The following is a 57,671-nucleotide window of genomic DNA, read 5'->3' on the forward strand; positions in this document are numbered from 1 at the left end:
AAGAAACAGGTCGAATACTTGGTGAAGAAGGGCTGGAATCCGGCAATTGAGCATATCGAGCCCGAGCACATGATGGATTCGTACTGGTATATGTGGAAGCTGCCGATGTTCGGTGAGACGGACGTGGACAAGGTCCTGGCGGAGGCCGAGGCCTGTCACAAGGCCAATCCCAACAACCACGTGCGCCTCATCGGCTACAACAACTTCAACCAATCGCAAGGTGCCTCGATGGTGATCTTCCGCGGCAAGACCGTGTAAGAACCGCGACGGGTGACCAGTCGAGCCCCCGTCGCCTGCGCAGGGCGCGGGGGCCTTTGTTTGTCGGCGAATGGCGCGCAGTCCATGGCCCGAGGCCAGACGGTTTCGATGATGCGCGCCATTCGCGGATGAATCACGTTTTGTATCGAGGAGCCAATATGAGTGACGTCATCGACCAATATCGCATCAGCAAGGAACCCTATTACCGCACGGTTTCCGATGAGGTGGAGCTATTCGAAGCTGCATATTCCGTGCGCATGCCCATGATGCTTAAGGGGCCTACCGGATGCGGGAAAACCCGTTTCGTTGAGCACATGGCCTACAAGTTGGGGAAACCGCTCATCACCGTGGCTTGCAACGAAGACATGACGGCGTCGGACCTGGTTGGGCGCTTCCTGCTTGATGCGCAGGGCACGCGCTGGCAGGACGGCCCGTTGGCCATTGCTGCGCGGCATGGCGCGATCTGCTATCTCGATGAGGTGGTCGAGGCGCGCCAGGACACAACCGTGGTCATCCACCCCCTGACCGACAATCGCCGCGTGCTTCCGCTGGAGAAGAAGGGAGAGCTGGTGCACGCGCATCCGGATTTCCAGATCGTCATCTCCTACAACCCTGGCTACCAGAGTCTGATGAAAGACCTGAAACAGTCCACGAAACAGCGGTTCGGCGGGCTGGACTTCACCTACCCGGAGCACGCCATCGAGACCGAGATCGTGGCGCATGAGACCGGTGTTGCTGCCGACGTGGCCGGCAAGCTCGTGTCCATCGCCGAACGCTCGCGCAACCTCAAAGGTCACGGATTGGACGAAGGCCTGTCCACCCGCATGCTGATCTATGCCGGCAGCCTGATCGCCAAGGGTGTCGACGCCAGGTCGGCCTGCCGTGTCGCACTTGTGCGGCCTATCACCGACGACCCCGACATGCGCGACGCCCTGGACGCCGCGGTGAGCACGTTCTTCTGATGACGGTTTGCCCAAGCGCGGAGGCATGAGCCATGGCGATCAATCTTGACGATTACGCTGAATACATCGAGGACCTCTCGGAGCATAGCCGTGGCGCGCTCAAGTCGGCTTGGCAAGATGCTGTGAAGGTCCTAAGCCCGCGGGGGCTGGACAACTACATCAAAGGCGCTGGTGCGCTAAGGCGCCTGGGCAAGGGTGACTCCTTGGTGGAGACTTGGATCGAACACGCGCCGCTCGTGGCCAAGGAGGTGAGCGAAGATGTCGTGGGCGAACTCGCAACGGCTGCGCTCACGCTGGCATCGAAGACTTCTGGCGTGGTGATTGAACTGCTGCTGGCCACGGCTCCCACCGCCGCCAAGCGCTTGGGCGATGCGCAACTGTTCGTGAACTACCTCCACTTCATCAACAGCCTCATCGCTCAAGCACCGCGCGGTGTGCGTCCGATGCTGGAAAAGCTTGATGTGCTGTTGCAGCAACTCACTCTTGGCGGCCTGCGTCGTTGGGCGCTGTGGGGCGCGCACGCTCACCGAACCGACTACGAAGCGCAAATTCTGTATTTCGCGCTGGAGTCCAAGGAATCGCTGGCCATGCTGCAGAAGGAGCGCAAGGGGACGCTCCTCGTGGACGTGCAGCGACGCATCAACATGTATCTTCGTGCACTATGGGGGCGTGACTTCTTCATGCGCCCAACCTCGGGGGACTTCGAGACGCGGGAGGGCTACAAGCCCTTCATCGAGGACTATCTGCTTCACCTGCCCGACGCCTTTGACGATCTAGACGGCGTGCCGGGCCTGGAACTCTATCGTGCCGCTGCAGCGCACTGCGCCGCGCATGTGGTGGAGACACGCACACCCATCTCTGCCGAGGCGCTGAATCCGCTTCAGATGGCGGTCATTTCCGTCATCGAGGACGCCCGGGTCGAAACGCTGTCCATACGCCGCTTTCCCGGGTTGAAAATGCTTTGGTCCAAGCTCCACACGGCAACCCCCGCGATGAACGCCAGCGTGGGCGATTATCTCAACCGGCTCGCGCGCGCTTTGCTCGATGATGCCTATGCGGACACCGATCCATGGATCGCAGAGGGACGGGCACTGTTTGCCCGGTCGCTGGATGCGCTATGCGACAACCAGATCTCCTGGGATATTGGTGTGACGCTCGCGCATAAGCTGCTGGACAAACGGCTTCCGTTCAATGCGCGCAGCGACGTGCTCACGGCGCCTTATCGCGATGACAATCGGTATTTTTGGGAATTCGAGGAGTTCGACTTCGACAAGGCGGCCAACGCTGGTTATGAGACCATCAAGCAGGTGCGCAAGCACGTAAGCGTGATGGAAATGGCCAACGAGATCGACGTCGAGAACGCTGGTGATGATGCGGAGGAGATCTGGGTCCTCGATACGGAGATGTTTCCGTACGAGGACATGGGCCGAAGCTTCAACGACATGTGGGGCAAGGAGCCCCAATCCGAGCCCTTCCATTATGCTGAATGGGACTATCAGATCCAGCTTGAGCGCCCGGCTTGGGCGACGGTGCTCGAGCGCCGCGGCAGGACAGGTGAGTTGGCAATCATCGACGCGATCGCCGCGCAGTACAAGCGCGAGATCCATCGCATGAAGTTTCTGCTCGACGCCATGCAGCCGCAAGGCGTGCAGCGCATCCGCAAGCTGGAGGATGGCGACGAGATCGATATCAACGCGGCGGTCACCGGCTTCATCGACATGCGCATGGGCCATCAGCCCGATCCCCGCATCATGATGCGCAGCGTGCGTAAGACCCGGGACTTCTCCATTCTGGTTCTGCTCGACCTGTCAGAATCCACCAACGAAAAGGTGGCGGGGCAGGACTATACAGTGCTCGATCTCACGCGCCAGGCCTGCGTGCTTCTGGCGGATGCAATCAGCAAGGTTGGCGATCCCTTCGCGATTCACGGATTCTGCTCGGACGGACGGCACGAGGTGCAGTACCTGCGCTTCAAGGACTTCGACCAGGAGTGGAGTGGGGAACCCAAGGCTCGTCTGGCCGGTATGACCGGCCAACTTTCCACACGCATGGGCGCCGCCATACGGCATGCCGGACACCACCTCAAGCTGCAGCGATCAGCGAAGAAGCTGTTGATCGTCATCACCGATGGAGAACCTGCAGACATCGACGTGCGCGATCCGCAATACCTGCGATTTGACACGAAGAAGGCGGTGGAGGACGTGGCCAAACATGGCGTTGTCACCTACTGCATGAGTCTGGACCCGCGGGCGGACCAATATGTATCGCGCATCTTTGGCCAGAAAAACTTTATGGTTGTCGACCATGTGCAGCGTCTTCCGGAAAAGCTGCCGCTCCTGTATGCGGGGCTGACGCGCTGATCCCTCAAAGGGCGGGTCACCTGTGGGACACTTGGATTGGCAGATCACCGTAGGCGCGGCGGATCCAGTGCGAAGCAGGCCTGTGCGGTGATGCTCGTCGAGCACCGAGCGCCGAGCAAGAGACCGTAGCATTGACGGTGGTTCACGCCAGGCACGCTCAGGCGTATCCTTCGCGGGGGGGAGGCATGTCCCCCTAGCACATCGCTTCCGCAGCCCATCACTTCGTGAAGAAACAAGCCGCATCCATGGATAAATACGTTGGCCTCGACAAGGATAAGCACGGTATCACGCAACTGGGCCGCGTCGTGCTCGACGCCCGGCTCTTCGGCTTCATCCCTGATACCGAAGATTGTGGCGGCTGGGACATCGGCCGCATGCAGACACTCATGGATCGGGTCGACAAGCAATGGGATCAGTACGGGAATCTCCCCAGCCGACTGCCTCCGGAGCTGGCAGAGCGCCATACGCGCATCTATGCCAAGGCCATTGCCGGCGCAAAGGAGCGTGGATGGAATGCCGAGCTTGGAGATGACGAGTGAGCGCTGCGCCGCCCAACCATTGCAGCAGCACCAAAGTTGGTGCCGGGTGGTCCACCACTAGGCTGTTGGCATCGACCCTTCAACTCTCTTGATTCGGGCCCGGCTGGGCATGCTCGCGGCGCTTGGCGTTGAGGTGCAATACCTTGGCTGGGCCGTCGATGCGATGCTTGGCGGACAGCGCCTGGAGGGCTAGCTGAAATTCGCGAGGAAGGCGGCGCATGGCCTGCGCCGCGGTGTCCTCGTAGCTCACGGATTCAAAGGCGACAGGCTGGTCCAGCGCTGTTCTCGCTTGGGTCTGGAATGAGGTCCAGGCGAGCATCACCCAGCATTTGTGCGCACTGTCGAGGAACACAAACTCCTCGGCGTCGAGGATGGCCAGCACTTGCATCGATCGAATCGGGACGAAGGCTACGCCGTTGGGGCTTCGCGCCTGAAGCGCGCGGCCAAGGTTATAGGTCGCGGCCGGCATGGTGCGGTATTCGCGGGCGATGGGCGGGGCGCGGTAGACGGTGATGTCCATGGATGCTCCAGATCGGGTTCTAAAGCTTGCACTAGTTTTTTGAGCTGGGAAACGGCGTCGTGGAGACACGGTCGGTCGCGCTGTGGATCCGCTCAGGCCTCCATTTTGAGCAATCCGTCCAGGGAAAGTGCGCGCTCTTCGTCGCTGATGATGTGCCCCAGAAGTGGTGATACGGCGGCGGCGGCTTCATGGTCCAGCAGTAGCACGTCCACCAGTGCGGCAATAGGCGTCTGTGCCGGATCCACCAGAAGCGCCCAGCGCATCGCCTTGTGTCGCTCAGTGGGTGCCACACGGCCGATCCAGCCCATCGCCTCCAGCGCATTAAGTTTCGTCTGCAGATGCAGGGGGTCGCAGCGCAAGGCACGCGCAAGTTGCAGCGTTTCTTGTCCGCTATCGGGAGCCTTACGTGCCAGCGCGAGAAGGCGCAGCAGCTTGAGTGCAAGCAAGAAATCGCCTCCGGCGGCATTCTGGACAGGTAGGGCGCGCACCCTTAGCAAAGGCAGCAATGCAGCCAGCATGGCACCCAGCAGCACCACAATCCAGCTCCAATAGATCCAAAGGAGAAAAATCGGTAAGGTGGCGAACGTCCCATAGACAGCCGTGAAGGTGGGGACGCTGGCCACGTACCAGGCGAACGCGCGTCCGGCAAGGTCGAAGCCCACCGCAGCAAAAAGACCACCGGTCAAGGCATCACGCCATTTCACGTCCGTATTCGGTACATAGCGGTACAAAGCCCCGAGCGCCGAGCCCATGAAAAGCCACGACAGCACGGTGAGCAGGACGCCCGTGCCGCCCGGAATTTGGTGCAGCCAGCCACGGTGCGCAGCCATCAGGGCGGCGGACCCTGCCAGCCCTGCACCGAGCACCAGCGGGCCCAGCGTGATGCCCGCCCAGTACAACAGCACGCGTTGCGCGAGCGGGCGCGGGCGTGCCGTGCGCCAAATGGCGTTGAGTGCCTTATCGACCGTGAGCATCATCGAGGTTGCGAGAAAGACGAGACCAGCGACACCAACCGCACCCAGGCTTTTGGCCTTGGCAGCGAACTGATTGAGGTAGCCAAACACCGTCTCGGCGATGTCTTCCGGGAGCAGGGCATGGGCAAATTGCGTCTGTAGATGATCCTGCATGGTGTGGAAAGCCGGAAACGCCGTGAAAAGCGACAGACCGACGGCCAGTAGAGGCACCATGGAGATCAGCGTGGTAAACGTGAGGCTGCCTGCAGTTTGCGCCAGCCGTTCCTGCCCAAAGCGACGGATCAGGAGGCCAAGGGTTTGCGGGATATCAGGTGGACGGTAGCGCGGGCGCATAGGATTGCAACATGGATGAAATACTGGTTCTCTATTACAGCGTACATGGAGGCACCCGCGCTCTGGCGGAAGCCATTGCCCAGGGTGTGGCTGAAGTTCCCGGCATGCTGCCACGTGTGCGCACCGTGCCACGTGTGGCGGCAGTTGTGCAGCGGATTGAGCCGCCTGTTCCGGCCAATGGCCCGCCCTATGTGGAGCAGGCGGATCTGGAGGAGTGCGTTGGACTGGCGCTCGGGTCGCCCACGCGCTTCGGCAACATGGCCGCACCCATGAAATATTTCTGGGACCAGACGTCTGGACTATGGCTCTCCGGTGCGCTGGCAGGCAAGCCAGCGGCGGTGTTTACATCCACCGGAAGCCTGCACGGCGGGCAGGAAAGCACATTGTTGTCCATGATGCTGCCATTGCTTCACCACGGCATGTTTATCGTGGGGGTGCCTTATGTTGAGGCGGAGTTGATGACGACCGCAAGTGGCGGGACGCCTTACGGCGCCAGCCACCACGCGGGCCATGACTCCAGCCGAGCGGCTACAGGTGAAGAACTCAGGCTTGCACTTGCGCTGGGTCGGCGCCTGGCGGCAGCGGCGCAAAAGCTTGTCGCGTAAAGGCATCGAGATGCGCCCACAAACACTCCAGAGCGACAGGCCAACGCAAAGCCCGGGAGCAGTTACCCCCGCGTGGCGGCTTGCCAACCTTCTCATTTGGGCGGCTCTCGTCGCGCTGTGTCTTGGCTGGGAGCTTGTGTGGGCACCCCTGCGCCCCGGGGGTTCGTGGTTGGCGCTGAAGGTTTTGCCCCTGCTGGCTGCTGCGCCTGGCATGTGGCGCGGCAGGCTGTACACCTACCAGTGGATGAGCATGCTGGTTTGGTTTTACCTGGCAGAGGGCGTCGTTCGCGGGCTTACGGACCCGCTGGCGGCATCTCGCGCCCTCGCCTGGGGAGAATGCGCACTTGCGTTGATGGCATTTGGGCTGATGGCAGTCACCTTGCGAGCCCATGCTCGCGCGCCGACGCCGCGCCGGGATGAAACATCATGAACCTTGCTGATCGCCGCCTCTTTCTTGATGCGCTGCGGGCCTTGCTCGGCACGAGCCATGTGCTGGATGCCGCACAGGAGATCGCCCCATACGCTCGCGACTGGCGAGGGCGCTACCACGGTCAACCGCTGGCAGTCGCCTTGCCAGGAGACACGGCTGAAGTGGCGGAGATTGTGCAGCTCTGTGCCACGCACGGCGTACCCATCGTGCCACAGGGGGGCAATACAGGTCTCGTCGGCGGCGCGACGCCTGACGCCACCGGCACCCAGCTTCTGCTTGGGCTCAAGCGCTTGCGTCGCATCCGTGCGCTCTCCGTGGCTGATGGCGTGCTGGTGGCCGAAGCTGGCTGCGTTCTGCAATCCGTGCAAGAGGCAGCAGAGCAAGCCGACATGCTGTTTCCGTTGAGCCTGGCGGCCGAGGGCAGTGCCACAATTGGTGGCGTGCTGTCCACGAACGCGGGCGGCACTGCCGTTCTGCGTTACGGCACAGCGCGCGCGCTGTGCCTGGGCTTGGAAGTGGTGACAGCGCAGGGCCAGGTGTGGGACGGGCTCTCCAGCTTGCGTAAAGACAACACAGGCTACGATTTGCGCGATCTGCTCATCGGTGCCGAAGGCACGCTTGGCATCATCACGGCGGCCAGCCTGCAACTGTTCGCGCAGCCGGCGGCACAGCTCACCGCGCTGAGCCTTGTGGCAAGCGTACGCGATGCAGTCGACCTCCTTCAGCAGGCACGCGCAAGCCTCGGTGCGGGTCTCACTGGATTTGAGCTGATGAGTGCGCACAGTCTGCAACTTGTTCAGCGCCATTTCCCGCAGCTGCGCCTTCCAGTCGAACTTGCGGCACCATGGTGTGTATTGCTCGAAATCTCTGACAGCGAAGGCGGGGTGCACGCCCAGGCACGACTCGAATCTCTGCTCGGTGAGGCAATCGCGCGCGGTCAGGTGGTGGACGCCGCCGTGGCTCAGACGCTGGCGCAGGCGCAGGCGATGTGGGCGCTGCGTGAGCATATTCCGCTGGCACAGGCAGCTGAAGGGCTGAACATCAAGCATGACATCGCAGTGCCAATTTCGCGGATGGCCGCCTTCGTCGAAAGCACGGCTGAACTTGTGACCCAGGCCTTGCCGGGGCGCGGCTGATCATCTTCGGTCATCTGGGTGATGGCAATTTGCACTACAACGTGCAGGCGCCGCTCGATGTCGACGCCGCGAAATTCCTCGACCGGCACCAAGAAGCCTGCAACACGATCGTGCATGACGCCGCCATCGCCTGCGGCGGCAGCTTTTCAGCCGAGCATGGGGTGGGACAACTCAAGACGCCTGAACTCGCGCGCTACAAGAGCCCGGTGGCTCTTGGCATGATGCGTGCCATCAAAGTTGCGTTGGACCCCCAGGGGATCATGAACCCCGGCAAAGTGATCGCATCATGAGCCCTGCATGCCGAGATCAATAATGGTCCCGCCGGAGCACGCGCCCGAACCCACTCGGCCAGAACCCCAGGTGGGCTCGGCCACGCGTCAGAACGTACCTTCGCCACCGACCTCGGCGAGCGCTCCGACGCGTCGCAAGGCCCCCTGGCTGCTGATCGTGCGAGCGCGCTTGGCCGCGGCCTGGCGCTTGGGTGTCAAGTTATGGGGCGAACACGGTCCCCAGGCCTTGGCTGCGCTCCTGGCAACTGCCTGTGGTGTCTTGCAGGTGAGTCCGCAGTTCGCGCCGCTGTTGACCGCGCTGCAGCACTTGCTGCAGCGCGGTCCAGGCTCCGTCACGCATCTGGCGGATCTGGCTGCCTTGCCGCGCGTTCTCGTCGGAATCGGGCTGGTTCTGATGGCTGTCGGCTTGCTGCTTCGTGCACGCGTGGCCTGGGTCATTGGGCTCCTGCTGGGATTGTTATCCGCGGGGCTGGCATTGTGGATCGCGCGCCAGCCCAATGCAATTTTTGCCAGCGCTGCGCTTCTCATCGCAGTATTGCTGGTCTACAGCCGGCACTTCAACCGCAGCAGCTTGGCAGCCAGTTCCCTCTTTGCCTTGCTGGGTATCGGAAGCTTGTTGATCTATGGCGTGCTTGGAAGCCTGTGGTTTGGCGCAGGCTATGCGCCGCCCATTCAGGATCTGCCCACGGCCTTCTATTACACGATCGAGACCATGTCGACGCTCGGCTATGGGGATATCGTGCCACGCACGGTTGAGGCGCGGATGTTTACCGTGTCCATGGTCGTGCTGGGGATCACCGTCTTTGCGACGACGTTGTCAGTCGTCATTGGGCCGCTAGTTGGCGGGAGCATCAAGCGAGCATTGGAGGGGCGCATGCAAAAGCAGCAACGGCGAAACCACTACGTCATTCTGGGCGTTTCCAGCTTGGCGTACACCATGTGGAAGGAACTCCATGCGCGCAACGTGCCCGTGACGGTGATCATCGGATTGGGTCAACATTCACCGTACCCGGAAGATGCCGATGTGATCACGGGCGATGCGACGCGCAACGAAGTTCTGCAGGAGGCCGGTGTCCCACAGGCCAAAGCTGTTCTGACCCTGCGCGACGATGATGCCGAGAACGCCTTCGCCGTACTGGCCGTAAAAGAACTGGCGCCTGGCGTGAAGACCATTGCGGGGGTGAATGATGCGCGCCATTTGGCCAAGATCCGCCGGGTCCAGCCCGATCTGCTCTTTGCTCCCCAGGTGCTGGGAAGCGATCTTCTGGTGCGTACCCTGTTCGGTGAGCCCATTGATAACGATACGGTAAGCAAGCTTTTGTTCGCACAGAATTGACGAAAGCCCGTTGCGGCGTTCGATTCGCGAACCCGCGAAAGGGCCGCACGCAGCGCGTAAGGGGCGGCCATAAGCCTTGGATTGACGCGCTCACGGCGGGGCGGACGGGCGGCTCCTCCACGTCATTGTTCGACTGCAGCAAAGTAGCGCCGTGCGCAGAATTGGCGCTTCCCCCTGCGCCGCCTTCGGCGGTGCGTGGCTGTTGTCAGCGGTTTTTGCGCAAGACGGTTTTTGAATGCCGAATTGCGGATGCGTATCCTGACATCGGCTTCAGTCAATCTGAGCGGCGCCGTCCACCTGGCCGTGCCGCGTGTCATGATTTTCGGTCATGGTGCCGTGCTGGTTTGATCTGCGTCAGATGATCGCAATGCGATGCTTGGACAATGGACAGCGGGAAGCCGACGATGCCCAACATGGAGACGGCGCATGGCAAGCAGCACCAATGGCAGGCTGGAGCAGGCGCAAGCCGATTGGCTCGACCGCTGGTGGCGTGCCACTAACTATATTGCCTGCGCGCAGATCTTTTTGCAAGACAACGTGTTCTTGCAAATCCCCCTGTCTGCAGCGCACATCAAGCCGCGGCTTCTGGGGCACTGGGGCACAAGCCCGGGTTTGAATCTTCTCTATGCCCATCTGCTGCGTGTGGTGAGGCTGCATGGCGTGCAAGCGCTTTTCGTCGCGGGCCCCGGGCATGGGGCGCCGGCCGTTTTGGCCAACGTATGGCTCGAAGGCAGCTACGCTGGGGTGCGGCCAGAGCTGAGCCGCAACGCTGTGGGCATGCGTCGACTGTGCCGTGAATTTTCGACGCCAGGTGGCGTGGCAAGCCATGTTGGACCGCACATTCCAGGATCGCTGCATGAGGGTGGCGAGTTGGGCTATGGGCTGCTGCATGCTTTTGGCGCGGCGTTCGACAACCCGCACCTGCTCGCCCTGGCGGTAGTGGGTGACGGCGAGGCAGAAACCGGCCCGGCGGCGGCAGCGTGGAAGTCGATTCACTTCTTGAATCCAAAGCGCGATGGCGCCGTGCTCCCGGTCCTGCATCTGAATGGCTACCGTATCGCGGCCCCCACTGTGTTCGGACGCATGGCGGACGAGCAAATTACCCGCCATTTCGAGGGTCTTGGCTACCGCGTGCTTCTGGTGGAGGGACGGGAGCCGGCGGCCGTGCACCGCGATTTGGCTGGTGCAATGGACGCTGCAATTGCGCATATTTGCGCGATCCAGCGCGATTGGCGCGCGCCCTCCGCACGCGAGCGCACGACCCCGGTCTGGCCCCTGATTGTCTTGTGCACGCCCAAGGGATGGACCGGTCCGCAACAAGTCGATGGATTGCCGATGGAAGGAACCTTTCGAGCTCATCAGGTCCCTTTGCCACGCGCACGGGAGGATGCCACGCAGCGTGCCCAGCTGGATGCCTGGCTGCGTAGCTACCGGCCGCAGGAATTGTTTGACAGCAACGGCTGCCCGGAGCGCGATTTGCTCCGAGGTCTTCCGGCGCAAGGGCTGCTACCGGGCAACTGCCGCCATGCGGATGGTGGCCGCGTTCGCATCGATTTGCAACTGCCATCGCTCGCTGAGCTTGCCCTTGACGTGCAGGCCCCGGGTGCAACCGCATTCGAGAGCGCTCGTGGCCTCGGGATGTGGCTGCGGGACGCTCTGCGACTCAACGCTGGAGCGGCGAATCTGCGTATCTTTTGCCCCGACGAGTTGGTTTCCAATCGGCTCGACGCGGTATTCGAGACGACCCGGCGTTGCACGGTGCAGCCCACCGTGCGGGGAGACGATCACCTCGGGCCGGATGGCCGTGTGCTTGAGGTTCTTTCGGAGCATTGTTGCGAAGGTTGGCTTGAGGGCTATGTGCTTAGCGGGCGACACGGATTGTTTGCCTGCTATGAGGCGTTTGCGCCCATTGTCGACAGTATGATCAACCAGCATGTGAAGTGGCTCAAGGCGTCGGCCGAAGTGACATGGCGCCGCCCGCTGCCCGCACTCAACATCCTGCTGACTTCGCACACTTGGAGGCAAGACCATAACGGCTACAGCCATCAAGGCCCGGGATTCATTGACAACGTGCTCAATCGAAAGCACCGGCACGTGCGGGTGTATCTGGCTCCCGACACCAATTGCCTGCTCGCATTGGCGCAACACGCATTTGCCAGCGTCGACCGAGTCAACGTCATCATCGCCGGCAAGCAATCGATGCCGCAATGGCTGTCGCTGCAGGCTGCGCTCCGGCATTGCGCCGTGGGTGCCGGACGGTGGCCTTGGGCGGAGGGCGGCGACGCGTCCAACCCGGAGGTCGTGCTGGCCTGCGCTGGTGACGTGCCAGCGCTCGAAATTCTCGCAGCGGCCGATCTTCTGCGCCGCTTCGTGCCGGATCTCAGCTTCCGGCTCATCAACGTGGTGAACCTGCTGGCGTTGACCTCTCCGCTCGACCACCCGGATGGATTGCCCGACCCGGATTTCGACGCGCTTTTCACGGTAGATCGCCCGGTGCTTTTCGCCTTCCACGGCTACCCGCATGTCATCGATGGCTTGGTGCATCGCCGCGCGAACCCCCAGCGCATCCGCGCAGAGGGCTACCGCGAAGAAGGTACGACGACCACGCCTTTCGACATGGTTGTGCGCAATCGCGTCAGCCGCTTTCACCTTGCCATGCAGGCTCTGGATCTTGCTGCGCGTGACGACCCTGATGCCCACCGCCTGCGCACGCATTGCCAGCAGCGGATCACCGAGCACGCCCTGTATATCCGCACCCAATTTGAGGATATGCCGGATGTGCGCGATTGGCGCTGGGCGCAACCTCCATCTTCCGCGATAGATGGGGTGGGCCAGCAGCGGTCAAGCTCAAAGGGATAAAGAGGCAATGACGGAGATGGAGATGAAAGACTCGCCGACAGAGGCTACGGGTCCGTTGGCCACCGATGCGCCGCCGGGCTTCTCGCTAAGACCCACGCGGTTGGGGATTGACACGCATCACGAGCCGGTGGTGGTGCTGCGAGCCGACTCTCCAGTATGCCGCGCCGAGGGTTTTGAGGCACACGCACGCATCGAGGTGGTCGGCGAGCGGCGGAGCATCATTGCGACGCTAAACATCCTCAAGGCGGGGGAGCTGATCGGCACGGACGAGGTGGGTCTGTCCGAGTCGGCGTGGCACCGCCTGGAGCCCGCGGCGGGCGAGCGTTTGCGTTTTCGTTACGCTGCGCCCAGCGACAGCATGAGCCACATCCGGGGCAAGATTTTCGGCAGTCATTTGAGCGAAAATCAGTTCGATGCAATCATCGGCGAGGTGGTCGGCGGGCGACTGTCGAACGTCGAGATCTCAGCGTTCCTCGTCGCTTGCGCGGGCGGTCGCATGAGCACAGCCGAGGTCACAAGCCTCACACGTGCAATGGTGCACACAGGCACCCGCATGAGCTGGCCACACCCCGTCGTGGTCGACAAGCATTGCATAGGCGGATTGCCCGGGAATCGCACCACGCCTATCGTCGTGTCCATCGCCGCCAGTCTCGGGCTGATTATGCCGAAGACCAGTTCGCGCGCAATCACCTCGCCCGCGGGTACCGCGGACACGGTTGAAACGTTCACGCGCGTCGACCTGACCCTCGCCGAAATGCACCGCGTCGTGGAAGCCGAGGGAGGGTGCATGGTGTGGGGCGGCGCCATGAACATGAGCCCCGCCGATGACCTGCTGATCCGTGTTGAGCGGATGCTGGACCTGGACAGCGAGGCCCAGCTCGTGGCATCCGTCTTGTCGAAGAAGGCCGCCGCTGGCTCAACCCATGTGGTGATCGACATTCCCACAGGCCCGACTGCGAAGGTCCGAAGTCAGGGCGAAGCGCAGTCGCTTCTGCATGCACTCAGGCTCACGGCGCATGCGATCGGGCTGCAGCTGCATGGGATCATCAGCGACGGCAGCCAGCCTGTGGGCCGCGGGGTTGGCCCGGCGCTGGAGGCGCATGATGTGCTTGCGGTACTGCGAAACGACCCGGAGGCGCCGGATGACCTGCGCCAGCGCGCACTGCAAGTGGCTGCCGCGGTGTTGGAGCTTGGCGGCCTCGCGCAGGGCACGGTGGCGCAAGAAATGGCGCACGCGGCGTTAGTGGATGGCCGCGCCTGGCGAAAATTTCAGGCGATCTGCCAGGCCCAAGGGGGCTTTCACGAACCGGGCGTGGCGACGCATCGTCATCCCATTACGGCGACGCGCGCGGGGCGAGTGGCTCGCATCGACAACCGCCTTTTGGCACGTGCTGCCAAACTTGCGGGCGCTCCGCATGCCAAGACCGCTGGATTGTGGCTGGGCGCCCATGTTGGCGAGCATGTCGAACGCGATCAACCGCTGTTCGTGCTGCACGCGGAGTCGGAGGGCGAACTCGAATATGCACTGGACTTCGTGCGTAGTCATCCGGCCCTCATTCATCTGGAGAGCTGAAATGCCATCTCTCGCCCTCTATCCACTGCCTGGCAACGAGGCGCGCGCGCAGGCGATTGGGCGTGCGCTGGCAGATCGCGCTGAGGTACAACTCGCGGACTGCACGGTTCACCGGTTTCCCGATGGCGAAAGCCTTGTGCGGGTGCAACCCCCAGCGGCTGGGAGCCAGGCGGTGTTGGTGTGTACCCTCAACGACCCGGACTCCAAGACCATACCACTGCTCATGGCGGCAAGCACCCTGCGTGACCTGGGCGCGGCGCAAGTCGGACTGGTGGCTCCATATCTCGGCTATATGCGCCAGGACAAGCGTTTTCTGGATGGGCAAGCGATCTCAGCCCGGGTGTATGCCAAGCTTCTTTCGGGGTACTTCGACTGGATGATCACGGTGGACCCACACCTGCATCGTATTCATGACCTGTCCGAGATTTACAGCCTGCGATGCGCGGTGCTGCACGCTGCGCCACGCATTGCTGCCTGGATCAAGGAGCATGTGGAACGGCCACTGATCATCGGACCTGATGCGGAAAGCGCTCAGTGGGCGGCCGATGTGGCGGCGCGTGCGGAGGCGCCCGTAGTCGTTGTGGAGAAGACCAGGCTGGGGGACAAAGACGTGCACTCGACAGTGCCGGATTTGCACCTTCATCCCGGCCGAACTCCGGTACTTCTCGATGACATCATCAGCTCGGGGCGTACCCTGGTTGCGGTGCTGGACCATCTTCGACAGCGTCACACATTACCGCCCGTGTGCATTGCTGTGCATGGGCTGTTCGCTGGTGATGCGCTGTCCGCGGTTCGCGCAGCAGGCGCGGCGACGCTTGCAGTGACCGACACTGTGGCCATTGCGAACGACGAAGGCGTCGAGATCATCGATCTCACGCAAGACACGGCGCAAGGCGTGCTTGACATGACCGAGGTCAATGCCACGCGGGCTACGCCAGCCCAGATACCAGTCAACACAGGAGCACAGCCATGATTCGCCTGTCCAGCCACGGAGCCGCCAAGCAGGTCACGGGATCCTGCCATTTAGTCGAGACCGAGACGTCCCGTGTGCTCATTGATTGCGGCCTGTTCCAAGGCGGGCATGAGCTCGCCGAGGAAAATGCCGAGGAGTTCGGCTTCGACGCCAGCACCATCGACGTGCTCTTGCTCACACATGCCCACCTGGACCACTGCGGGCGTATTCCCTTGCTGGTCAAGCGGGGATTTCGTGGCCGCATCATCGCCACCGCGCCCACGCGCGAACTCGCCCGGCTGGTTCTGGCCGACTCGGCCGGCCTGCAGGAGGAGGAGGCGCGGCGCGCCGAACGTCATGCAAGGCACCGCGGGGATGAACAACCGTTGCCGCCCCCGCTCTACACCCTGGCGGAAGCGTTTCGCAGCATGGATTATTTCGACGGCGCCGCCGCATATGGCGTACGCATGGAGGTGGCCAAGGGTGTGCATGCAACATTCATGAATGCAGGGCATATCCTGGGGTCTGCCTCTATTTTCGTTGAAGTGGAAGATGCCGGTACGACCCGCAGCATCTACTTTTCGGGCGATGTCGGAAACCCCGGCCGACCGCTTCTCGACGACCCTCAGAGTCCGCCGGCGCCACCCGACTACGTGGTGATGGAAACCACCTACGGCGACCGCGACCACCGCCCCTGGGGGGCATCCATCGACGAACTGATTGACGCGATCTCCGCGACCCATGCGAGGGGTGGCAACGTCGTGATCCCGACCTTTGCCCTGGAGCGCGCGCAGGAAGTGCTCTACGCACTGTCTGAGGGGATGCGGCTGCAGAAGTTGCCCCGGTACCTGGCGGTCTTTCTCGACTCCCCGATGGCGATTTCGGCCACGGAAATTTTCATCCGCTATCCCGAAGCGATGCGGGCCGATTTCACGAGCCGTTTACATGATGACGATCCATTCACGCTGCCAGGACTGCGGATGACGCGCGATGCATCCGAATCCATTGCGATCAACACCATACGCGGTGGCGCGGTCATTATGGCTGGCTCAGGGATGGCCACGGGCGGGCGCGTACGCCACCACCTTCGCCACAACCTTTGGAACGCTGCCGCCAGCGTGATTTTCGTCGGGTATGCCGCGCATGGCACGCTGGCGCGCTTGATCATTGATGGGGCGAAGAGTGTGCGGCTGTTTGATGAACAGATTCAGGTGCGCGCCCGAATTCATACCATCAACGGGTTTTCCGCGCACGCCGGACAAAGCGAGCTGCTCGCCTGGCTTCAGCGCTGCGGCAAGCCGGAGAAGGTGTTCCTGGTGCATGGCGACTTCGACAAGGGCATGAAAGCCTTCAGCGAACTTCTGGACAAGCACGGCAAGCCCTGGCAGATTCCGGGCATGAGCGAGCCTATCCTGCTGCGGTGACATGACGTTACACGAGGGCGGCTGCGCCGCCGCAAGGGGCTGACGCAGATCAAGTTCGCCCGGGCCCGTCACGAGCACACTCTTGCCATGGAACAGGCATGGCGCTTATTCGGATTGGAAATGGCCACCGATCATGGATTCCCATCTTTGCGTCGCCATTGACGGCAGCTTGGTTGCCGGCGCGACGCTGCAACACGCAATCGACGGCCTGGCCCACGAGCAGCGCGCGCAGCTGCCTCTCGCGCATGTCATGGACGTGCGAGGCATGAGCTCGGCCACCGACGCGGTTGTCGAACCCCAAAGTCAACGCCGGCCAGAACTGATCGGTCGGGCCAGCGCCAACGTCAGCAGGCGCTGTGTACAGGTCAAGTCGCGGCTTTCGCAGGCCGTCGGCGGCCAGCGGCTATCAACGCTGCGGGCGGAGCTGGCGCGAGCGGTCGGTGCGGATCTGTTCGTGCTCGGCCGCCATAGGCGGCGCGGAGCCGTCCCCCTGTTGGTTGGCGGCGTCACCGAAGGCGTGGCGCGGCTGGGGTCAGTGCGCGTGCTCATCGAGCACCGCCCTTGGGCGGCTGACGCGCGGTCGCAGTCGGTCAATTTCAAGCTTTGAACGGAGACTCCTTCATGACATCACGTCGTCGAGCCATCGGCTTGGCGCTGGCCGTCGTACTGGCCGCATTGCTGCTGGTCTGGCTCTGGCCAGCGGCCCACCGCTTGGTGTTCGGTACGGGCCAGGCTCCAGATCACATTGTCGTCTCGGGCAACATCGAAGCGCACCAGAGCGTGCTGAGCTTCACCGGCGTGCAGGCGCCGATCACACTCCTGGCGTTCGACGAAGGCAAGTTCGTCAGTGCAGGTACGGTGCTCGCGCGCGTCGACGATAGCATCTACCGCAAGCAACTGCAGATTGACCAGGCCGCGCTCGACGTCGCCCAGCATCAGGTGGCCGTCGCGCGCAGCAACCTCGCCGCAGCGAAAAGCACGGTGGCCAGCGACACGCTTGATCTGGCTGAAAAGCGGCGCGAGTTGGCGCGTGACCAAGGCCAGCTTGCATCGGGTGCGGTGTCGCGCCAGACCTACGATCTCGCGACAACCGCTGCAGGCCAATCCGCTGCGGTTCTGGCGAGGGACAACGCGCTGGTCAATGTGGCGCAGACGAATGTTGGGCTGACCTTGGCCAACGTGCAGGCGGCGCAAGCCAAGGTGGCTCTAGACACGGTGACGCTCGGCTACACCACCCTCAAGGCACCGTTCAGCGGCGTGCTGGCAGTGCGGCAGGCGGAGCTCGGGGAGCTTGCGGGTCCGGGGGTGGCGATTTTTACCCTCGACGACCTTGACCACGTCTGGTTGCGCGCCTACGTCAACGAGCAGGATCTGGGCAAGATTCGCCTTGGGGAGGCTGCGCAGGTCACGACCGACACCTACCCGGGCCATGTGTTTCACGGCCGCATCGGCTTCATCGCTTCGCAGGCGGAATTTACGCCCAAGACGGTGCAAACCCATGCCGAACGCGTAACCCTGGTCTACCGCATCCGCATCGACATCGACAACCCCGCGCACGTGCTGCTTCCGGGCATGCCGGCCGATGCCAGCATCTCACTGCTCGCGCCCGGGCCATGAACACAGCACACGATCCTGCAGCCGTGCAGGTGGACGGGCTGGTGAAAAGCTTTGGCGCAGTGCACGCGGTTCGCAGCGTCAGTTTCGAGGTGACGCGCGGCGAGATCTTTGGCTTGGTCGGCCCCGACGGCGCGGGCAAGACCACCACCATGCGCATGCTCGCCGGTGTGTTGCGGCAGGACGCAGGCTCGGTAACCGTCGACGGCGTCGACGTGGCGAGCAACCCCGAGGCCGCAAAGCGGCACCTGAGCTACATGCCACAGCGCTTCGGTCTGTACGAAGATCTGACGATTGCAGAGAACATTTATTTCTACGCTGAGCTGTTCGGCGTACCCCGCAAAGAGCGCCTGGCGCGCAGCAGCGAGTTGCTGCGGGCGGCCGGGCTGGGCGGCTTCGAGCGTCGCCTGGCTGGGCAGCTTTCCGGTGGCATGAAGCAGAAGCTCGGCTTGGTCTGCGCACTGATCCACACACCGCGCGTGCTGCTGCTGGACGAACCGACCACTGGCGTCGACCCCGTATCGCGGCGGGATTTCTGGGCCATTCTGTACAAGCTTCGCGAAAGCGGCGTGACCATCGTCATGGCCACGGCGTACATGGATGAGGCCGAGCGCTGTTCGCGTCTGGCCCTGTTCCACGCCGGCGAAGTGCGCTACTGCGACACCCCGGCACGGTTGAAGGCGGCGATGCCGGGCACCCTTCTCGCCGTGCTGTCGGGGCAGCCGCGCGCCGTGCGCAAAATCATTGCCAGCGCCACCGGGGTTCTGGGCATGCTGCTGATGGGCGACCGCGTGCACGTGCGGGTAGACGATGCTGGGCGCCGCATGCCGGAACTGCGCGCCGCGCTGGATGCGGCGGGCCTGGCCAATGCGCGCATCAATCCGGCCGAACCGGGCATCGAGGACGTGTTCGTGGCCCTTCTCGGTGGGGGAGAGTCATGAATGCACCGGCGGCCGATGCCGTCGTCGCGCAGGGCCTGACCAAGCGCTTCGGGGGCTTCACCGCGGTCGACCACTTGGATCTCCGCATCGCTCGCGGCGAGGTGATGGGTTTCATCGGCCCCAACGGCGCGGGAAAATCCACCACCATTCGCATGTTTTGCGGACTCGTTTTGCCCACCGAAGGCAGCGCCAGCGTGGCCGGGTTCGACGTGGGCGGCGAGCCGCAGCAGGTGCGCGAGCACATTGGCTACATGTCGCAGAAATTCTCGCTCTACGGTGATCTCACGGTGCGCGAGAACCTGCGCTTTTTCGGCGGCATCTACCACGTGCCACGACAGGAAATGCCCGAGCGGATCGACTACGCGGTGACCATGGCTGGACTGAAGGGCCAGGAGGACGTGCTCGTGGCCACGCTCGCTGGCGGCTGGAAACAGCGCTTGGCGCTGGGTTGCGCCATCCTGCACCGCCCACCGGTGCTGTTCCTCGACGAGCCGACGTCGGGGGTCGAGCCCGAGGCGCGGCGCCGGTTTTGGGATCTGATCCACGAACTCGCCGCTGGCGGCGTCACCATCCTCGTCTCGACCCACTACATGGACGAGGCCGAGTATTGCAATCGCATCGCGTTAATCGACCGCGGCAAGCTCGTTGCGATTGGCAGCCCGGGGGAACTGCGCAGTCACGGCCTGGGTGGCACGCTCTACGAATTCGAGTGCACCCCGCTCGGCGCCGCGCTCGAGGCACTGCACGACGCGCCCGGCGTCGTCGACGCCGCGATTTTCGGCGACAGGCTGCACGTCGTGCTGAAGCCAGACGGCATGAGTGCGCAGGCACTCACCACGATGCTGAGCACCCGCGGCCTGCAGCCGGGCGCAGTGCGCGAAGTGCTGCCGAGTCTGGAAGACGTGTTCGTGCGCCTGGTGTCGCGCGGGCAGGACACGCGGGAGATGGCATGAAACTGCGCCGCCTGCTAGCGATGGCCTACAAGGAGGCGCTGCAGATTTGGCGCGACCCGCGCAGTCTGGCGATTGCGCTGATCATGCCGCTGATGCAGATGGGCCTTCTGGGCTACGGCGTGAGCCTCGACATCAAGCATGTCCCGCTGTGCGTGGAGGACCAGGAGAACAGCCAGCTTACCCGCGGCATCACCAGCCGTTTCGACGCCGGCGGCTGGTTCTCCACCACTCGCGTGCTGCACGACCAAGCCAGCCTGCGCCATGCGATGGATGCTGGGCAGTGCATCGCCGCAGTGGTGATTCCGGTGAACTTCTCGCGCCAGCTGGCGGTCACCGGAACCGCGTCGATCCAGACAGTGTTCGACGCCACTGACGTCAACACCACCAACATCGCGCAAGGCTACATCCAGGGCGTGGTCACGCAGGTCAATGCCCAGATCCAGGCCCAGTGGCAGGCCGCGCACGGGGTCAATCCCTCGCAGATCGGCGCGGTCGACTTGCAACCAAGCACCTGGTTCAACGAAACCCTCGACAGCCGCAACTTCATCATCCCGGGCGTGGTCGCCGTCATCCTGGCGCTTGTGGGGGCGCAACTCACGTCGCTGACCGTATCGCGCGAGTGGGAGCGCGGCACAATGGAGCAACTCATCTCCACACCGGTGAACGCGTTAGAAGTGATGCTGGGCAAGCTCATTCCGTACTTCGGCATCGGCATGGTCGATGCTGCGGTGTGTCTGGGGCTCGCCGTGCTCTGGTTCGGTGTGCCGTTTCGGGGGAACCTTCTCACCCTATTCGCCGCCACTGCGCTATTCAGCCTGGTGATCCTGGGCATCGGTTACCTGATCTCGGTGCGCATTCGAAGCCAGCTCGCAGCCAGCCAGGTGGCGCTGTATGTCACGCTGTTGCCCACCACGCTGCTGTCGGGCTACACCTTCCCGATTGACCAGATGCCCAAGGCGATCCAGGCGCTGACCCTCATCGTCTACCCGCGCTACTACGTCACCATCCTACGCGGCATTTTCCTCAAGGGCAGTAGCCTGTCCGACCTCTGGCAGCCCTTGCTCGGCCTTGGGATTTTCGCCGTGCTCATCGTCTGGCTGGCATCGCGGGCCTTCCACAAGCGACTGGATTGACCGGATGTTCGAGCGCCTCCTGGTGATGCTGATGAAGGAGTTCCTGCAGATCCGCAGGGACCGCACGGCCATCATGCGCATGATTGTGCCGTTGGTCATCCAGATGCTGATCTTCGGCTACGCCGCCACGTTTACCGTCCACCACGTCGCCACGGTTGTACTCGACCTCGACCAGAGCCAGGCCAGTCGCAGCCTGATCTCGCATTTCGTCGCTTCCGGGCGCTTCGACGTGGTTGACACCGCACGCGACACCGCACAGGTCAAGCGCGACATCGACCACGATGTCGCCGTCATCGCCATCGTCATCCACGCCGGATTCGAGCGCGACCTGGGCAACGGCAAGAGCGCGCCGCTGCAGATCATCGTCGACGGCACCAATTCCAACACCGCCCTCATCGCGCTGGGTTACATGAGCCAAATCGTCTCCCGGTTCACCACCGACGAGGCGGCCCGGCTCGCGCCCCCGCATGCCAGCTTGGCACCGCCGCAAATCGGCGTGAGCCTGCAGGCGGTGCCGTGGTTCAATCCGGGGCTGGACGATACCTGGTTTTTCATCCCCGGGGTCATCGGCAGCCTGACGCTGATGCAGGTGGTGAGCTTGACCGCCTTTGCCATCGTGCGCGAGCGTGAGGTGGGCACGCTGGAGCAGATCATGGTCAGCCCGATCCGGCCGGTGGAATTTATCCTGGGCAAGACGCTTCCGTTCTTTCTGATCGGCCTGGGCGACATCGCCTTGGTGAGTGCCATCGGCGTGCTGTGGTTCCGTGTGCCCTTCATCGGCGATCCGCTGGTGATGCTCGCCGGTTCGGCGCTGTTCCTGCTCGCCGCCGTGGGCATGGGGCTGCTGCTGTCGACGTTCTCGCGCACCCAGCAGCAGGCATTTGCACTGAATTTCTTTTTTGTGAACCCGTTTTTCATTCTCTCCGGCTTCGCGTTCCCGATCGCAGCCATGCCCTCGTTGTTGCAATGGTTCACGTTAATCAACCCATTGCGGTATTTCTTGGTGGTTATTCGGGCAGTTTTCCTCAAAGGTGTTGGGTTTACCGTTCTATGGACCGACTTGGCAGCGATGGCGTTGCTTGCCACGATCATGTTGACCGTGAGTGTCTGGCGCTTTCGCTCCTCGCTGGACGCGTAATGCCCCTCCATGGCGCATTGATAGCAGATCGGATCCATCCGCGATGCAATTGCGTGATGCACGTCAAGGAAACTTCGCGTGTGACGGCGCAGACTTACGAATATTTACGCAAATCAGCAGAAATGCGCTTCTTGTCTTTGGCTTCCCCGCAAGCGCCACAAGGCCGCGTGCGGGTTGCCCATCGGGTGCTTCGCGCATTTCATTGGGATCTACCTGTAAGCGGGCCAGGTGGGCAATAGGTATGTAGCCCGCATGAAAGCGAGGTGCATCATGGCAATTGTGAAATGGGATCCATGGCGTGAAATCGAAGACATGTTCGACCGGTACACGCGTGCAATCGGAGCCCCACGCAGATCAGCGGCAGGAGGGGAGGTCGCCACACTTGCGGACTGGTCTCCGCAAGTGGACATCGCGGAGACTCCACAGGAATTCACGATCAAGGCCGAACTTCCCGAGATTAACAAGGACGATGTGAAGGTGACCATCGACAACGGAGTGCTGACATTGCAGGGTGAGCGCAAACGCGAAGTGGAGCAAAAGGACAAAAAGTTCCACCGCATCGAGCGCTTCTACGGCAGCTTTAGCCGCAGTTTTTCGTTGCCCGATAACGTTGACGCAAATGCCGCCAAGGCGACCTTTAAGGATGGCGTCCTAAGCCTCCAGATTCCCAAGGTGGCCGAGGTCAAGCCCAAAGGCATTGAGGTGAAGGTGCAGTGAGGGGTTGACGGCAGCGCGCGACGGGCGGCATTTTGGCCGCGCTACGCTCAGGGTCATCGCCTCGCCGGGTACGCGCTGACGCTGCTCAGGCCTGCGGCGAGGGGGTCGGGACTCTGCGAGGGTGGTGATCATTGGTCGGAGCGCGGCGATGTGCAAGGCATGAGCAATCCGGGTTTCGCCAAGCGGTGCCTGGTCCTGCGCGTGACACCACGATGGCTCACGGTGTTGCGCGGCCCCACGGTCCTGGCTGCCGGGGATCAAGGATGGGGCGGACGGGAAGCGCGTCAGGAACACATCGAGGCTGGACGCTGCTTGGTGACGCGCAGCGTCCTGGGTCTGCAGAAGCTCACTCCATTGGGGCCAGACCGAGATCTTTTGGGGCGGCTTTCGCCCTTCCTGATGTAGATCAAGGAAATTCGTTTCAAATTCGCGCAGACTCAGTGAGTTCTTTCAAGGCGAGAGGGAGTCCTACGATGAATGCCACTGAACAGATCCAGGCAGCACAAAAGGCTGAACTGGAGTCTATGGCCAGCATGGTCGAGAAAACGATGAACGGCTTTGAGCGGCTTGCGCAACTCAATCTTCAAACTCTGCGGGAAGTGGCGCAGAACGCAGCTGAGGGCATGCGTGCAGCGTTGTCGGCGCGTGATGTGCAGGAGCTGATGAGCGTCCAGACAGACAATCCGATTCAGGCGCAGAGCCAGAAGGCCTTCGCCTATGCGCAGCAGCTCGCGGAAATTGCGGCGAGTACACAGGCCGAACTCGCTGGAGTGGTGAACCAGAGCATGACGCGCATGCAACAAGCTCTGCGTGACGCCATGCAGAACTCGACGCACAATTTGCCGATGGGAAGCGAGGGCGCCGCGGCGCTGATGCAAAGTGCGATGAATTTCACCAGCCAGGCAGTTGAGGCGATGCAGAAGACGCAGAGCCAGACGACAAAAATGGTGTCGGACAGCGTGCAGAACGTCGCGCAAACGGCCGCGAAGGGCGCCCAGCAGGCCGCGCAATCGGGTAAGCGTCGAGTTTCATGATGCTGCATCGTTAGGGCCCGAATCTTTTAAGGAACGGCAAAGGCACTGTGCCCAGCTTCTCTGCGGGAGTGCATTGAACGAGCGTAAAGAAGACGGCGCAGTCCACGGGCTAAGAGAGTGCAGCGGCATGCTGCGGCGGAGTCGCGCAGGGCTGCAACGATGTATGGTTCTCGGAGGGCTACCCCGCCCCTGTGGCGGGCGCCATTGGGTTTTGTGGATGGATTCAGCGCCTCGCCACCATTGTCTGGACGATCATGACCAAGCTTGCTCTCATCACTGGCGGAACGCGCGGAATTGGCGCAGCCATTGCCACCCGTCTGCAAAGTGACGGCTACCGCATTGCCGTGACTTATTTGGGCAACGACGCAGCCGCCCGCGCCTTCCAGGAACGAACAGGCATTAAGCCCTACAAGTGGGATGGCGCCGACTATGCGGCGTGTCAGGCAGGGGCGCGGATGGTGGAAGCCGATTTAGGGATGCCCATCGACATTTTGGTCAACAATGCGGGCATTACCCGCGACGCGAGCCTGCACAAAATGAGCCTCGAACAGTGGCGCGCGGTGATTGACGCCGACCTCGACGCCTGCTTCAACATGTGCCACGCCGTGATCGATGGCATGCGCGCTCGCAACTGGGGACGCATTGTCAACATCACCTCCATCAATGGCCAGAAGGGCCAATTCGGCCAGACCAATTACTCAGCTGCCAAGGCTGGCGTAATCGGGTTCACCAAGGCCTTGGCGCTTGAGTCAGCGCGCAAGGGCATTACGGTCAATGCAGTGGCTCCGGGCTATACCGCAACCGACATGGTCGCGGCAGTGGATCCGAAGGTTCTGGAGGGCATCGTCGCGCAGATTCCCGTGGGGCGATTGGCGCAGCCCGAGGAGATTGCGCACGCTGTGGCCTTTCTCGTGCATGCGCAATCGGGCTTCATCACCGGATCCACACTGTCGATCAATGGCGGACAGTTCATGATTTAACGGACGATGAGCATAGCCGCATGCATGCCCAGTAGCGGAAGGACATCGAAAGGATGAGACGTGCCTCAGGCACTGCAAGGACCACTGAAGTACCACGGCTGACGAACGCGTGGGTGAGGCCCATCCTTGGCGTTTGTGTCCGATCCGGCACAAGTGGGCACGCACCGCGGATCTGCCAGGCGTCTGCAGGGTGCAAACAGCGCCGGCCTTTTACCTGGCTGGTGCCGTGATGGTCGGAGCGAGCGAGCGGGCGGTGATGAGATGATCGACGATTGTTTTCTTAAACACCTGACTGAGCCGGATCGGAAGGCCACCGTATCGGTCGTTCCAAGTCTCAAGAGCATCGAAAAAATCCGTCGCCCGCTGCGAAGGGGAGCGGCGGCAGGATCTGTACGGCCCGAAGCGCTCGGGCTTTCATCCCTTTGAGTTGTGGCCGAAATTGACGCAGGAAACCATCATGTCCAAACCCCACATTGTCCTTTGTGCTCCGGTGCGTACCGCCATCGGCACCTATAACGGAACCTTGAAGGACACTCCAGCGACTGCACTTGGCGCCGCAGTGGTGCGCGAGGCTGTCAAGCGCGCACGACTCGAACCGGCCCGAGTTCAAAGTTTGGTTTTCGGTCAAGTCATCCAGGCTGGCGCCAAGATGAACCCGTCGCGCCAAGTGGCGATCGGCGGGGGCTTGCCCATCGAAGTTCCCGCCATGACCGTCAACCGCGTGTGCGGTTCCGGCGCCCAGGCCATCGCCACGGCGGCTCTGGAAATCATGGCTGGGCAGATTCAATGCGCCGTGGCTGGCGGGATGGAGAATATGGACAAGGCGCCTTATCTGCTGCCAAATGGCCGGTGGGGCATGCGCATGGGCGACGGTGCCGTGCTCGACAGCATGCTGTTAGACGGCCTGAATGACGCGTTCAGCAATCAGCATTCAGGCTGGCACACCGAAGATCTCGCGTCCAAGTTTGGCATCACCCGCCAGGAGCAGGACGCATGGGCCCTGCGTTCGCAAAAACTTTTCTCTGCAGCGCAGGCCGCCGGCTTGTTTGATGCAGAAATCGTGCCGATCGAAATCAAAGGCCGCAAAGGGCCGGAGCACTTTGCCAGGGATGAGCACAACCGACCCGAGACCACAACCGAATCGCTCGCCAAGCTCAAGCCAGCCTTTCGCAAGGACGGCACCATCACTGCGGGTAACGCGCCAGGATTGAACACGGCAGCCAGTGCAATGATCGTCGCGGATCGCACTTGGGCAGAAGCGCAGGGCCTGGAGCCGATGGCTCGCTTGGTGAGCTACGGTGTGGCGGCAGTGGATCCCGGATTTTTTGGCCTCGGCCCGGTGCCGGCGGTGCACATGGCATTGGATCGCGCCAAGTGGACGGCGAAAGATTTGGAGCGTGTGGAAATCAATGAGGCGTTCGCCGCAATAGCAATTGCGTGTTCGCGTCAACTGGGGCTGCCGCAGGACATCGTCAACGTCGAAGGTGGCGCGATAGCGCATGGCCACCCGATTGGCGCGTCAGGCGCGATTCTCACCACACGGTTGATCCACTCCATGCGGCGTGATGGACTCAAGCGCGGAGTGGTCACGCTTTGCATCGGCGGTGGCCAGGGCATCGCGCTGGCATTGGAGATGTTGCCGTGACGAAACATGCGCAATACGCGACGGGCCAAGGTTACGCCAAGACCCTGCGGGCGTTGCAGATCGAGCTGGTGAAGTTCCAGAAACACCTGATCGCGCATGGCAGCCGCATTCTCATCATCCTCGAAGGCCGCGACAGCGCGGGCAAGGACAGTACCGTCAAACGCATCGTGGAACACCTCTCGCCACGCGAGACAAGAGTGGTGGCTCTGAGCAAGCCATCAGACAGGGAAGCCAGTGCTTGGTATTTTCAGCGATTTGTCCCGCATCTCCCGCTTGCCGAGGAGTTCGTGCTGTTCAATCGCAGTTGGTACAACCGCGCCGGGGTCGAGTGGGTGATGGGCTTTTGCACCGAGGCGCAGTACGAAGAGTTCATGGAAACAGTCCCCGTCTTCGAACAGATGCTGGTGCGATCGGGCATCCATTTGTTCAAGTATTACCTGGACATCAGCAAAGTTGAGCAAAAAAGCGCCTTAAAGACCGGCTCACCGATCCGCTCAAGCAATGGAAGATGAGCCCTATCGATGCCGTGGCGCAAAAGCATTGGAAGGACTACAGCGTCGCGCGCAACGCGATGTTCGCACGGACCCACACGGCCCTGGCACCATGGACCGTTGTTTGCGCCGACGATAAGAAGCGCGCACGATTGAGCCTGATCATGGACCTGCTTGCGCGTCTGGATTACAAAGGCAAGGATCACGCGTTGCTGCGCCCAGACCCCGCCATCGTTTTTGGCTATACAGATCAGATCGTCGCGGAAGGCCTGATTGCGCCATGAGCACTTGCACCGGAGTCAGGGCTTGGGCCGTTCAATCGTGGCGTTGGTCGAATTGCATGGATCGCATGCTTATTGATTTTTCCTGCACACCAGGCACCACATAAGGAGTCAATCATGTCTAATCGCCACGCTGTCGTCTGGGTTGACCACGCCCAGGCTCATGTGTTGTTCATCGATGCTGAAAACATCGAAAAATCCATTCTGGAACCTGCACAACATCCTCGTCTGCACCACAAACGCGGCTCCGTCGGTGGAGGCAAGGCGGCTGAGGACCAGCACTATTACCACGGCATCGCGCAGGCTCTGCGTGACACGCAAGAGATCCTCATCGCGGGTCCGGGGCAGGCCAAGCTGGAGCTGTTCAAACATTTGCAGCACCATGACCCCGAGGTGGCCAAGCACGTTGTTGGCATGGAGACTGCGGACCATCCAAGCGACGGTCAGCTTGCAGACCACGCCCGCCATTACTTCAAGGCCAAGGACCGCATGACAGGCGTTTGACGGGGTCAATCCATCTGTGACCTCGGTACCCCATGGTGGCCGGAAGGCGGCCAATATCTGAATCGATGCTCATCGCTGTGTGCAAAGCCATGTACAAAAAAATTCTCATCCCTCTTGATGCCAGTGCAACGGCACAAACAGCTGCTGAACACGCCATCGCATTGGCGCGGGCGTGCAAGGCAGCTCTGCGCTTTATTACCGTCATTGACCTCAACGGTCTTGTCGGTGGGGTGCCAAGTATCGTGGAAGTGGTGAACAACGATGCGCGCCTGACGCTCGATGATTGGATGAACCAGGCCTCTCAGTGGGGGTTGGACGTGAGCACCGCCATCGTCGAGACCAACCCGAAAATTCCGCGTGTGGCCGACGCCATTGTGACTGAGGCGAGTCGATGGGGCGCCGAACTGATTGTCGTCGGAAGCCACGGGCGCAGCGGCGCTCGACACCTGATGCTCGGCAGCGTTGCTGAAGGTGTGGCTCGGCTCAGCAGAGTGCCGGTGCTTATCGTGCATCCAGGCGAAGCACCTGTGGCCTGACACAACGCGGCCACCAGTGGCCTTACGGCGCATCAATTCTCAAGAGCACTCGCAGGCAAGGGGACCTGGCGGAAAGCCCGGGCCCATGGGGAGATGCGCTGGGAGACTCCGCCATTGCCACGCGCGTACCCGCAGCGAGGTGATCCAGAAGAAGGGAGGTGCAGCCCGCTTCGTGTCGCCGTGCATATCGGGTGAGACCTTGCCAAGGCATGGTGACGCGACATTCACGGACCGTGTACCGCCACGATTAGGTCGGACGGCAGGCTGGCCCTCGAACCTGAGGCCCGGAGTCTTGACATGAAATCCACGCGCTTGCAACGGTACGTGCCACATCGGTCGAGCTCGGATGGAGCCAGCCCTCGGGCAAACAGCACGGTCGTCTCTGGAGACACCGGAACTTGCGTCGCCACACCGATCAGACGACGCACCGTTTGCCCCAGTCCTTGATGCAACGTGCAATAAATGGTGCGCCCGATGCTGGAGATTGTGGCCTCGCGGCAAGGCCGCACTATTCGCTTGGCCGCGATGATTGCAGCAGCGCGTTTACAGCGTCCAGGTCAACAAGCCGCAGTTTGCCGGCAGCGTATTTGAGCTTGAGCTCATTCACCAGAACGTCATAGCGCGCCTTGTCGGCCTGGCGCTGCGTTTCGAACAATTGAGAGAGGGCATTGAGCACGTCGATGTTCACCCGCACCCCGACCTTGTAGCCTGTTTCATTCGCTTGCAGCGCGCTCTGGCTCGAGGCGATTGCTGCCTCCAGGGCCTTGACCTGTGCGCGTCCCGACTCCAGGCCAAAATATGCAGCCCGAGCGCTCTGTGCTGCGGCGAGGCGCACGCTATCGAGGTTGGCCTGCGCCTTGTCCAGCAGATGCTCCGTTTCCTGCACATGACTTTGCACGGCATAGCCAGTGAAGATGGGAATTTGGACTTGCACGCCGATGGAGGCGACTTCAGCGCGGGTGCCGAAGGGGAACAGGGTGCTGCCGCCGCTGGTGCTGCCGCGGTCCAGACGTGCGTAGGCATCCACCGTCGGCAAATTCGCAGCGCTCGCCTTGCGGCTTTCCAGGCGTGCCACATCCAACGCCATGCGGGCCTGTTCCACCGCCAGATTCGTTTCCTCCGCCGTTCGTGCCCAAGTCTCCACCGAGCCGGCAAGGGCCGGCAGCCGGATGCCGGGCGTGAGCTCGGCCAAGGGGCCAGGCGGCTTGCCAGCGAGTTGTTCGAGCGCCGAGCGCGCGAGTTCGATCTGGTTTTGTGCCGCGATGAGCTGCGCTGCGGTGAGGTCGTTGCGCGCCTGCGCATCGCGCACGTCGACGATGGTGCCGTTGCCGGCGGCAAAATTGTGTTTTGCCGCCTCGAGTTGCTGCGCGATGGCTTTACTCTGTTCACGCAGCGAGCGCAGGGTGTCCTGAGCTGCCAATACGTCAAAATATGCCGACGCCACCTGAACGAGGAGATCCTGGTTGTCTTGTGTCCACTGCGTGTAGGCGATGCGAGCGGCGATCTCCGCCTGGTTCACGCCGATGCGTTCGGCCGGTCGGTACAGTGCCTGCGTGGCCGTGAGGTTGACATCGCGCGCGATGTAATCCCAATTCGTGGGAAACCCGAATTTTTGTAGAAGCGGATTCTCGCTGTTGCTTTGGGCGTTGTCGCTAAGGCTGGCCCCCGCGGCGATCTGCGGTAAAAGGCGTGATCTAGCCAGCGGTACCCGCGCGAGTGCGGCCTCGTAGTTGGCCTGCGACGCCCGCAGGGCCGGGTTGTGCTGCTGCGCCTCGGCAAACACCTGTGCGAGCGTCTCGGATTGAGCCACGCCACACCACCCGAGTCCTGCGAGTCCGAGAACAAGCGCTGCGGAGAAGGCGCGGCAGCGTGCGGCGGGCATCGCTCTGCATTGACCTTGCATGCGAGTGTTCGGAAGAAATCGAGATGAATTGGACAACGGTGGATGGGGCATTTCGGGAGGCGCTGCTTGAGTGCGCATGCCGGATTCAGAGCCGGGCTATTCGGCTAATGGAGCCCATGCTAACTTCGGTTCGGCCCGCTTGTTTGCGCTTCATCAAGTGCAAGCGTCGTAGCGAGGCGACAATACATCAATACACTCCTTGCCGCGCTCCACGTCGTCATCATGCTCCAAAGCAAGCGCCTTTCCCTGCTCGTTGTTTTTGTCGTCATCGTCGCCGCGGTTGCCGGGGCGGCTTGGTATTTGACGCGGCCCAATGTGGCGCCAAGCGCCGTCACGCTTTACGGCAACATTGATATCCGGCAGGTGCAGCTCGCCTTCAACGATGCCGGTCGCATCCAGCAGTTGCTGGTTCAGGAGGGCGACCATGTGCACAAGGGCCAAGCGGTCGCAAAGCTGGATGCTCTGCGCTTTCAAGACGCGGTGGCGCACGCCGCGGCTTCCTTGCTTGCGCAGAAAAGCGTGCTGGCGCGCATGCGTGCGGGAAGCCGGCCGCAGGAAATCGCTGAGGCTAAGGCCGGGGTCGAGGCCGCGCAAGCCGCCGTTCAAAACGCGCAGATTACCTATGCGCGCCAGGAGACGCTCGTCCAAGCCGATTTTCTCCCCAAGCAAAGCCTGGATAACGCTGCACAGACGTTGAAGACGTCCCAGGCCGAGTTGCAGCGTGCCCGGCAGGCACTGAGCCTCGTGGTGCAAGGTCCACGCAAGGAAGATATTGCCGCGGCCGAGGCTCAGGTGCAGGCTGACAAGGCGGCGTTGGCGCTGGCACAGCGCGAACTGACCGACGCCGAGCTCATCGCGCCCGAAGCAGGGGTGGTCGAGAACCGCATTCTCGAAGTGGGCGACATGGCCGCGCCACAAACCCCGGTGATGACGATTGCGCTCGACAACCCGGTATGGGTTCGTGCTTACGTGAGCGAGCGCGAACTCGGGCGCCTCGCGCCAGGCATGCGCGCTGAGATCCAAAGTGACAGCTTCCCCGGCCAGCGCCTAGCCGGTTGGATCGGCTTTATCTCGCCCACCGCAGAGTTCACGCCCAAGTCCGTGCAGACGACCGAGCTGCGCACCGAGCTCGTCTATCGCGTGCGGGTGTACGCCTGTAATCCCCAGGGCAAGCTGCGCCTTGGCATGCCGGTGACAGTGGACGTGCCGCTGTCGAACAATCCCCCACGAACGATTCCGAGCGATGTCTGCAAGGGCTGAGTAACCGTGTTGAAAGTCAAGCAGTGAAAGGCTGATTTTGAGCGTTCAGATGGTCCCGGGTGATGGCGTTGAGGTGGGTGATCAGCTTGCGCATGCAGGCGATCAAGGCCACTTTCTTGAGCTTGCCTGCGGCCACCAGACGCTTGTAGAAGGCGCGAATGGCGGGGTTGAATCGTGTGGCGGTGAGCGTGGCCATGTACAAGGCACGTCGCACCTCGAAGCGCCCGCCGGTGATGCGTCGTCGGCCTCGGCTGGACCCGGAGTCCTTGGCGTAGGGGGCCACGCCGACCAAGGCACAGATCTGGCGCCGGTTGAGCCGCCCCAGTTCAGGCAGTTCAGCGATCAGGGTTGCGGCAGCGATGCGGCCGATCCCGGCCACGCTTTGCAACAGCTTGGCCATCACGGCATGATGCTGTTCGACATGGCGGACCATTTCGGCATCGACGTCGTCGAGCTGGCGGGCAATCGCCTCGAGCAGGGCATCGATACTCGGGCGCGTCACCGGGCGGGCCAGGCGCAAGCGCTGGCGCTCGGACAACTGCATGGCCACGAGCTGGCGCCTGCGGGTGACCAGGGCTGCGAGATCCTGCTGCTCGGGCTCGCTCAGCGGACGCACGAAGCGCTCGCAGTCGGGGCGCTGGGCCAGCACGGCAGCGAACTCGGCCAGGGTGGCCGCATCGATGCGGTCGGTCTTGGCCAGGCGCTGCATCGCACGAGCGAAGTCACGCGCCATGCGCGGGTTGATGACCGCCACACGCAGACCCACTGCTTGCAACGCGCACGCCAGCGCCGCCTCATAGCCACCGGTGGCCTCCATCAGCACCAGCCCCGGCTGCAGCTTCACCAAGGCGTCGGCCAGAGCGGAATGCCCCTCGGCATCGTTGCTGACATGAGCCAGCTCCGATGGCAAGACTGCTCCCAGGCAAGCCACATCGACATGCGCACTGGCAACGTCGATGCCCACCATCACGGATGATCCAGACATGGTCTTCATATCCCTTCCTTGTGCATGCGAGCAGGCGAAACGCCGCTCAACTAACCGTTCGGGCGTCAGGAAGACCAGCACGGGGTCCGTGCGCAATCGACTCAGCCACGAGCTGGCGAGCACGCTCGCCGACTCCAGGGCGTTTCAGGCTGCACGATCCGGTCCGGTCACCTCAACGGTGATTAGACTGCACCGCGCTGATCTGGTTTAAACATACAAGGCCGTGGGATCGCCAGCGCTGGAGCTTGATGGTGTGCACAAGCGTTTTCATCAAGGACGTCGCGTCGTGGAGGCGCTCGCCGGCTTGAGCATTACGGTGCAGCCAGCCTTCATCACCGGGCTTCTGGGCCCGGATGGTGCCGGCAAAACGACGCTGATGCGCCTGGCAGCCGGGCTCCTGTTGCCTGAGGCAGGCACGGTGCGCGTGCTGGGGCACGACACGCGCGCAAATTCGGCAGCCATTCAGGAGCTCATCGGCTACATGCCGCAACGCTTCGGCCTGTATGAAGATCTCACCGTGCAGGAAAACCTGAACCTGTACGCGGATCTGCAAGGACTGGACGAAACCCAGCGCGGCGCGCGCTTCGAGGAATTGCTGCGTCTGACCGCGCTGGGGCCGTTTGGCAAGCGCCGGGCCGGCGCATTGTCCGGTGGCATGAAGCAGAAATTGGGGCTGGCCTGCTCCTTGTTACGCGCACCCAGACTCCTGCTTCTGGACGAGCCGACCGTCGGTGTCGACCCGATTTCGCGACGGGAGCTCTGGAGCATCATCAAGACCATGCGCGCGCAGGGGGTGAGCGTCCTCGTCAGCACTGCCTATCTCGACGAGGCTGAGCTGTGTGACGACATCGTGCTGTTACACCGCGGGCTTTTGCTCGCGCAGCAAGCGCCCGCCGCGTTTGGCGCGCCGCTGGCGGGGCGCTGTTATCTTGTGAAGCACCCCACGCTGAGGCGCCGTGCCTTGCAGGCACGGCTCGCTGCACGCCAGGGCGTGATTGACGCGCTGGTTCAGGCCGACGGTGTCCACGTGGTGCTGGGCGGCACACAGGCACAAGCGCAAGCCGGCGAAGACTGGCAGCCGGTGGCGCCGCGCTTCGAGGATGCCTTCGTCAGCCTGTTGCGTTCGGCGCCAGCGGCGAGCCCCACTCCGGCACTTGGCAATCCTGGTCCAACCCCCACCGCCGGGACGGTGGGAACTGCCGGCGGTGATATCTTGGCGATGTCCCTGTCCGCTGCAGCAGCGCCTGCAATACGGGCCGCCGTGGCGGCGCCAACCGCCGACACGGTGATCGAGGCACATGAGCTGCGCCGCTTCTTCGGTAGCTTCGAAGCGGTCAAGGGGATCAGCTTCAGCGTGTCGCGTGGCGAGGTCTTTGGCCTTCTGGGTGCCAACGGCGCCGGCAAGAGCACGACATTTCGCATGCTGTGTGGCCTGCTTTCGGCCAGCTCCGGCACCTTGCGCGTGGCCGGTGTGGATCTGCACACGGCCCGCAGCGCAGCCCGGGCGCGGATCGGCTACGTCGCGCAGAAATTCGCACTGTACGGCAACCTGAGCGTGGCGCAAAACTTGAGATTTTTCGCCTCGGCCTACGGATTGCGCGGCGCTCGGCGCAAGGCGCGATTGGACTGGGCGCAACGCGAGTTCGATCTCGGTGGATTTCTCGATGCCGGTACCGCCGACCTAGCGCTGGGCTTCAAGCAGCGCTTGGCGCTGGCTTGCGCACTAATGCACGAGCCTTCGATCCTGTTTCTCGACGAGCCCACGTCGGGGGTTGATCCGCTGGCTCGGCGCGAGTTCTGGCAGCGCATCAACCAGCTGGCCGAGTCCGGGGTGACGGTGATGGTCACGACGCACTTCATGGACGAGGCTGAGTATTGCGACAACCTGGTCCTGATGTCGCTGGGTGAGATCCTGGCTCTCGGCTCGCCGCAGGAGATTCGCGCGCGCGTACGCAGCGTCCGGCTTCCCGAGCCCAGCATGGAAGATGCGTTCATCGAGCTGATTCAGGCGCACGAGACACAGATCCGGAGGGCAGCGTGAACCGGCAGCGCTTGCGGGGGCTGATCCGCAAGGAGTTTTTGCAGATTGTGCGCGATCCGTCGGCGATTGCCATCGCGTTCGTGCTTCCAGTGTTCTTGCTTCTGCTGTTTGGTTATGGCGTGTCGCTGGACGCCCATCGGGTGCCACTGGCCGTGGTGGTTGAGCAGCCAACGGCGCAAACAGCAGGCTTTGTCGGCGGGCTTGTGCAGTCGGACTATTTCGCCCCCCGGCATTACGCTACCGTCGCCGAAGCCCGGCGAGCACTGATGGAGGGCACTGTGAACGGCATCGTGTGGCTGCGTGCGGATTTCAGTCGCAGCCTGCTATCGGGTCGCAGCGCGCTGGTGGGCGTGTGGGTGGACGGAGTCAACGCCAACAACGCGCGCATCCTTGAAGGCTATCTGCAAGGTATGTGGCAGAACTGGCTCCAGCTGCAAGCCGATGCGGCCGGCAAGCCCCTGACGATTCCGGTGGTTGCCGACGATCGCATCTGGTTCAATCCGGCCTTGCGCAGCCGAGACTTTCTGGTTCCCGGGCTGATTGCCGTGATTATGACCCTGATTGGCGCGCTGCTTACGGCGCTGGTCATCGCGCGCGAATGGGAGCGCGGCACGATGGAGGCACTGATGGCCAGTCCGGTGACGATTGGCGAGATCCTGATTGGCAAGCTCGTGCCTTACTTCGTGTTGGGTATGGGGGGCATGCTGCTGTCCGTGGCGATGGCTGTATGGCTGTTCACGGTGCCGCTGGTGGGAAGTTTCTGGCTGCTGGTGGCATGCTCGGCGCTGTTTCTGCTGGTGGCCCTCGCCATGGGCCTGTTGATCTCAACGCTTGCCAAGAACCAGTTCGTCGCCGCGCAGGTGGCGGTGATCGTGACCTTTCTGCCAGCGTTCATCCTCTCTGGATTCATTTTCGACATCGGATCGATGCCGGCAGTGGTGCGGTTTCTCACACACGTTGTGGCCGCGCGCTACTACGTGGCCATTTTGCAGACCTTGTTCCTGGCGGGAGACGTCTGGCCAGTGGTGCTCTCGAACAGCGCGGCGTTGGCGCTCATGGCGCTGATTTTCTTCGGTATTGCGCGACGCAAGTCCCGCAAGCGTCTGGACTGAAGCGACAGGCATCATGTGGGCACGCATCCTCGCGCTGATCGTCAAGGAATTTCTCGCCGTGCTGCGCGACGCGGCCAGCCGAACTGTGCTGATCGGCCCGCCGCTGATCCAGTTGATGGTGTTCGGCTACGCCGCAAGCTTTGATCTCAACCACATTCCCTACGCGGTCTATAACGAGGACACGGGCTACGCCGCACGGGAGTTGCTGGCGCGCTTTGCAGGCTCCGCGACTTTCGAGCAGATCGCCACCATCACTCGGGAAGCGCAGATTGCCCCGCTGATCGATGACAAGCAGGCGCTTCTCGTGTTGCATGTGCCGCAGCATTTCACGCGTGACCTGCTCACGCAGGCCCCCGCGCAGCTTCAAATCATCATCGACGGACGCGATTCGAACACCGCATCGCTGGCTCTCAATGATGTCAGCGGCGTGCTGCTGGACTTCAACCAGCAGTGGGCCGGCACGCATGGCAATCAGGGGCCGCCGGCGCGGCTCGACATACGCGCCTGGTTCAATCCCAACCTGTTGTCGCGCTGGTTTATCGTACCGGGTATCGTAGCCCTGCTGACACTGGTGGTAACGCTTCTGGTCACGGGTTTGTCCGTGGCGCGAGAGCGCGAGATGGGTACCTTTGATCAACTGTTGGTGACACCGATGGGCCCATTCGAGATTCTGGTTGGCAAAGCCGTTCCAGGCTTCGTCATTGGCGGGCTCGAGGGCGGCTTCATCGCGCTGATGGCTGTGTGGTGGTTCAAGGTTCCTTTCGTCGGCAGCATCGCCGCGCTGGCGTTGGGACTGTTTTTCTTTTTGCTGGCCGCTATCGGTATCGGTCTGATGATCTCCTCGCTGGCCGTTACCCAGCAGCAAGGCCTTCTTGGTGTCTTCATGTTTCTGGTGCCCTCGATCATTCTTTCGGGGTTTGCCACTCCGATTGCGAACATGCCCGAAGCCGTGCAACTGCTGACTTATTTCAACCCAATGCGTTATTTCCTGATCATCGTCCGCGGTGTATTTCTCCAAGGCGACAGCGTGCACATGCTATTGCCGCAGTACGGGCCACTGGCGCTGATCGGCTTGGCAAGCATGGCCGCTGCCGCTTGGCTGTTTCGACACCGCATGGCCTGAAGCGGCGGTGCTGTGTCCATTCCGGAGAGATGAACGTGATTCGTATCCTGCTGATCGAGACGCTGCTCTTTGGTTTACTGGGTGCCGTCGTGTTCCGGCTGCTGTTTGCCTTCATTCGGCGGCTTGGCATCGTGTGGCTGCTGAGCCTCGTCGCCGCACTGGGTGTCAGCTTTACGGTATCGGGCTCGCTGGATCCGCGCCTGTTGCGCGAGTGGGGCAGCGCATCCGCAAGCGTATCGCCGCTGCTGATACGGGCCCTGCGAGCCCTGGCGTGGCTCGCGGGTGCCGTGCTGGCGCAGTTCGCCGTGGCCAGACGCGCCAGGCTTGGCCTGGAGCCACCGCCGGACTTGCCGCCGGGGGATGTCTGAGACTGGATGTGTTCCCGGCGTGGGCAAGGGCAATGCCGCGTGTGCTTGGAAGGGATGCGCTTCACCGCAAAGGGCCGTGCCTGAGATAGAACACGTGTGCGCCATATGGGGCGATTTTCCAAGGCCGCCATTGGTACAGGTGCGTCGATTGGGGAAAACGCATATGCAGCAGCAACAGCGACGCGCGCGACGAGGGCGTGTCTCGTCGTTGAGTGAGAGCGTTGGCGTGCGTGCAACGGTTGGGCGCAAAGCCGTGATCGGAAATCGCAGCGGCCGCTTCGCCCATCGCGCTCGAATGGGGGAGGGGCGTGGGCTGATGAAACGAAGCGATGTCATGCAAGGCGGCGAACATCACGCCGCGCACTGAAGGCCGTGCGTGCTGCGTGGGAGTGGCTGCAAAGGCCGGATAGAAGGATCCGGGCCTTGCCCCGTCGTCAGTGCGAGGTCCGATTGTGGAATGCGAGATCGAGCGTTAGGAATCGGCGCGCTACACAACAGCCTGAGCTCCCAAAACCCTGCGCGATCAACGTCCCTGGGCCACGATCCAGCGGCCAATCTCGGGCCATACATCCCTGAGCGTGCGCGCGCCCATGAACAGACCCACATGCCCTCCCGGGACCATGCGCTTTTTAGTCTTGTCCTTGGGTGTGCTGCAAAGCGCCTCGGCAGCGAAAACCTGCTGGTGACCGGTGATGTCGTCGCTTTCCCCGGCGAGCAGATAGAGGGGGCAGGTGATGGCCTTAAGGCTCAGCGTGCGACCGAGCGCGACATACTTGCCTTTGGCCAGAAAATTGCGCTTGAATAGTTGATCAATCACCTGCAGGTACCAGCGGCCGGGTAGGTCAAGCGGATTCTCGTACCAGCGTTCGAACGCCTCTGTCTTGGACAGCCAGATGGGGTCGTCGATGTGCTCGTAAAGATCGATGTGCTCCTGCACGTAATGCTGCTCGGGGTGCATGTTCTTCCATCCAGCGAGCATGTATTTGCCGAGCATCAGCCCGCCGCCGGAGGCCACGAGATCTTCATAGAAGCTCATCGGGCTGGCCTTGACCATTTTCACCAGTGAACCATTGCCTGCGTGGGTGTCGATCGGCGAGCCGGCCAGCACCAGGCTGGCGATCTTCTCGGGAAAGCGCGCCGCCAGCATCGCCGCTGTCCACCCACCTTGACACAGGCCAACCAAGTTGACGTGACCACCCAGATCATCGATGCAAGCCAGCAGCTCGGCCAGGTATTGATCAACTTCCAGGTCTTTCATGTCGGGCGTGGCACTGTGCCAGTCGGTAAGGAACAACCGGTTGACGTTGGCGCCGCGCAGGGTCTGCATCAAGCTCTGGCCTTGGTGGTAGTCGGCGATCATCGAGGTGTGGCCGGCATACGGCGCAATCACCAGCGTCGCAGCGCCCGTGGCATCCGGCGCCGAATAGTCACACAGCGTCAGCGTGCGCAGCTTGAGCCGCTCGGTATGCGCCGTGGCAAGGTGCGGCTTGAGGCCGCCGTGCAGGCGCGACTCCTCGGCGACAAACTTGACGTTGCGGGCGAGAAGATCCATGCCCTGCTCAGCCATATCAGCGGCCAGTTGCACGGGCCAGAAAATAGGCACGTTGATGTTCGGCACCTTCGATGGCTGCTTGGTCGCCTGGGTCATAACGATAGTCCTCCCGCCATCAAACGATGGCAAAACGTTTGAACACGATGTGCTTGGCCTGATCAAGCGCCAGTGCGAACACCAAGACACACGCGATGAGCGCGGCGATTAGCCCCCAAGGCAGTGCAGCCATGAGTACGCCGAAGCCGGCCAAAAAGCTCACCACGAAGACGTCACCAAGGCTTGCAAGGAGCATCCAGCGCCCGGGCGCCAACGACCACAAGCGGCCGTCGCTGCGCAGCACATAGATACTCGCCTGGGTGGTGAAGACCAGGATCAGGAAGACGACGGTCTGCAACTGCGGCGCAGAAAGCCCTAGGGTGGCATGTGTCCACCAGTAAAACGAAAATGAGAACGCAAGCGACAGCGCCGCGAACACGAGGGCCGCGGCGACCAGTTTGCGCACCTGCCAGCGCTGTGGACGCGGCGCGGGTTGCACGCGGTCAGTGGCGATCGTCATGGTGACGAAATCATTGGTGAACAGCAGCAGTACGATCAGCGTGGGCGAGATGACGAAGCGTCCCGTGAGCCACAAGCCCAGAGTGAGGAAGACAACGATTTCGAAGGTCTTGAGAGTCTTGTTCAATGTGTAGGTGAGCATACGCCGGTGCACTTCGCGCCCGGTGCGCACCACGGTGAGCACACCGGACAGGCCCGGGTCGGTGAGCACCACACCGGCGGCAGCCTTTGCCACATCGGTCGCGCTGGCCACGGCCACGCCAAGCTCCGCCTGACGCAGTGCCGGAGCGTCGTTGACGCCGTCGCCGGTCATGCCGGTGACGTGGCCGTTGCGCTGCAGCGCCTGCACGATGGCGTGTTTGTCCTCGGGCAGCACACGGGCGAACAGATCACAGTTTTCTGGGTCGCGCAGCGCGTCGCCCTTTGCCTCGCATACGCGTGTGCCGAGGCCCAGCGCAGCACCGATGGCGCGCGCGGTTTCCAGTGCATCGCCTGTGGCCATGCGTACGCGCACGCCGAGAAGCGTGAGTTGGGCGATCAGGTCGGCGGCGTCCGGGCGCGGCGGATCGGATAAGCCGACGAGGCCGAGGAGCTGCAATGCATCATCGTTCCCCGCCGCAACCGCCAGCACGCGCGCGCCCCGGGCGGCGAGCTGTGTTTGCGCGGCGTCGAGCGCGCCCTGTTGCGCGCGATCGAGCCGGCAAAGGGGCCCGATAACGCTGGCCGCCCCCTTCAAGGCATGCCAAGGCTTGCCGTCGGCGAGGTACACGCCTTCGCTGCGGCGGGTGGCCGGGTCGAAAGGGTGAAAGGCTTGACGCAGCGGCGCACCCTGCAGAAGCCCTTGCTTGCGCGCTGGGTCGAGAACGGCCAGATCCAATGGATCCTGCGTGGCGTCGTCGCTGGCCAGTGCGGCAGCGTACAGCACCTGCTTGGCGTCGGTGCCCGCTGCCAAGGGCATCACGGCTTGCAGTGTGAGCGTGTTCTGTGTCAGTGTGCCGGTCTTGTCCGACACCAGCGTGTCCATCGCAGCGGCTTCTTCCACGGCCGGGAGCCGCGTGACCAGGACGCCCTTGTGCGCGAGTTGCATGCTGCTGATCGCAGTGGCCAGCGTATAGGTCGCCGGCAGCGCTACCGGGACGGACGCCACCAGAAGCATCAGCGCGAACACCGCGGTGTCCAGCATGGGCATATCGTGCGACAAGGCATAGGCGACGACGAGCACGACCAGAACCGCATCGAACACCACAAGTCGCTCGACAATACCGAAAATTGTGCGCTGCATATGACTCGGCGCGCTTGACGTGCGCACGAGTTCCGCGGTGCGGCCGAAAAAGGTATGTGCGCCCGTGCCCGTGACGATGCCGCTTGCCTCTCCTTGCCGCACGATGGACCCGGCGTAGGCCGATTTTCCAGGGCCAGCGTCCACCGGCAGCGATTCGCCGGTCAGTGCAGCCTGGTCGAGTGCCACGTCGCCTTCGAACAGTTGCAGGTCGGCTGGAACCAAGTCGCCAGCGCGTACGTGCACGACGTCTCCCGGCACCAACTGCTCGGCGGGGACAGTGCGCCAGACGCCGTCGCGCAGGACGCGGGCGTTGACGTGCAGTTGCTTGCGCAGCAAGGCCAGCGCGTCCTTGGCGCGCTGTTCCTGGGCGAAGGCGACCACCGCATTGAACAGCAGCAATGCGGCGATCACGATGGCCTCCGGGCCACGCCGCAACAAAACCTGCAGCACGATCACCGCTTCGAGCATCCACGGCACCGGCGCCCAGAACTTACCCAAAAATTGACGCCAAGCCGCGACTGCCTTATCCGGGATTGCATTAGGCCCCGACTGCGCCAGGCGCCGATTCACCTCGTCGTCGGTCAGGCCGCGCGTGCGATCGGTGGTGGCTGTTTCGGCAACGAAGGCTGCGGGGTTCATATGCAAGCGCTGAGCAGCGAGGTTATTTCACCCATGCCGCCCAGCCCAGAGACAGCAGCAGGGTAAAGGCCAGCCAAGCCGCCGCCGGCAGCATGGCCTTTTGCCTGGAGATGCCCAAAGCGTACCCCGCTTTGAGAAGATTGTTGCTTCCGGTTGCGATGAGCACAGCGGTGATCACCGCCGTTTCGGTCACCTGGAAATGTCCGGCCAGCAGTGAAAGCACGAAGGGATCAATGTCGGTGAACCCAACAAGGAAGCTCAGCACGTGCAAGCCGGTCGCTCCGAAGTGCTGCGTGACGAAGCTCGTGATGGCCGCGAAAGCCACGAAAAGTCCGGCGAACAGGAATGCAACGGGCAGGTCAAGTGGATTGGCGCTGTGTGCTCCAAGCGTCGCCCCGGGGGCTTGCGGCGCCTGTCGGCGGCCGCGTTGCCAAAGCCACCAGGTCACGCCAAGCGAGCCAGCCAGCAGCAAAGTGAACGGTAGTGCAAGGTGCAATGCCGCGGGCCAGTGCCCCAGTGCGACGATCACGATCCACAGCCTGACATACATCATCGCGGTCGCCAGGACGGTGGCCGCGGGCGCTTGTGCAGCGATGCCCGTGTCGAGTCGTGCTTGCCGCGCAAGCACGACGGTAGCTGCCGTGCTGGAATACACGCCGCCGAGAACGCCGGTGAGCAATGTGCCTGCTTTCGGAAACAAATAGGCGTGCGCCAGATAGCCCGCGTAAGAAATGGTGGAAATCAAGACGACGGCCATCCAGACTTTGGCGTAAGTGATGTCGACGAGGCCAGGGATCGGTGTGTTGGGCAGCAGCGGGAGAACGAGACCAGCCAGGATGAGGAACTTGACCAGGGTCACGCCCTCGGCCATCGGCATGGCGTCCGACAGGCGACGGATCAGCGGCTTTTCGGCGAGCATCAGAATGGCGACGATCAATACTGCGGCCACCAGCCAGTCGGGCTGCGTGAGCACAAGCGGGCCGAGCGCAAAGGCAAGCAAAGCAATGACCGAAGGCAACAGCGCGCCGCCCCCTTCCGCCCCAGCGGCGCCGTGCCGAGCCAGATCCACTGCGAGCCAAACCGCCAGCGCTGCCAGGCCCGCAAGGTAAAGCCCACGCGGCGAGGAGCCGTCGAGAAGCCAAAGCACGAAGCCCGCCGCGCCGATAAGGGTTAGCGTGCGTGTGGTGCCGAAGCCGATGCCTTCATCCTGCGCGCGGCGGTAGCTGTGCAGCTCAAGCCCGAGCACAAAGCTGAGCACCGCGGTGGCGGCGAATTGCAGGAGAAGCGGTGGTAGGGTACCGGTCATGCGTTCACCTTCCGGCCGTTACCGTCAGCAGGGCTGCGGCCTGCGCCGCCATCACGGCTTCTTCGTCGGTGGGCAGCGCAAGGACGGGGATGCGGCTGGCGCTTGAGGCGATATTCAGATTGCCATTCGCGTTCGCCTCGGCGTTGAGCGCCAAGCCCAACCAGGCAAGCCTCTGCACCACGGCGGCCCGGATCATGGGTTGATGGGTGCCAATTCCACCGGTGAACACCAGTGCGTCGAGCCCGCCCAAAGCGGCAACCACCGATCCCATCTGGCGCACGATACTGGCCACGAACACGTCGATGGCTTGCTGGGATCGCGGGTCCTTGCTGGCGAGCAGGTCGCGTGTGTCAGCGCTGATCTCCGACACACCGAGAAGTCCGCTTTGCTTGTAGAGCAGGTCGCTGACTTCTTCCGGTCGCATGCCATCGTGCTGGAACCACTGCAGCACAAGGCCCGGGTCGAGCGCGCCGCAGCGTGTGCCCATCACCAGTCCGTCAAGCGCCGTAAACCCCATTGTCGTCGTAACGCTTTGAAGGCTGCGCATGCCACACAGGCTTGCGCCACCGCCTAGATGCGCGACGACCACGGCTCCATGCGCCTGCTCGCCGAGCACGGCAGGAAGGCGCCGGCTAATGGCGTCATACGACAGGCCATGAAAGCCATAGCGCTGGTAGCCCCGCTCATGCCAAACGCGTGGAATCGCGTAGCGCCGCTCGGCATCAGTGTGGTTTGCATGGAACGCGGTGTCGAAACAGGCCACCTGCGTCGCGTCGGGCAAGATGGCTTGTGCCGCTTGCACGCCCGCAAGACCAGGGCCCTGGTGCAGCGGCGCGAGGCTTGTGAGGTCCTGCAGATCAGCGAACACGCCGGGCGTGATGCGCACGGCTTGGTTGTAGCGCAGTCCTCCGTGAACGATGCGATGCGCCACAACCGTGGGGCGTGGCGCATCGCACGCTCGCATCAGCCAATCGATAAGCCAGGTGGTTTCGCCGCCGATGTCGCCGCGCAGCGCATTGGGCGCCTCAGTGCGGGAGGGCTCGCCGGTTCGGCTATAGGTCAAAGTGGGTTTGCCGTCTGGCGCGTCGATTTCACCACGCAGAGTCGCGGTCGGAAGGCCCGAGGCACCGCGGGCGATGGCGTGATCGAACAAAGCGAACTTGAGGCTGGCCGAACCCGCATTGAGGCTGAGTACCGAGGAGCTCATGCAGGCACCATCGTGCTGGTTGCCAGAACCAGAAGCACGGCCAGTGCGCACGATGCCATGCGCGCATCCGAAAGGTCGGCCCTGCTGGTGAGCACGACGGGCACGCGCGTGCCCAATACGATACCCGCGACCTTGGCCTCGGCGAGATACTCCAGCTGTTTTGCGAGCATGTTGCCCGCCTCCAGATCGGGTGCCACAAGGATGTCGGCTTGACCGGCAACGCTCGAGACAATGCCTTTGGTATCCGCGGCGCGTTTGGACACGGCGTTGTCGAATGCGAGCGGGCCGTCGAGCAGGCCGCCCGTGATCTGTCCGCGGTCCGCCATCTTGCACAGGGCCGCTGCATCAATCGTGGAGGGAATCTTGGGGGTGACGGTTTCCACTGCCGAGAGAATGGCGACCCGGGGCTGTGCGATGCCAAGTGCATGCGCCAGATCGATCGCGTTTTGGACGATGTCTCGCTTGGCTTCCAGATCTGGCGCGACGTTGACCGCCGCATCGGTAAGCAGCTGCAAGCGGGGTTGGCCCACGGCATCGATCACGAACACATGGCTGATGCGCCGTGCCGTGCGCAGTCCCGTTTGCGGATCGACTACGGCATGCATGAGCTCATCCGTGTGCAGCGACCCCTTCATCAATGCCTGTACCTCTCCCGTGCGCGCCATGGCTACCGCTTTTTCAGCCGCGGCATGACTGTGCTCGGTCGCCACCAAGGGATAGGCCGTGAGATCAATGCCAGCGGCAGCGGCAGCGGCGCGCATTTTGGCTTCCGGGCCCACGAAAATCGGGCGGATCAGCCCCGCCATCGCCGCGTCCACGGCGCCACCCAAGGAAACGGCATCCACCGCGTGCACCACAGCCATCGAGAGGGGTGGTCGCCCTGCCAATGCAGTGCGGGCCTGTTCAATGATTGCTCGCAGCTTTACGCCCGGGTCGCGCAGCTCCAGCCTGGGCAGATGCACGCGCGGGCGGCTGACCTTTTCAGTTGGCACGAGCACGTGGGCGGATCCCTCGACAACAGTTTCGTTGCGCTGATTGACCACGGTGCAGTGCAGGGTTGCGCGGGGCGCACGCTCGGCAATGGTGTCGATCGCCGTGACGGTCACCGTGACCCGCACGGTGTCGCCCAGGAACAACGGCTTGAGAAATTTCAGATCCTGGCTCAAGTACACCGTCCCCGGCCCTGGAAGCTGGGTGCCAAGGACATTGGAAATCAGCGCGGCCGACCACATGCCATGCGCCACCACCCTGTGGAAGGGATCGCTTGCCGCGAAGGTTGCATCCACGTGTGAAGGGTTCACATCCCCTGACATCAGCGCAAAGGTCTGCACTTCGTCCTCGGTAAAGTTTCGCGTCAGCGAAGCCGAGTTTCCAACCTGCAGTTCAGCAATGGGGTGGTTTTCGATGAGGTCGGCCATGGCATATCGGGGGTGGAGGTCCATGAGGTTCAGCGTTGCAGCACGTAACTGCCCGGCGCATCCATCAGCGGCTTCGCGCCTGCAACGCCCATGCGCGGCGGCGCAGTCATTTGGCTGCTGTGGGCACCCAGCCACGCACTCCAGCGCGGCCACCATGAACCATCTTCAGGCGTGGCCTGCGCCAGCCATTGCTCCGGCGCTTGAAAGGCGCTTCCATGCTTGTGCAACGCCCAGTGATAATGCCGCCGTGGGTGCCCCGGTTCGCTGACGATGCCAGCATTGTGACCGCCGCTGGTCAGCACGAAAGTTACCTCGCTGTGATCCAGCAGATGAATCTTGTATACGGACCGCCAGGGCGCAACGTGGTCAGCCTCTGTGCCGACGACAAACCACGGAAGCGGTACATCCTCCACCGTAACGGTCTGGCCGTCCACCTTCCAGCGCCCTTCAGCCAGGTCATTATTCAGATAGAGGCCGCGCAGGTATTCGCTGTGCATGCGAGCGGGCATGCGCGTGGCGTCAGCGTTCCAGGCCATCAAATCGTTTGGAGGACGGCGCTGGCCCATGAGGTAGTCGCGGGTGATGCGTGACCAGATCAGGTCATACGAGCGCAGCATCTCAAAGGCGCCGGCCATCTGCGTGGTGTCCAAATAGCCCTGCGCCCACATCATGTCTTCTAGGAAGCTCACCTCGCTTTCGTCGATGAACAAGGACAGCTCTCCAGGTTCGGTGAAATCGATCTGCGAGGCCAAAAGCGTAACGGTAGCGAGGCGCTCATCGTCCTTGGCCGCCAGGGCGGCGGCCGCGATGGATAAAAGAGTGCCGCCCAAACAGTAGCCGACGGCGTGTACCTTGCGCCCAGGCTGGATGCGTCCTACCGCGTCCAGCGCGGCTAGAGGGCCAAGCGCGAGGTAATCATCCATCCCGAGTTCGCGGTCCTCGGGGCCTGGATTCTTCCATGAGATCATGAAAACTGTGTGGCCCTGGTCGACAAGATACTTGACCATCGAGTTCTGGGGTGAGAGGTCGAGGATGTAGTACTTCATGATCCAAGCAGGTACCACCAGAAGCGGCTCGGCCCAAACCTGCGCGGTGGTTGGGCTGTATTGAATGAGCTCAATGAGCCGGTTTCGAAATACCACCTTGCCGGGGGTGAGAGCGACTTGCTTCCCTGGGAGGAAATTCTCCGTTCCAGCGCGGGGCTGGCCAGTCATGACACGTTGCAGATCATCCATCCAGGCCTTGGTGCCCTCGACCAAATTCATGCCGCCAGTCCTGAGCGTGGCATCGATGACTTCGGGATTCGTCAAAGGCGAATTGGTTGGTGCAAGCATGTCCAGCCATTGCCGAGCGGCGAAAGCAACCACCTGCTCATGATGCCTGGACACACCGCGCACGCCGGATGTGGCATTGCGCCACCAGTCTTCCTGTAACAAGAATGCCTGTTGAAGCAAATTGAACGGGTACCGTTGCCAGCCTGGATCGGCGAAACGCCGGTCGTTCGGGGTTGCGGCGATGCAATTGGCTGTATCGCCCATGCCTGGCCGATGCGCTATTGCGCGAGCGCAATACTCTGCGTAGATGGCCGCATTGCGCAAGGCACTTCCTGCTAACGCAAGGCGTTTGCCCGGCGAGGCGGCAAGGTGTGTCCACCAATCAGCCGCGGCCAATCCCAGAGACGCGGGTGATAGACCCAGCGTGCGCCGCGCCTGCATGGCGTGCGCGGCGCGATCAATTAATTCAGCCAGCCCCGCGTCGGGCTGAGGCGGCGGACTCAAGCAAGCTGCCGACTCCGCGCTTGGCGCAGGCACAGCTGCCGCGAGGGAGACACCGATTTGCGGGCGCTCGCCGGGTGAGCCTGAATCGTGCTGAGCGCCGGTTGGGATGGGGATTTCAGGCGCAGGGGTGATCCCGATCGCGGTACCGGAACGGTTGCGCCGCGAAGCACGGGGTTGCGTGTTTGATTTCATGCCCATCTCCATAAAGCCTATAGGTTATTTGTAATGCTGCAACGCCGCAGGAAGGTTGATATGCGTCAAGCGTAACGGCGGTGGCCATCCGAGAGTGGACGCGCGCAAGTGCTGCTCCAAACCGCGCCGTGCGCTGTCAATGCACAATAATGGGCTACTGCGACATTACCAAGGATGGATTCATGCGAGTCACCGTTATCGGCGCCGGGTATGTGGGCCTGGTTACTGCGGCATGCTTTGCCGACGTTGGCAACACCGTTATCTGCGTTGAACGTGACGCTGGACGTATTGCTGCGCTGGAAAAAGCCCAGGTGCCGTTTTATGAGCCAGGCCTGAGCGAACTCGTGGCACACAACGCGCAGGCGGGACGCATGGGTTTCATGCCCAGTCTTGCGCAAGGACTCAATGGGGCGCAGGTGTGCTTTATCGCCGTCGGTACGCCGCCACTGCCCACTGGCCAAGCTGACATGAGCCAGGTGCGAGGTGCCGCCCATGAAATTGGCCAGTACGTCAATGGTCCGCTCGTGGTGGTGCAGAAGTCCACTGCGCCCGTCGGCACGGTCGCCATGGTGCAAGACATCATCGACGAGGAAATGGCACGTCGCGGCGTACAGCACTGGGTTAGCGTGGTAAGCAATCCCGAGTTCCTCAAGGAGGGATCGGCCATTGACGATTTCACGCGTGGTGACCGCATTGTGGTGGGTAGCATCGACGAACGTGCCATCGCGGTGATGCGCGACCTGTATCGGCCGTTCAACCGTAATCACGAGAAGATGATGGTGATGAACGCGGCTAGTGCCGAACTCACCAAGTATGCCGCCAATACCATGCTGGCCACGCGCATTTCCTTCATGAATGAACTTGCCCGATTGGCTGAGGCTGTGGGCGCCGACATTGAGCAGGTGCGGCTTGGAATGGGGGTGGACCAACGCATCGGCAGCCACTTCCTGTATGCGGGCGCGGGCTACGGCGGATCATGCTTTCCGAAGGACGTGAAGGCACTTGCCTTCATGGCGCGCGAAGCCGGCTTGCGCGCCGAACTGGCCGAGGCCGTCGACGCGGTCAACCAGCGGCAGAAGCAGCGCCTGTTTGAGAAGATTGCCGCACACTTTGCAGCGGATGGACTCAAGGGCCGCACGATCGCTGTATGGGGGCTTGCTTTCAAACCCAATACGGATGACATGCGGGACGCCCCCAGCATTGACCTCATTGAAGCCTTGCTCGGGGCGGGTGCCAAGGTCCAGGCCTTTGATCCGGTTGCCATGGAGAGCGCTCGAAAAATCTGGGGAGCTCGTCCAGGTCTGGAGCTTACGAAAGACGCCGCGTCGGCGCTGCAGGGTGCAGATGCGCTGGTCGTCGTCACTGAATGGCATGCATTCCGCTCACCCGACTTCGAGCAGATTGCTTTGCAACTGCGTGCCAAAGTCGTATTTGATGGTCGCAACCTCTGGGACCCGCAGTCCGTGCGCGCCGCGGGGCTGGCCTATTACGGGATTGGTCGCGGTTGAGTCGTTGATGCCTCTTGCCCTGTGGGTTCCGTGTACACCGGGGCGAAGCCTCCGCCCGGTGTGCGGAAGTTGGTCGTTTGACCTTGATAGAGGCGTGCGCTGAACCAAAGCACATGACCTGTATCGGCGTAAGCCCTGAGGTCGAACTTGAGGGGCTGGGGGGCATTGGCGTCGCCAATGTTGCGTTCCCCGGGAGGGGACAAAGCTTGAGCCACATACTGGCCGCGCACGATGCCCGACCATACGCCTTTGGTGAGCTTCGCGCCGCGGTAGGCCGCGCGACTGCCGTACCCGGCCCAGGGCTTGAAGAACAGGCCTCGCCGCTCAGCCCAGAGCTTCTCCGCATTTTGTGTGCAGACGATTTGCGTCTGCGGCACATGCGCTGCGAGAAGCGCAGAAATACTGCTTTCCACGCCCAGAGCGCGCAGCGAGTCGGCGTCGCTCAGTAGCGCCAGATTGCGCTTGTCGGCATAGAGGGCATGGGCGCGGGGGTGCGGGGTAATGACCGCGGCATTGGCACTCCACGCCCGGCGCAGCGCAGCATGAGCCGGTGCGTCGAGTGCAAAATCGGTCAGCCGGTTGTAGACCATATCGATCGCCTTGTCGCCATGCCAAAGGCGTGAATCGTCCATACGCAGCGCGGTGGGATCCACAATAACAGTTTCGATGCCGGCGCGTTCGAACAGTCGTGCAAAGAGCAAGAACTCGGCGTAGAGGTACTGCGTGGCGGGCTCCGAGTCGACAATGGCTATGCGGCGCGGCGCGCCAGTGTGTCCTGCTTGCCTCCATTCACGCAAAAACATGGCCATGATGTCAGCCTCGAAGGCGTCAACGGACTCTGCGCTTGGGACCATGTCTTGCATTTCCTCGCAGCAGGCTCGCTGGGCGCGCGCCAGCACCGCGGACAGGAGCGCGCCACCCGGGTTTGTATTGATCTCGATGAGATGCAAGGACTCACCTTCAAGGTGGAAGTCAAAGCCAAGAAATACGCCCGGATTGCCGGGGTCGTGGCGGGCTGCCGCCGGCGCTCGAGCGAGCACGGCTTGCTCGAAGCTTGGCAACGAGGCGACACGCTCCACGGCCTTCACCACGGCTCGCATTCGGGCAATGTGTCTGCCCGCGACAAAGACCGGCTGCGCCGAGAACATGTGAGGGTTGCGTTGCTGGATAAGCGCGTACAAGCCGGGCTGGCCGAGTTCGGACTCCAAGGCTTGCGCCAGAGCCTGGCGATCCAGGCTGATGCAAAAGCAATCGCGATTCAGTCTTTCAATCATGGCTTTCAGGCGGGCGCGATGTCCACGTGCGTTTGTAGCCACCACTCGAGCAATGCAGCATGCCATAACTTGCTGCCCTGAATACGGGTGAAATGTTCGGGCGCCTCGGGCGCATCAAGCAATCCGTCGACGTACCCGCGTTGGTACAGGCCGCGGTTGAGACATGCGGTGGATGTGAGCAGATCTCGCATACGGCCCAGAAATGCGCCGCGCACATGTTTGAGCGCCGGCACAGGGAAATATCCCTTAGGGCGATCGATGACGGCGTCCGGAATCAGGCCGCGGGCAACAGCCTTTAGTGGGTACTTCCCACCTTCGCGCAGGCGCAGCTCGGGTGGCATGCGGGCTGCCAGCTCCACCAGCGTGCGGTCGAGAAAAGGCACGCGCAGTTCGAGTGCGTGCTCCATAGGCAGGTTGTCGACGCGCTTGACAGGGTCATCGACGATCAGCGTGGTCACATCGAGGCGCAGAACGCGGTCAAGAAAGGTGTCGGCGCCTGATCGATCGAACGCATCTTCGATCAGTTCAGAGGTGACGTCCGGCACGTGATATTCGGGAGCGATGAAGCGCAGCCACTCGGCATGGTCGCGGTCGAAGTAGTGGCGGGCGAAGCGTTGCAGGGGCAAGCCCCTTTCGGCTTGCATTTGCGGATACCAGAAGTAACCCGCGAATACCTCATCGGCTCCTTGGCCAGCCAACACGGCCTTGACGTCGTGGCCCACCCATTCTGCCAGCAGGTCGAACGCCACAACGTCGTGACTGAACATCGGTTCGGTCATGCGCGCAATGGTTGTTGGGAGTCGCTCCAGAACCATGCTGTTGGGAATGCTGAGCTTGTGGTGACGTGTGTTGAAGGTGCGCGCGATCAGGTCGGAATAGATGAATTCATCGGCCTTTTCAGGGGTGTCACCCAGGTCTTCAAAGCCGATGGAATAGGTGCGTAGATCAGGGACGTGGTGTGCCAGCATTCCCACGAGCAGGCTGGAGTCCAGCCCACCGGAGAGCAGCACCCCCACCGGTACGTCGGCGGCGTGCAAATGGCTGTCGAGCGCCGACTGTAGTGCGTGGCGCGTGCGGGTGATCCATTCCTCCTCGCTAGGCTCGGGTGCGCGACGCCCAGCGTAAAGATGCCAATAGCGTGAAAGTGTGCGTGTTCCGTCGAGTTCCACCCGAAGCAGGTGAGCGGGTTGCAGTTTGCGCACACCTTGGAGGATGGTGCGTGGTGCGGGAACGACGGCATGCAAGGTGAAGAGGTGGTGCAGGGCGATGGGATCGATGGCCTTATTCACGCCGCCTGCGGCAAGCAACGCGGGAAGGCTGGACGCAAAACGCAGGCGATTTCCGTCCTGAGCCAGGTACAGCGGCTTCATCCCGAAACGGTCGCGTGCCAACAGCAGGATGCCGACGCGTGGATCCCACAGCGCAAAGGCGAACATGCCATCAAGATGCGCAACCGCACCTTCGCCCCAGGCAGCATAGGCTTTGAGAATGACTTCCGTGTCGCCGCATGTGCTGAAGTGGTGGCCAAGCGTTGTAAGTTCGGCGCGAAGTTCGCGATAGTTGTAGATCACCCCGTTGAACACCAACGTGCAACCCGAGTCGGGGTCTGTCATGGGCTGGTCGCTCGCAGCACTCAGGTCGATGATGGCCAGACGTCTGTGGCCGAACGCTATCGGCCCAGCGCTCCAGTGGCCAGCGTGATCCGGGCCGCGAGGCGCAAGACGCGCAGTCATGCGACCCACGGCTTCTGCATTGGCACGTGTGCCGTCGAACCGTAACTCGCCGCAAATTCCACACATAGGCAGTTTCGTAAGATGTAATCTGGTAATTGTCGTTGATGCAGCTGCTTCTGGAGGGAGGCCTGGTTTCGGCTCCGAGGCTTGGTTTAGGCGCCAGATCCAAACAGCAGGCCCACACCTGCCGTGATGGCCATCGCCAGTGCGCCCCAGAACGTTACGCGTAGCACGCCACGCACAAGCGGTGCGCGGCCCATGAAGGCCGCAAGCCCCCCGAGGATGGCCAAAAAAACAATGGATGTCACACTGACGATCCAGGGCAGATTCCCTCTTGGGAAGACCACAACGCAGAGAAGCGGCAGCGCAGCACCTACGGCGAACGCGAATGCCGACGTGAATGCAGCCTGAAGGGGGTTTGCCCTCACGCTTTCAGAAATACCAAGTTCGTCGCGGGTATGGGCCGCCAGCGCATCCTTCGCCATCAACTGCGTTGCCACTTGCTTGGCTAGATCGGCATCCAGACCCCGCTGCACATAGATGCCAGCAAGCTCAGCCTCCTCGCGCACGCCGTCGAAGGCCAACTCCTGGCGCTCGCGGGCAATGTCGGCCTGTTCGGTGTCGGCCTGGGAGCTGACCGAGACATACTCACCTGCCGCCATGGACATGGCCCCCGCGACGAGGCCCGCGACACCGGCCACGAGCACCGCGCTGTGCGTGGCGTTTGACGCGATAACACCGACGATCAGGCTTGCCGTGGAGACGATGCCGTCGTTGGCGCCGAGCACCGCCGCGCGCAGCCAGCCCGTATGCTGGGTGCGATGGCGTTCAACATGCATTCTCGACATGGCTGGAGTCTCCAATAAGAAAGGCACCTTGGCTAATACCACTGCAAGCCTTTGGCTGAACGTAGCACTTGCAGCCAAAGGCCGCAGGCCAACAGCAAAATGAGGGCGGCGGCCAAGGGTGGCCAGGTGATGGTGGCGAAGCCCATCACGTGACGCAAAGCGGGAATGAGAGTGACCGCCGCCAGCATGATGCCAACGCTGGCGAACAAGCGACCCAACCAAGGGTTGTCGATCGGAAACTTCAAGAGCACGGTGTGCGTCCTGTTGCGATTGGCCAAGATTAGCAGGAATAGCACAAGCACCAGAGCGCTGAATATGGTCAAGCGCAGGCTGGCTTCACCCCAGCCTGCATACGCTTGCAGTAGCGCATATCCGCCCAACAGGATGGCGGCAACGCCAAGCCCTTGCGCCAGTGCCGAAGCGACGTTCCTGGGCGCAAATGGTGTCGCATTCAATGGGCGTGGCGGGCGGAGCATGAGGTCAATGGCCGACGGCTCGGCCTCGAAGACGATGGAGCAGGCGGGATCGATGAGCAGTTCCAGAAGCACGATATGCACGGGCAACAGTAGCACCGGCCAGTGCAGTAGTGCAGGTACGAGGGCCAGAGCGATGATGGGCAAATGCACCGCAAATACGAAGCGGGTGGCCTTGGTGATGTTGTCGTAAATGCGCCGGCCGCCACGGATCGCACCGACGATGCTTGCAAAGCTGTCATCAAGAAGGACCAAGGCGGCTGCCTCGCGAGCCACGTCCGTGCCGCGCTCCCCCATGGCGATACCCACATCGGCGGCCTTTAGCGCGGGCGCGTCATTGACGCCGTCGCCGGTCATTGCCACGACTTCGCCTGCCTCTTGCAGCACGCGGACCAAGCGAAGTTTCTGCTCTGGCTTAAGGCGCGCACAAAGGTCTACATAATGGAGGCGTTCTCGCAGCGCGACATCATCCAACGCCATGATTTCAGGACCCGTGATGACTTCAGCTCGCTCGGACAGACCAACTTGCTGGGCAATCGCGCGCGCCGTGGCGGGATGATCGCCGGTGAGCATCAGCACGCGCACGCCAGCAGCACGGCATTGCGCAATGGCGGCGGGCACATCCGCTCGTGGCGGATCGATCAATCCGATCAGACCAAGGAACTCAAAATCGAAGTCATGCTGGCTCTTGGGCCATCCGCTTGTGGCGCCTGCAGACCTCCAGATTCCACGTGCCACACCCAGAACGCGCAGGCCGCGTGCCGCCATCGCTTCCACGCGCTGGTGGATCGCTTGACGATCCGCTTCGGGCAGGTGGCACAAGTCGGCTACCGCCTCAGGCGCGCCCTTCGTTGCCAGAAGATGAGCATCGGGAGCCGTGCCCGAGAGCACACGGGTTAGCGCCAGGATGTCGGGGTCAAGCGCGTACTGGAACTCAGCGCTGCGTTCGTCACGGATATGCTCGGTGCCTGCCAAGCGCGTGTGGCCGAATTCCTGGATGGCTTGCTCCATCGGATCGTAAGGGTTCGGGGGCGTGGCCAGCATGCCGAACTCGATCAGTGCGTGAAAGTCCTCGGGAAATGCGGGTTCGGTGGCTTTGAGCCGGACGTTTCCAACCGCAAGTTCGCCAACCTGCATGCGGTTTTGCGTCAGCGTGCCTGTTTTGTCTACAGCCAGGACGGTGATTGCGCCCAGAGCCTCCACGGCCGGCACGCGGCGCGTGAGGACTTTGTTTTTTGAGAGACGCCAAGCGCCCAAGGCCAAGAATACGGTGAGAATGACCGGAATCTCCTCTGGCAAGATGGCCATGGCCAGAGCAATGCCCACCAGCAAGCTATCCAGCAGTGCACGACCGTCCCATAGTCGGTCAGCACCAGCGAAGTCGCCAGCGTGAGGGCGATGAGCGTGAGATTGCGGATCAGCGTGCGTGAGGACCGCTGCAACCCGGAGCCGGCCTCTTCAGTGGTCGTCAAGGCGAGGCCGATGCGACCGACAGCGGTCGCGGAACCCGTGGCCTGGACTACGGCAAGGCCTGCGCCCTTGGTCACCACCGTGCTGGCGAAGAGCTCCGCTGAGCCGTCACCGCCCGGCGCGGGAAGTTCATGCAGTGCCGCATTCGCCCGCTTGTCCACCGGCACGGACTCGCCGGTGAGAAGGGATTCATCCGCCGTGAGCTGGCCCTGAAGCAGTTGAGCGTCTGCTGCGATACGGTCGCCTTCGTTCAGCACGAGCAGGTCGCCGCGCACCACATCGCGTCCTGCGATGCGCGTCTCCTTTCCGTCGCGGATCACCAGCGCGCGAGGCGCCGAGAGATCGCGCAGCGACTCCAGGGCGCGCTCCGTCTTGCGTTCCTGGGCCAGGGTGATGCCAATGACCACGAACACGAAGGCAAGGAGGAAAATGGCTTCGGCCTGGTTGCCCAGCAGCAGATAGATGCTACCGGCGACTAAGAGCATCAGAAACATCGGCTCGCGCAGCACGCCAAGCGCGATACTAAAAAGGGTCCTGGGCGCGCTTCCCGGCAAAAGGTTGGGGCCTTCGGACTGGAGTCGCTGGACAGACTCGGCAGTGGATAGGCTCTGGATTTTGCTGGCTTTCGCTCCTTGTGCTTGGGGTGGCTCCATCTCAATGCACCAGCTTGTCGCGCAGAAGCGCCGCCAGCTCGATACCCGAGACGACCGAGGTACCCAGGATTCCAGCGTGCATCGCGCGGAAGCTCACGTTGTCGTTGCACCGGCCGATGAGGAAGCCAAGGTCAGGGGTAACGGACGCGGCAAGACGCCCCGATTGCACTGCCCCGCGTTGCTGGCGATTGACTGGGAACGTGAGTCCCAAGATGTCGAGCCGACCAGTCATCGCCCGGCCCGATTGACGGTTCCAAGATCGTGTTCGCTGATCTTGCGTGCCCGCGCACCAACTTCCATATCTGGCAAGCGGATCCTCCTATTGCTCCGGCCCTGTGAAGTATTAAGCTGCGTAGCGAACGCGCCGGTCCTGGAAGTAGCTCATCACACGCTGCGGGTTTTGTTCCAGCATCGCCATATGGTCGTTCGCAGCTTCGCGTAATTTGGCCTTGGTTCGCACCGGCACGCGTTTGCCCATTTCCTGTTTGAGATCGGCGTTGAGCCTCTCCTCAGGGTTGAGTTGGGGGCTGTAACTGGGCAGGTAAAACAGCTCGATCTGCGCGTTGTGCAAGGCGACCCACGCCTTCACCAACTTGCTGTGATGCACCCTCAGGTTGTCCAGAATCAGGAACACCTTCTTGCCTGCATCCTTGATCAACGCCTGCAAGAACTCGATCAGCTTGTCGGCGTCAAACGCCTCGTCGATGATCATCCAGCGGGTCTTGCCCTGGTTGGTGACCGTGGCGATCATCGAGAGCTTCTGGCGCGTCCCGCCCACCGCCATCGCCACGGGGGTTTTGCCCGCAGGGGCAAAGCTTCTGCCGCGCACGTCCGTGTTGACCAGCGCGGTTTCGTCTCCCCAGTGAATTTCCGCGCCCTCAACCCTGGCGCGCTGCTCGATGGCGGGGTATTCCCCCTCCAGCCAAGCCTGCACCGCCGCGGGGCTTTGCTCATAGGCTCGCTTGATGGGCTTTTGCGGCGTAAAGCCCCAGCGGGTGAGGTACTTTCCAACGCTGCGCACCTGCAGTTTGATGTCGAACTCTTGTTCAATGAGTTGCATCACCGCAGCGCGGCTCCACAGATGGAAGTCCATCTTGAGTTGCTCGGGACGTGTGTCAATGATCAGGCGCTGGATCGTCTCTTCTTGCGCTTGACTGAGCACCCGACCGTCGCCTCTGGCGCGTCCCCGCCGAGTCGGCCGGATGGCGCTCCAGCCGCCAGCCTCGTACAAGTCGATGGCCGCTCGAACCGGCGGGTAACTCAGCCCCGTCATGTCCACGATCTGCATGATCTTGACGCCCCGCTTGTGCAACCTCACGACTTGCTTGCGCCGCTCGTGAAGTTGCTCGAGTGTTTGCTTTCTTGCGTTTTCTTTTTCCATCATCAATGGATCAAAAAACTTGCTGAAAGTTCATATTTTATTGGGCCTTATCTATAAGCGCGAAAAAGGTGGTGACGCCCGGAGCGGTGGCGCTTGTTTGAATCGGGCCTGTTATAAGGCGCCAGACGCGCGTCGCGAACTTTTGCGGTTGATCTATGGCCAGCCAATGCATCCACCGTGCCCCGTCGAAGGACGATTCTGGTAGGGGCCGCCACGCATCCCACTCGGCGATGCGGGCGACGTGGGGCAGCATCGTGGTATCCACAAGGTGGCGGCCGTCCGCGTCGCCGTGTCCCCACCAGGAGTGTCCCGTCTGCATCGCGCCGGCCACCAAAGCGAAACGTTTGGGCGCTTGTGTCAACCGCGTGAGGCTCCGCAGCAAGGGCCTGGAGAGCCAAGGGACGAAGCCGGGCACACAGCAGGTTTTGGAACTGTCCATCATTGCAGCGGAATGAATTGAGTCTCCGGAGCCGCTCACCTCGATATTCCTTCGGAGGTCGTATTGCCGGGGCAAGCAGCCCGAGGCACCGCGGCAAGTTCACAGGAGGCGGCAAAGGCCTCGGATTCGATTTGCAGCGTCACGTGCCTGATCTCGAAGCTGTCGTGCAGCATGCGCTTCGCCTGCTCGAGAATGGCATCGATGCCTGGCGCATCCCTGCCGAGTGTCCGATGCGCAGTCAAGCTCACCTGCGAGGTGCTCAGCGCCCACACATGCAGATCGTGCAGCGCCTGGATACCCGGTATCGTCAGCAGGTGGGCGCGAGCCGATGTCAGATCGATACCGGCAGGTACCCCATCAAATAGCAGATGCAGGGACTGCCTGAACACGATCCATGTCCCCCACAACACAACCCCTGCAATGAGCAGCGTGACGGCTGGATCGACCCAAGTCCACCCCGTGGCCAATACCGCTGCCGCACTGATGACCACGCCGAGCGACACCGAGGCGTCGGCCGCCATGTGCGCAAAAGCACTGCGGTCGTTCAGGCCGCTCTTGCCCTTCCCGAGAAAAAGCCATGCAGTTCCTCCGTTGACCATGATGCCAACGCACGCGACGGCGTGCACTGACCATTCGCTCACCACGGCCCGGGC

At 62.3% G+C, this 57,671-nt stretch carries 48 protein-coding genes and 2 pseudogenes (2 of these 50 running past the window's edge); 32 read left to right on the forward strand and 18 right to left on the reverse strand.

The window, feature by feature from the left end:
- The 4 genes from CD04_RS0101410 to CD04_RS0101425 all read left to right on the forward strand — a co-directional run.
- Nucleotides 1–258 carry the 3' portion of a ribulose bisphosphate carboxylase small subunit gene (locus tag CD04_RS0101410; protein ID WP_031404041.1) on the forward strand. Its footprint begins 99 nt before the window's first position, so only the last 258 of its 357 coding nucleotides appear in the window; its start codon lies beyond the left edge, outside the window; its stop codon occupies nt 256–258.
- A 158-nt stretch (nt 259–416) separates the two neighbouring features.
- Nucleotides 417–1,220: a CbbQ/NirQ/NorQ/GpvN family protein gene (locus CD04_RS0101415; protein ID WP_031404042.1), complete on the forward strand. Its 804-nt coding sequence runs from the start codon at nt 417–419 to the stop codon at nt 1,218–1,220.
- Nucleotides 1,221–1,252: 32 nt separating this feature from the next.
- The gene (locus CD04_RS0101420) at nt 1,253–3,580 is read left to right on the forward strand and encodes a nitric oxide reductase activation protein NorD (protein WP_031404043.1); all 2,328 of its coding nucleotides are present in this window, start codon (nt 1,253–1,255) and stop codon (nt 3,578–3,580) included.
- 245 nt (nt 3,581–3,825) lie between these two features.
- Entirely contained in the window at nt 3,826–4,119 is a 294-nt protein-coding gene (locus CD04_RS0101425; RefSeq protein ID WP_031404044.1) for a hypothetical protein, read from the forward strand.
- 79 nt (nt 4,120–4,198) lie between these two features.
- On the opposite strand, the gene CD04_RS0101430 is transcribed toward CD04_RS0101425, so the two are convergent.
- Both CD04_RS0101430 and CD04_RS0101435 read right to left on the reverse strand, forming a co-directional pair.
- Nucleotides 4,199–4,639, reverse strand: coding sequence for a hypothetical protein (locus tag CD04_RS0101430; protein WP_038167398.1), 441 nt, complete (start codon nt 4,637–4,639; stop codon nt 4,199–4,201).
- A 92-nt stretch (nt 4,640–4,731) separates the two neighbouring features.
- Entirely contained in the window at nt 4,732–5,946 is a 1,215-nt protein-coding gene (locus CD04_RS0101435) for a YihY family inner membrane protein (protein WP_038167400.1), read from the reverse strand.
- Nucleotides 5,947–5,957: 11 nt separating this feature from the next.
- On the opposite strand from CD04_RS0101435, the gene wrbA reads away from it, so the two are divergent.
- The 22 genes and pseudogenes from wrbA to CD04_RS0101550 all read left to right on the forward strand — a co-directional run bounded on the left by wrbA (nt 5,958) and on the right by CD04_RS0101550 (nt 28,518).
- On the forward strand, nt 5,958–6,551 hold the full coding sequence (gene wrbA, locus CD04_RS0101440) for an NAD(P)H:quinone oxidoreductase (protein WP_031404047.1): 594 nt from the start codon (nt 5,958–5,960) through the stop codon (nt 6,549–6,551).
- Nucleotides 6,541–6,981 carry a DUF2069 domain-containing protein gene (locus CD04_RS0101445; protein WP_231480420.1) on the forward strand — a complete coding sequence of 147 codons (441 nt, stop codon included), beginning with the start codon at nt 6,541–6,543 and terminating at the stop codon, nt 6,979–6,981. The genes wrbA and CD04_RS0101445 overlap by 11 nt, the downstream gene beginning before the upstream one ends.
- A pseudogene (locus CD04_RS21240) lies at nt 6,978–8,407 on the forward strand (FAD-binding oxidoreductase). The gene CD04_RS0101445 and the pseudogene CD04_RS21240 overlap by 4 nt, the downstream one beginning before the upstream one ends.
- A gap of 7 nt (nt 8,408–8,414) precedes the next feature.
- The gene (kch, locus tag CD04_RS0101455; RefSeq protein ID WP_231480421.1) at nt 8,415–9,743 is read left to right on the forward strand and encodes a voltage-gated potassium channel protein; all 1,329 of its coding nucleotides are present in this window, start codon (nt 8,415–8,417) and stop codon (nt 9,741–9,743) included.
- A gap of 426 nt (nt 9,744–10,169) precedes the next feature.
- The gene (locus tag CD04_RS0101465; RefSeq protein ID WP_051848843.1) at nt 10,170–12,602 is read left to right on the forward strand and encodes a phosphoketolase; all 2,433 of its coding nucleotides are present in this window, start codon (nt 10,170–10,172) and stop codon (nt 12,600–12,602) included.
- A gap of 22 nt (nt 12,603–12,624) precedes the next feature.
- Nucleotides 12,625–14,175 (forward strand): thymidine phosphorylase family protein, encoded by a 1,551-nt coding sequence (locus CD04_RS0101470; RefSeq protein ID WP_051849192.1) that lies wholly within the window; start codon nt 12,625–12,627, stop codon nt 14,173–14,175.
- Between the two features lies 1 nt (nt 14,176).
- Entirely contained in the window at nt 14,177–15,148 is a 972-nt protein-coding gene (locus tag CD04_RS0101475; RefSeq protein ID WP_051848844.1) for a ribose-phosphate diphosphokinase, read from the forward strand.
- A complete protein-coding gene (locus tag CD04_RS0101480; RefSeq protein ID WP_031404053.1) occupies nt 15,145–16,551 on the forward strand; it encodes an MBL fold metallo-hydrolase RNA specificity domain-containing protein in 1,407 nt (468 codons plus the stop codon). The genes CD04_RS0101475 and CD04_RS0101480 overlap by 4 nt, the downstream gene beginning before the upstream one ends.
- 133 nt (nt 16,552–16,684) lie before the next feature.
- Nucleotides 16,685–17,158, forward strand: coding sequence for a universal stress protein (locus CD04_RS0101485; protein WP_031404054.1), 474 nt, complete (start codon nt 16,685–16,687; stop codon nt 17,156–17,158).
- 14 nt (nt 17,159–17,172) lie between these two features.
- A complete protein-coding gene (locus CD04_RS0101490; protein ID WP_031404055.1) occupies nt 17,173–18,168 on the forward strand; it encodes an HlyD family secretion protein in 996 nt (331 codons plus the stop codon).
- Nucleotides 18,165–19,106, forward strand: a complete 942-nt coding sequence (locus tag CD04_RS0101495) for an ABC transporter ATP-binding protein (protein WP_031404056.1) — start codon at nt 18,165–18,167, stop codon at nt 19,104–19,106. Before CD04_RS0101490 ends, CD04_RS0101495 begins: the two co-directional genes overlap by 4 nt.
- The gene (locus CD04_RS0101500; RefSeq protein ID WP_031404057.1) at nt 19,103–20,059 is read left to right on the forward strand and encodes an ABC transporter ATP-binding protein; all 957 of its coding nucleotides are present in this window, start codon (nt 19,103–19,105) and stop codon (nt 20,057–20,059) included. The genes CD04_RS0101495 and CD04_RS0101500 overlap by 4 nt, the downstream gene beginning before the upstream one ends.
- Nucleotides 20,056–21,192 (forward strand): ABC transporter permease, encoded by a 1,137-nt coding sequence (locus CD04_RS0101505; protein WP_031404058.1) that lies wholly within the window; start codon nt 20,056–20,058, stop codon nt 21,190–21,192. Before CD04_RS0101500 ends, CD04_RS0101505 begins: the two co-directional genes overlap by 4 nt.
- 4 nt (nt 21,193–21,196) lie before the next feature.
- Entirely contained in the window at nt 21,197–22,330 is a 1,134-nt protein-coding gene (locus tag CD04_RS0101510) for an ABC transporter permease (RefSeq protein ID WP_031404059.1), read from the forward strand.
- A 270-nt stretch (nt 22,331–22,600) separates the two neighbouring features.
- Entirely contained in the window at nt 22,601–23,047 is a 447-nt protein-coding gene (locus CD04_RS0101515) for an Hsp20/alpha crystallin family protein (protein ID WP_031404060.1), read from the forward strand.
- Nucleotides 23,048–23,206: 159 nt separating this feature from the next.
- Nucleotides 23,207–23,452: a hypothetical protein gene (locus CD04_RS24015; RefSeq protein WP_031404061.1), complete on the forward strand. Its 246-nt coding sequence runs from the start codon at nt 23,207–23,209 to the stop codon at nt 23,450–23,452.
- A 68-nt stretch (nt 23,453–23,520) separates the two neighbouring features.
- Entirely contained in the window at nt 23,521–24,081 is a 561-nt protein-coding gene (locus CD04_RS0101525; protein WP_031404062.1) for a phasin family protein, read from the forward strand.
- Between the two features lie 254 nt (nt 24,082–24,335).
- Nucleotides 24,336–25,061: an acetoacetyl-CoA reductase gene (gene phbB / locus CD04_RS0101530; RefSeq protein WP_031404063.1), complete on the forward strand. Its 726-nt coding sequence runs from the start codon at nt 24,336–24,338 to the stop codon at nt 25,059–25,061.
- Between the two features lie 457 nt (nt 25,062–25,518).
- The gene (locus tag CD04_RS0101535) at nt 25,519–26,706 is read left to right on the forward strand and encodes a thiolase family protein (protein ID WP_031404064.1); all 1,188 of its coding nucleotides are present in this window, start codon (nt 25,519–25,521) and stop codon (nt 26,704–26,706) included.
- A pseudogene (gene ppk2 / locus CD04_RS21245) lies at nt 26,703–27,481 on the forward strand (polyphosphate kinase 2). Before CD04_RS0101535 ends, ppk2 begins: the two are co-directional and overlap by 4 nt.
- 114 nt (nt 27,482–27,595) lie before the next feature.
- Nucleotides 27,596–27,982 (forward strand): hypothetical protein, encoded by a 387-nt coding sequence (locus tag CD04_RS0101545; RefSeq protein WP_031404065.1) that lies wholly within the window; start codon nt 27,596–27,598, stop codon nt 27,980–27,982.
- An 89-nt stretch (nt 27,983–28,071) separates the two neighbouring features.
- A complete protein-coding gene (locus tag CD04_RS0101550) occupies nt 28,072–28,518 on the forward strand; it encodes a universal stress protein (protein WP_031404066.1) in 447 nt (148 codons plus the stop codon).
- A gap of 508 nt (nt 28,519–29,026) precedes the next feature.
- Here the strand turns inward: CD04_RS0101550 and CD04_RS0101555 are convergent.
- The gene (locus CD04_RS0101555) at nt 29,027–30,400 is read right to left on the reverse strand and encodes a TolC family outer membrane protein (RefSeq protein WP_038167407.1); all 1,374 of its coding nucleotides are present in this window, start codon (nt 30,398–30,400) and stop codon (nt 29,027–29,029) included.
- 243 nt (nt 30,401–30,643) lie between these two features.
- Here CD04_RS0101555 and CD04_RS0101560 point away from each other — a divergent pair, with 243 nt between their 5' ends.
- A complete protein-coding gene (locus tag CD04_RS0101560; RefSeq protein WP_031404068.1) occupies nt 30,644–31,681 on the forward strand; it encodes an efflux RND transporter periplasmic adaptor subunit in 1,038 nt (345 codons plus the stop codon).
- Between the two features lie 16 nt (nt 31,682–31,697).
- On the opposite strand, the gene CD04_RS0101565 is transcribed toward CD04_RS0101560, so the two are convergent.
- Complete coding sequence (locus CD04_RS0101565; protein WP_369792815.1) at nt 31,698–32,648, reverse strand: IS110 family transposase; 951 nt, start codon at nt 32,646–32,648, stop codon at nt 31,698–31,700.
- Nucleotides 32,649–32,889: 241 nt separating this feature from the next.
- Between CD04_RS0101565 and CD04_RS0101570 the strand changes: the two genes are divergently transcribed.
- From CD04_RS0101570 to CD04_RS0101585, 4 genes are read left to right on the forward strand one after another with little or no spacing between them, the layout of a single operon-like run.
- Nucleotides 32,890–34,707, forward strand: a complete 1,818-nt coding sequence (locus tag CD04_RS0101570; RefSeq protein ID WP_031404070.1) for an ATP-binding cassette domain-containing protein — start codon at nt 32,890–32,892, stop codon at nt 34,705–34,707.
- Nucleotides 34,704–35,819 carry an ABC transporter permease gene (locus CD04_RS0101575; protein WP_031404071.1) on the forward strand — a complete coding sequence of 372 codons (1,116 nt, stop codon included), beginning with the start codon at nt 34,704–34,706 and terminating at the stop codon, nt 35,817–35,819. Before CD04_RS0101570 ends, CD04_RS0101575 begins: the two co-directional genes overlap by 4 nt.
- A gap of 13 nt (nt 35,820–35,832) precedes the next feature.
- On the forward strand, nt 35,833–36,942 hold the full coding sequence (locus tag CD04_RS0101580; RefSeq protein WP_031404072.1) for an ABC transporter permease: 1,110 nt from the start codon (nt 35,833–35,835) through the stop codon (nt 36,940–36,942).
- 29 nt (nt 36,943–36,971) lie between these two features.
- Complete coding sequence (locus CD04_RS0101585; RefSeq protein ID WP_051848845.1) at nt 36,972–37,310, forward strand: hypothetical protein; 339 nt, start codon at nt 36,972–36,974, stop codon at nt 37,308–37,310.
- Between the two features lie 523 nt (nt 37,311–37,833).
- Here CD04_RS0101585 and CD04_RS0101595 read toward each other — a convergent pair.
- Genes CD04_RS0101595 through CD04_RS0101620 form a run of 6 tightly spaced genes read right to left on the reverse strand, consistent with a single transcriptional unit; the run spans nt 37,834 to nt 46,984 of the window.
- On the reverse strand, nt 37,834–38,958 hold the full coding sequence (locus CD04_RS0101595; RefSeq protein ID WP_031404075.1) for an alpha/beta fold hydrolase: 1,125 nt from the start codon (nt 38,956–38,958) through the stop codon (nt 37,834–37,836).
- A 19-nt stretch (nt 38,959–38,977) separates the two neighbouring features.
- Complete coding sequence (locus CD04_RS0101600) at nt 38,978–41,338, reverse strand: plasma-membrane proton-efflux P-type ATPase (RefSeq protein WP_051848846.1); 2,361 nt, start codon at nt 41,336–41,338, stop codon at nt 38,978–38,980.
- 22 nt (nt 41,339–41,360) lie between these two features.
- Nucleotides 41,361–42,644, reverse strand: coding sequence for a DUF4010 domain-containing protein (locus CD04_RS0101605; protein WP_031404077.1), 1,284 nt, complete (start codon nt 42,642–42,644; stop codon nt 41,361–41,363).
- Nucleotides 42,645–42,648: 4 nt separating this feature from the next.
- Complete coding sequence (locus tag CD04_RS0101610) at nt 42,649–43,851, reverse strand: acetate/propionate family kinase (RefSeq protein WP_031404078.1); 1,203 nt, start codon at nt 43,849–43,851, stop codon at nt 42,649–42,651.
- Nucleotides 43,848–45,293, reverse strand: a complete 1,446-nt coding sequence (locus CD04_RS0101615; RefSeq protein WP_231480422.1) for a bifunctional enoyl-CoA hydratase/phosphate acetyltransferase — start codon at nt 45,291–45,293, stop codon at nt 43,848–43,850. The genes CD04_RS0101610 and CD04_RS0101615 overlap by 4 nt, the downstream gene beginning before the upstream one ends.
- A gap of 5 nt (nt 45,294–45,298) precedes the next feature.
- Nucleotides 45,299–46,984 (reverse strand): alpha/beta fold hydrolase, encoded by a 1,686-nt coding sequence (locus CD04_RS0101620; RefSeq protein WP_231480594.1) that lies wholly within the window; start codon nt 46,982–46,984, stop codon nt 45,299–45,301.
- 437 nt (nt 46,985–47,421) lie between these two features.
- Between CD04_RS0101620 and CD04_RS0101625 the strand changes: the two genes are divergently transcribed.
- Complete coding sequence (locus CD04_RS0101625) at nt 47,422–48,747, forward strand: UDP-glucose/GDP-mannose dehydrogenase family protein (protein WP_031404081.1); 1,326 nt, start codon at nt 47,422–47,424, stop codon at nt 48,745–48,747.
- On the opposite strand, the gene CD04_RS0101630 is transcribed toward CD04_RS0101625, so the two are convergent.
- The 8 genes from CD04_RS0101630 to CD04_RS0101665 all read right to left on the reverse strand — a co-directional run.
- Entirely contained in the window at nt 48,726–50,021 is a 1,296-nt protein-coding gene (locus tag CD04_RS0101630; RefSeq protein WP_051848847.1) for a hypothetical protein, read from the reverse strand. The genes CD04_RS0101625 and CD04_RS0101630 overlap by 22 nt on opposite strands.
- Before the next feature lie 5 nt (nt 50,022–50,026).
- Nucleotides 50,027–51,820: an N-acetylglutaminylglutamine amidotransferase gene (locus tag CD04_RS0101635; RefSeq protein ID WP_031404083.1), complete on the reverse strand. Its 1,794-nt coding sequence runs from the start codon at nt 51,818–51,820 to the stop codon at nt 50,027–50,029.
- Between the two features lie 86 nt (nt 51,821–51,906).
- Nucleotides 51,907–52,602, reverse strand: a complete 696-nt coding sequence (locus CD04_RS0101640) for a VIT family protein (RefSeq protein WP_031404084.1) — start codon at nt 52,600–52,602, stop codon at nt 51,907–51,909.
- Nucleotides 52,603–52,634: 32 nt separating this feature from the next.
- On the reverse strand, nt 52,635–54,212 hold the full coding sequence (locus CD04_RS24295; protein WP_231480595.1) for a cation-translocating P-type ATPase: 1,578 nt from the start codon (nt 54,210–54,212) through the stop codon (nt 52,635–52,637).
- A gap of 29 nt (nt 54,213–54,241) precedes the next feature.
- Entirely contained in the window at nt 54,242–55,198 is a 957-nt protein-coding gene (locus CD04_RS24300; protein WP_231480423.1) for an HAD-IC family P-type ATPase, read from the reverse strand.
- Nucleotide 55,199: 1 nt separating this feature from the next.
- A complete protein-coding gene (locus CD04_RS0101650; RefSeq protein ID WP_031404085.1) occupies nt 55,200–55,430 on the reverse strand; it encodes a hypothetical protein in 231 nt (76 codons plus the stop codon).
- Nucleotides 55,431–55,541: 111 nt separating this feature from the next.
- Nucleotides 55,542–56,579, reverse strand: coding sequence for an IS630 family transposase (locus CD04_RS0101655; protein ID WP_031403801.1), 1,038 nt, complete (start codon nt 56,577–56,579; stop codon nt 55,542–55,544).
- 474 nt (nt 56,580–57,053) lie between these two features.
- Nucleotides 57,054–57,671 carry the 3' portion of a cation diffusion facilitator family transporter gene (locus CD04_RS0101665; protein WP_031404087.1) on the reverse strand. It continues 306 nt past the right edge of the window, so 618 of the gene's 924 nt are visible here — the last part of the coding sequence; the start codon falls outside the window, past its right edge; the stop codon is at nt 57,054–57,056.

Origin of the sequence: Thiomonas sp. FB-Cd (genome assembly GCF_000733775.1) — a bacterium.
Lineage (GTDB): Bacteria > Pseudomonadota > Gammaproteobacteria > Burkholderiales > Burkholderiaceae_C > Thiomonas_A.

Excerpts from the sequence above, each read along its gene's own strand:
- CD04_RS0101415 (WP_031404042.1), top strand. The coding sequence starts at position 417 with ATGAGTGACGTCATCGACCAATATCGCATCAGCAAGGAACCCTATTAC.
- CD04_RS0101420 (WP_031404043.1), top strand. The coding sequence starts at position 1,253 with ATGGCGATCAATCTTGACGATTACGCTGAATACATCGAGGACCTCTCG.
- CD04_RS0101425 (WP_031404044.1), top strand. The coding sequence starts at position 3,826 with ATGGATAAATACGTTGGCCTCGACAAGGATAAGCACGGTATCACGCAA.
- CD04_RS0101430 (WP_038167398.1), bottom strand. The coding sequence starts at position 4,639 with ATGGACATCACCGTCTACCGCGCCCCGCCCATCGCCCGCGAATACCGC.
- CD04_RS0101435 (WP_038167400.1), bottom strand. The coding sequence starts at position 5,946 with ATGCGCCCGCGCTACCGTCCACCTGATATCCCGCAAACCCTTGGCCTC.
- wrbA (WP_031404047.1), top strand. The coding sequence starts at position 5,958 with ATGGATGAAATACTGGTTCTCTATTACAGCGTACATGGAGGCACCCGC.
- kch (WP_231480421.1), top strand. The coding sequence starts at position 8,415 with ATGCCGAGATCAATAATGGTCCCGCCGGAGCACGCGCCCGAACCCACT.
- CD04_RS0101465 (WP_051848843.1), top strand. The coding sequence starts at position 10,170 with ATGGCAAGCAGCACCAATGGCAGGCTGGAGCAGGCGCAAGCCGATTGG.
- CD04_RS0101470 (WP_051849192.1), top strand. The coding sequence starts at position 12,625 with ATGAAAGACTCGCCGACAGAGGCTACGGGTCCGTTGGCCACCGATGCG.
- CD04_RS0101475 (WP_051848844.1), top strand. The coding sequence starts at position 14,177 with ATGCCATCTCTCGCCCTCTATCCACTGCCTGGCAACGAGGCGCGCGCG.
- CD04_RS0101480 (WP_031404053.1), top strand. The coding sequence starts at position 15,145 with ATGATTCGCCTGTCCAGCCACGGAGCCGCCAAGCAGGTCACGGGATCC.
- CD04_RS0101485 (WP_031404054.1), top strand. The coding sequence starts at position 16,685 with ATGGATTCCCATCTTTGCGTCGCCATTGACGGCAGCTTGGTTGCCGGC.
- CD04_RS0101490 (WP_031404055.1), top strand. The coding sequence starts at position 17,173 with ATGACATCACGTCGTCGAGCCATCGGCTTGGCGCTGGCCGTCGTACTG.
- CD04_RS0101495 (WP_031404056.1), top strand. The coding sequence starts at position 18,165 with ATGAACACAGCACACGATCCTGCAGCCGTGCAGGTGGACGGGCTGGTG.
- CD04_RS0101500 (WP_031404057.1), top strand. The coding sequence starts at position 19,103 with ATGAATGCACCGGCGGCCGATGCCGTCGTCGCGCAGGGCCTGACCAAG.
- CD04_RS0101505 (WP_031404058.1), top strand. The coding sequence starts at position 20,056 with ATGAAACTGCGCCGCCTGCTAGCGATGGCCTACAAGGAGGCGCTGCAG.
- CD04_RS0101510 (WP_031404059.1), top strand. The coding sequence starts at position 21,197 with ATGTTCGAGCGCCTCCTGGTGATGCTGATGAAGGAGTTCCTGCAGATC.
- CD04_RS0101515 (WP_031404060.1), top strand. The coding sequence starts at position 22,601 with ATGGCAATTGTGAAATGGGATCCATGGCGTGAAATCGAAGACATGTTC.
- CD04_RS24015 (WP_031404061.1), top strand. The coding sequence starts at position 23,207 with ATGAGCAATCCGGGTTTCGCCAAGCGGTGCCTGGTCCTGCGCGTGACA.
- CD04_RS0101525 (WP_031404062.1), top strand. The coding sequence starts at position 23,521 with ATGAATGCCACTGAACAGATCCAGGCAGCACAAAAGGCTGAACTGGAG.
- phbB (WP_031404063.1), top strand. The coding sequence starts at position 24,336 with ATGACCAAGCTTGCTCTCATCACTGGCGGAACGCGCGGAATTGGCGCA.
- CD04_RS0101535 (WP_031404064.1), top strand. The coding sequence starts at position 25,519 with ATGTCCAAACCCCACATTGTCCTTTGTGCTCCGGTGCGTACCGCCATC.
- CD04_RS0101545 (WP_031404065.1), top strand. The coding sequence starts at position 27,596 with ATGTCTAATCGCCACGCTGTCGTCTGGGTTGACCACGCCCAGGCTCAT.
- CD04_RS0101550 (WP_031404066.1), top strand. The coding sequence starts at position 28,072 with ATGTACAAAAAAATTCTCATCCCTCTTGATGCCAGTGCAACGGCACAA.
- CD04_RS0101555 (WP_038167407.1), bottom strand. The coding sequence starts at position 30,400 with ATGCCCGCCGCACGCTGCCGCGCCTTCTCCGCAGCGCTTGTTCTCGGA.
- CD04_RS0101560 (WP_031404068.1), top strand. The coding sequence starts at position 30,644 with ATGCTCCAAAGCAAGCGCCTTTCCCTGCTCGTTGTTTTTGTCGTCATC.
- CD04_RS0101565 (WP_369792815.1), bottom strand. The coding sequence starts at position 32,648 with ATGGTGGGCATCGACGTTGCCAGTGCGCATGTCGATGTGGCTTGCCTG.
- CD04_RS0101580 (WP_031404072.1), top strand. The coding sequence starts at position 35,833 with ATGTGGGCACGCATCCTCGCGCTGATCGTCAAGGAATTTCTCGCCGTG.
- CD04_RS0101585 (WP_051848845.1), top strand. The coding sequence starts at position 36,972 with ATGAACGTGATTCGTATCCTGCTGATCGAGACGCTGCTCTTTGGTTTA.
- CD04_RS0101595 (WP_031404075.1), bottom strand. The coding sequence starts at position 38,958 with ATGACCCAGGCGACCAAGCAGCCATCGAAGGTGCCGAACATCAACGTG.
- CD04_RS0101600 (WP_051848846.1), bottom strand. The coding sequence starts at position 41,338 with ATGAACCCCGCAGCCTTCGTTGCCGAAACAGCCACCACCGATCGCACG.
- CD04_RS0101605 (WP_031404077.1), bottom strand. The coding sequence starts at position 42,644 with ATGACCGGTACCCTACCACCGCTTCTCCTGCAATTCGCCGCCACCGCG.
- CD04_RS0101610 (WP_031404078.1), bottom strand. The coding sequence starts at position 43,851 with ATGAGCTCCTCGGTACTCAGCCTCAATGCGGGTTCGGCCAGCCTCAAG.
- CD04_RS0101615 (WP_231480422.1), bottom strand. The coding sequence starts at position 45,293 with ATGGACCTCCACCCCCGATATGCCATGGCCGACCTCATCGAAAACCAC.
- CD04_RS0101620 (WP_231480594.1), bottom strand. The coding sequence starts at position 46,984 with ATGCAGGCGCGGCGCACGCTGGGTCTATCACCCGCGTCTCTGGGATTG.
- CD04_RS0101625 (WP_031404081.1), top strand. The coding sequence starts at position 47,422 with ATGCGAGTCACCGTTATCGGCGCCGGGTATGTGGGCCTGGTTACTGCG.
- CD04_RS0101630 (WP_051848847.1), bottom strand. The coding sequence starts at position 50,021 with ATGATTGAAAGACTGAATCGCGATTGCTTTTGCATCAGCCTGGATCGC.
- CD04_RS0101635 (WP_031404083.1), bottom strand. The coding sequence starts at position 51,820 with ATGTGTGGAATTTGCGGCGAGTTACGGTTCGACGGCACACGTGCCAAT.
- CD04_RS0101640 (WP_031404084.1), bottom strand. The coding sequence starts at position 52,602 with ATGTCGAGAATGCATGTTGAACGCCATCGCACCCAGCATACGGGCTGG.
- CD04_RS24295 (WP_231480595.1), bottom strand. The coding sequence starts at position 54,212 with ATGCAGGTTGGCGAACTTGCGGTTGGAAACGTCCGGCTCAAAGCCACC.
- CD04_RS24300 (WP_231480423.1), bottom strand. The coding sequence starts at position 55,198 with ATGGAGCCACCCCAAGCACAAGGAGCGAAAGCCAGCAAAATCCAGAGC.
- CD04_RS0101650 (WP_031404085.1), bottom strand. The coding sequence starts at position 55,430 with ATGACTGGTCGGCTCGACATCTTGGGACTCACGTTCCCAGTCAATCGC.
- CD04_RS0101655 (WP_031403801.1), bottom strand. The coding sequence starts at position 56,579 with ATGGAAAAAGAAAACGCAAGAAAGCAAACACTCGAGCAACTTCACGAG.